At 73.2% G+C, this 57,671-nt stretch carries 45 protein-coding genes (1 of these 45 running past the window's edge); 15 read left to right on the top strand and 30 right to left on the bottom strand.

Annotated features, from left to right (window positions below):
• From GNZ18_RS08360 to ahcY (GNZ18_RS08345), 4 genes are all read right to left on the bottom strand, one after another.
• On the bottom strand, nucleotides 1-440 hold the start of the coding sequence (locus GNZ18_RS08360) for a M14 family metallopeptidase (protein ID WP_308166108.1). It extends 784 nt beyond the left edge of the window; 440 of the gene's 1,224 nt are visible here — the first part of the coding sequence; the start codon lies at nucleotides 438-440; the stop codon falls past the left edge of the window.
• A 276-nt stretch (nucleotides 441-716) separates the two neighbouring features.
• Nucleotides 717-1,283: a hypothetical protein gene (locus GNZ18_RS08355; protein ID WP_156215713.1), complete on the bottom strand. Its 567-nt coding sequence runs from the start codon at nucleotides 1,281-1,283 to the stop codon at nucleotides 717-719.
• A 6-nt stretch (nucleotides 1,284-1,289) separates the two neighbouring features.
• Complete coding sequence (gene ahcY, locus GNZ18_RS08350; RefSeq protein ID WP_156215712.1) at nucleotides 1,290-2,546, bottom strand: adenosylhomocysteinase; 1,257 nt, start codon at nucleotides 2,544-2,546, stop codon at nucleotides 1,290-1,292.
• A gap of 247 nt (nucleotides 2,547-2,793) precedes the next feature.
• The gene (gene ahcY, locus GNZ18_RS08345) at nucleotides 2,794-4,224 is read right to left on the bottom strand and encodes an adenosylhomocysteinase (protein WP_156215711.1); all 1,431 of its coding nucleotides are present in this window, start codon (nucleotides 4,222-4,224) and stop codon (nucleotides 2,794-2,796) included.
• Nucleotides 4,225-4,347: 123 nt separating this feature from the next.
• Between ahcY (GNZ18_RS08345) and GNZ18_RS08340 the strand changes: the two genes are divergently transcribed.
• Nucleotides 4,348-4,713: a MerR family transcriptional regulator gene (locus tag GNZ18_RS08340; protein WP_156215710.1), complete on the top strand. Its 366-nt coding sequence runs from the start codon at nucleotides 4,348-4,350 to the stop codon at nucleotides 4,711-4,713.
• Here the strand turns inward: GNZ18_RS08340 and GNZ18_RS08335 are convergent.
• The 10 genes from GNZ18_RS08335 to GNZ18_RS08290 form a co-directional block, all read right to left on the bottom strand.
• Nucleotides 4,710-5,384, bottom strand: a complete 675-nt coding sequence (locus GNZ18_RS08335; RefSeq protein ID WP_214618402.1) for a response regulator — start codon at nucleotides 5,382-5,384, stop codon at nucleotides 4,710-4,712. The two genes, GNZ18_RS08340 and GNZ18_RS08335, sit on opposite strands and share 4 nt — an antisense overlap.
• A gap of 12 nt (nucleotides 5,385-5,396) precedes the next feature.
• Entirely contained in the window at nucleotides 5,397-6,935 is a 1,539-nt protein-coding gene (locus tag GNZ18_RS43580; protein WP_312874379.1) for a sensor histidine kinase, read from the bottom strand.
• A gap of 371 nt (nucleotides 6,936-7,306) precedes the next feature.
• Nucleotides 7,307-8,275, bottom strand: coding sequence for a cation diffusion facilitator family transporter (locus GNZ18_RS08325; RefSeq protein ID WP_156215709.1), 969 nt, complete (start codon nucleotides 8,273-8,275; stop codon nucleotides 7,307-7,309).
• Entirely contained in the window at nucleotides 8,276-9,418 is a 1,143-nt protein-coding gene (locus GNZ18_RS08320) for an SIS domain-containing protein (protein WP_312874378.1), read from the bottom strand.
• The gene (locus tag GNZ18_RS08315; RefSeq protein WP_156215708.1) at nucleotides 9,415-9,597 is read right to left on the bottom strand and encodes a Trm112 family protein; all 183 of its coding nucleotides are present in this window, start codon (nucleotides 9,595-9,597) and stop codon (nucleotides 9,415-9,417) included. The genes GNZ18_RS08320 and GNZ18_RS08315 overlap by 4 nt, the downstream gene beginning before the upstream one ends.
• A gap of 8 nt (nucleotides 9,598-9,605) precedes the next feature.
• Nucleotides 9,606-10,961, bottom strand: coding sequence for a phosphomannomutase/phosphoglucomutase (locus GNZ18_RS08310; protein WP_214618399.1), 1,356 nt, complete (start codon nucleotides 10,959-10,961; stop codon nucleotides 9,606-9,608).
• A gap of 93 nt (nucleotides 10,962-11,054) precedes the next feature.
• Nucleotides 11,055-11,432, bottom strand: a complete 378-nt coding sequence (locus tag GNZ18_RS08305; protein WP_214618398.1) for a DUF3499 domain-containing protein — start codon at nucleotides 11,430-11,432, stop codon at nucleotides 11,055-11,057.
• 139 nt (nucleotides 11,433-11,571) lie between these two features.
• Nucleotides 11,572-12,297 (bottom strand): response regulator, encoded by a 726-nt coding sequence (locus GNZ18_RS08300; RefSeq protein WP_312874377.1) that lies wholly within the window; start codon nucleotides 12,295-12,297, stop codon nucleotides 11,572-11,574.
• A complete protein-coding gene (locus GNZ18_RS08295) occupies nucleotides 12,294-13,547 on the bottom strand; it encodes a sensor histidine kinase (protein WP_156215707.1) in 1,254 nt (417 codons plus the stop codon). Before GNZ18_RS08295 ends, GNZ18_RS08300 begins: the two co-directional genes overlap by 4 nt.
• A complete protein-coding gene (locus tag GNZ18_RS08290; RefSeq protein WP_173390691.1) occupies nucleotides 13,535-15,277 on the bottom strand; it encodes a substrate-binding and VWA domain-containing protein in 1,743 nt (580 codons plus the stop codon). The genes GNZ18_RS08295 and GNZ18_RS08290 overlap by 13 nt, the downstream gene beginning before the upstream one ends.
• 197 nt (nucleotides 15,278-15,474) lie before the next feature.
• Between GNZ18_RS08290 and GNZ18_RS08285 the strand changes: the two genes are divergently transcribed.
• Nucleotides 15,475-15,918, top strand: a complete 444-nt coding sequence (locus GNZ18_RS08285; RefSeq protein WP_308166105.1) for a metallopeptidase family protein — start codon at nucleotides 15,475-15,477, stop codon at nucleotides 15,916-15,918.
• 32 nt (nucleotides 15,919-15,950) lie between these two features.
• Here GNZ18_RS08285 and GNZ18_RS08280 read toward each other — a convergent pair whose 3' ends face one another.
• The 4 genes from GNZ18_RS08280 to GNZ18_RS08265 all read right to left on the bottom strand — a co-directional run bounded on the left by GNZ18_RS08280 (nucleotide 15,951) and on the right by GNZ18_RS08265 (nucleotide 22,284).
• Complete coding sequence (locus GNZ18_RS08280; protein ID WP_246249581.1) at nucleotides 15,951-17,396, bottom strand: DUF5719 family protein; 1,446 nt, start codon at nucleotides 17,394-17,396, stop codon at nucleotides 15,951-15,953.
• A gap of 5 nt (nucleotides 17,397-17,401) precedes the next feature.
• Nucleotides 17,402-20,656, bottom strand: a complete 3,255-nt coding sequence (locus GNZ18_RS08275; RefSeq protein WP_156215704.1) for a glycosyltransferase — start codon at nucleotides 20,654-20,656, stop codon at nucleotides 17,402-17,404.
• A 203-nt stretch (nucleotides 20,657-20,859) separates the two neighbouring features.
• On the bottom strand, nucleotides 20,860-21,123 hold the full coding sequence (locus tag GNZ18_RS08270) for a WhiB family transcriptional regulator (RefSeq protein WP_021594342.1): 264 nt from the start codon (nucleotides 21,121-21,123) through the stop codon (nucleotides 20,860-20,862).
• 201 nt (nucleotides 21,124-21,324) lie between these two features.
• Nucleotides 21,325-22,284, bottom strand: a complete 960-nt coding sequence (locus GNZ18_RS08265) for a hypothetical protein (protein WP_156215703.1) — start codon at nucleotides 22,282-22,284, stop codon at nucleotides 21,325-21,327.
• Between the two features lie 169 nt (nucleotides 22,285-22,453).
• Between GNZ18_RS08265 and cofD the strand changes: the two genes are divergently transcribed.
• From cofD to GNZ18_RS08250, 3 genes are all read left to right on the top strand, one after another.
• Nucleotides 22,454-23,410 carry a 2-phospho-L-lactate transferase gene (gene cofD, locus GNZ18_RS08260; protein ID WP_156215702.1) on the top strand — a complete coding sequence of 319 codons (957 nt, stop codon included), beginning with the start codon at nucleotides 22,454-22,456 and terminating at the stop codon, nucleotides 23,408-23,410.
• Nucleotides 23,407-24,693 carry a coenzyme F420-0:L-glutamate ligase gene (locus tag GNZ18_RS08255; RefSeq protein ID WP_156215701.1) on the top strand — a complete coding sequence of 429 codons (1,287 nt, stop codon included), beginning with the start codon at nucleotides 23,407-23,409 and terminating at the stop codon, nucleotides 24,691-24,693. The genes cofD and GNZ18_RS08255 overlap by 4 nt, the downstream gene beginning before the upstream one ends.
• A 252-nt stretch (nucleotides 24,694-24,945) precedes the next feature.
• A complete protein-coding gene (locus GNZ18_RS08250) occupies nucleotides 24,946-27,495 on the top strand; it encodes a bifunctional FO biosynthesis protein CofGH (RefSeq protein ID WP_156215700.1) in 2,550 nt (849 codons plus the stop codon).
• Here GNZ18_RS08250 and GNZ18_RS08245 read toward each other — a convergent pair.
• The 5 genes from GNZ18_RS08245 to GNZ18_RS08225 form a co-directional block, all read right to left on the bottom strand.
• On the bottom strand, nucleotides 27,479-28,435 hold the full coding sequence (locus GNZ18_RS08245) for a LysR family transcriptional regulator (RefSeq protein WP_156215699.1): 957 nt from the start codon (nucleotides 28,433-28,435) through the stop codon (nucleotides 27,479-27,481). The genes GNZ18_RS08250 and GNZ18_RS08245 overlap by 17 nt on opposite strands.
• Before the next feature lie 323 nt (nucleotides 28,436-28,758).
• The gene (locus GNZ18_RS08240) at nucleotides 28,759-29,751 is read right to left on the bottom strand and encodes a DNA-3-methyladenine glycosylase family protein (protein ID WP_246249545.1); all 993 of its coding nucleotides are present in this window, start codon (nucleotides 29,749-29,751) and stop codon (nucleotides 28,759-28,761) included.
• The gene (gene manB, locus GNZ18_RS08235) at nucleotides 29,744-30,811 is read right to left on the bottom strand and encodes a mannose-1-phosphate guanylyltransferase (RefSeq protein WP_214618391.1); all 1,068 of its coding nucleotides are present in this window, start codon (nucleotides 30,809-30,811) and stop codon (nucleotides 29,744-29,746) included. Before manB ends, GNZ18_RS08240 begins: the two co-directional genes overlap by 8 nt.
• A gap of 51 nt (nucleotides 30,812-30,862) precedes the next feature.
• The gene (locus GNZ18_RS08230; RefSeq protein WP_214618390.1) at nucleotides 30,863-32,020 is read right to left on the bottom strand and encodes a glycosyltransferase family 4 protein; all 1,158 of its coding nucleotides are present in this window, start codon (nucleotides 32,018-32,020) and stop codon (nucleotides 30,863-30,865) included.
• Between the two features lie 131 nt (nucleotides 32,021-32,151).
• Nucleotides 32,152-32,862: a class I SAM-dependent methyltransferase gene (locus tag GNZ18_RS08225; protein WP_156215697.1), complete on the bottom strand. Its 711-nt coding sequence runs from the start codon at nucleotides 32,860-32,862 to the stop codon at nucleotides 32,152-32,154.
• Between the two features lie 65 nt (nucleotides 32,863-32,927).
• Between GNZ18_RS08225 and GNZ18_RS08220 the strand changes: the two genes are divergently transcribed.
• Together GNZ18_RS08220 and trxA are read left to right on the top strand one after the other, a co-directional pair.
• Nucleotides 32,928-33,962: a lysylphosphatidylglycerol synthase transmembrane domain-containing protein gene (locus tag GNZ18_RS08220; RefSeq protein ID WP_246249576.1), complete on the top strand. Its 1,035-nt coding sequence runs from the start codon at nucleotides 32,928-32,930 to the stop codon at nucleotides 33,960-33,962.
• Complete coding sequence (trxA, locus tag GNZ18_RS08215; protein WP_214618389.1) at nucleotides 33,959-34,282, top strand: thioredoxin; 324 nt, start codon at nucleotides 33,959-33,961, stop codon at nucleotides 34,280-34,282. Before GNZ18_RS08220 ends, trxA begins: the two co-directional genes overlap by 4 nt.
• Here the strand turns inward: trxA and GNZ18_RS08210 are convergent.
• The 3 genes from GNZ18_RS08210 to GNZ18_RS08200 all read right to left on the bottom strand — a co-directional run bounded on the left by GNZ18_RS08210 (nucleotide 34,257) and on the right by GNZ18_RS08200 (nucleotide 38,571).
• The gene (locus GNZ18_RS08210) at nucleotides 34,257-35,372 is read right to left on the bottom strand and encodes a glycosyltransferase family 4 protein (RefSeq protein WP_156215696.1); all 1,116 of its coding nucleotides are present in this window, start codon (nucleotides 35,370-35,372) and stop codon (nucleotides 34,257-34,259) included. The two genes, trxA and GNZ18_RS08210, sit on opposite strands and share 26 nt — an antisense overlap.
• Before the next feature lie 4 nt (nucleotides 35,373-35,376).
• Nucleotides 35,377-36,390, bottom strand: a complete 1,014-nt coding sequence (locus GNZ18_RS08205; RefSeq protein WP_376766264.1) for a glycosyltransferase family 2 protein — start codon at nucleotides 36,388-36,390, stop codon at nucleotides 35,377-35,379.
• A gap of 102 nt (nucleotides 36,391-36,492) precedes the next feature.
• Nucleotides 36,493-38,571, bottom strand: a complete 2,079-nt coding sequence (locus tag GNZ18_RS08200; RefSeq protein WP_246249544.1) for a hypothetical protein — start codon at nucleotides 38,569-38,571, stop codon at nucleotides 36,493-36,495.
• A gap of 152 nt (nucleotides 38,572-38,723) precedes the next feature.
• On the opposite strand from GNZ18_RS08200, the gene GNZ18_RS08195 reads away from it, so the two are divergent.
• From GNZ18_RS08195 to GNZ18_RS08165, 7 genes are all read left to right on the top strand, one after another.
• The gene (locus tag GNZ18_RS08195; RefSeq protein ID WP_156215695.1) at nucleotides 38,724-39,611 is read left to right on the top strand and encodes a TIGR03089 family protein; all 888 of its coding nucleotides are present in this window, start codon (nucleotides 38,724-38,726) and stop codon (nucleotides 39,609-39,611) included.
• A gap of 125 nt (nucleotides 39,612-39,736) precedes the next feature.
• Nucleotides 39,737-41,161, top strand: a complete 1,425-nt coding sequence (locus tag GNZ18_RS08190) for an LCP family protein (protein ID WP_156215694.1) — start codon at nucleotides 39,737-39,739, stop codon at nucleotides 41,159-41,161.
• A gap of 79 nt (nucleotides 41,162-41,240) precedes the next feature.
• A complete protein-coding gene (locus GNZ18_RS08185) occupies nucleotides 41,241-42,416 on the top strand; it encodes an acyltransferase family protein (RefSeq protein WP_156215693.1) in 1,176 nt (391 codons plus the stop codon).
• 120 nt (nucleotides 42,417-42,536) lie between these two features.
• The gene (locus GNZ18_RS08180; protein ID WP_156215692.1) at nucleotides 42,537-43,622 is read left to right on the top strand and encodes an acyltransferase family protein; all 1,086 of its coding nucleotides are present in this window, start codon (nucleotides 42,537-42,539) and stop codon (nucleotides 43,620-43,622) included.
• A 59-nt stretch (nucleotides 43,623-43,681) separates the two neighbouring features.
• Nucleotides 43,682-45,895, top strand: coding sequence for a bifunctional glycosyltransferase/CDP-glycerol:glycerophosphate glycerophosphotransferase (locus GNZ18_RS08175; protein ID WP_308166102.1), 2,214 nt, complete (start codon nucleotides 43,682-43,684; stop codon nucleotides 45,893-45,895).
• Nucleotides 45,896-46,020: 125 nt separating this feature from the next.
• Nucleotides 46,021-49,428, top strand: a complete 3,408-nt coding sequence (locus tag GNZ18_RS08170) for a CDP-glycerol glycerophosphotransferase family protein (RefSeq protein WP_156215691.1) — start codon at nucleotides 46,021-46,023, stop codon at nucleotides 49,426-49,428.
• Nucleotides 49,429-49,437: 9 nt separating this feature from the next.
• Nucleotides 49,438-51,447 (top strand): glycosyltransferase family 2 protein, encoded by a 2,010-nt coding sequence (locus GNZ18_RS08165; RefSeq protein WP_312874375.1) that lies wholly within the window; start codon nucleotides 49,438-49,440, stop codon nucleotides 51,445-51,447.
• Here GNZ18_RS08165 and GNZ18_RS08160 read toward each other — a convergent pair.
• On the bottom strand, nucleotides 51,434-53,008 hold the full coding sequence (locus GNZ18_RS08160) for a hypothetical protein (RefSeq protein WP_156215689.1): 1,575 nt from the start codon (nucleotides 53,006-53,008) through the stop codon (nucleotides 51,434-51,436). The genes GNZ18_RS08165 and GNZ18_RS08160 overlap by 14 nt on opposite strands.
• Before the next feature lie 244 nt (nucleotides 53,009-53,252).
• Between GNZ18_RS08160 and GNZ18_RS08155 the strand changes: the two genes are divergently transcribed.
• Nucleotides 53,253-54,278, top strand: coding sequence for a CDP-alcohol phosphatidyltransferase family protein (locus GNZ18_RS08155; protein WP_156215688.1), 1,026 nt, complete (start codon nucleotides 53,253-53,255; stop codon nucleotides 54,276-54,278).
• Nucleotides 54,279-54,375: 97 nt separating this feature from the next.
• On the opposite strand, the gene GNZ18_RS08150 is transcribed toward GNZ18_RS08155, so the two are convergent.
• The 3 genes from GNZ18_RS08150 to GNZ18_RS08140 form a co-directional block, all read right to left on the bottom strand.
• Complete coding sequence (locus tag GNZ18_RS08150) at nucleotides 54,376-56,634, bottom strand: glycosyltransferase (RefSeq protein WP_156216171.1); 2,259 nt, start codon at nucleotides 56,632-56,634, stop codon at nucleotides 54,376-54,378.
• An 86-nt stretch (nucleotides 56,635-56,720) separates the two neighbouring features.
• Nucleotides 56,721-57,434, bottom strand: coding sequence for a hypothetical protein (locus GNZ18_RS08145; RefSeq protein ID WP_214618381.1), 714 nt, complete (start codon nucleotides 57,432-57,434; stop codon nucleotides 56,721-56,723).
• Nucleotides 57,427-57,671, bottom strand: a 245-nt coding sequence (locus tag GNZ18_RS08140; protein ID WP_173390689.1) for a UDP-N-acetylglucosamine 2-epimerase, incomplete at its 5' end; no start/stop codon positions are given. The genes GNZ18_RS08145 and GNZ18_RS08140, both read right to left, overlap by 8 nt.

The raw sequence follows: 57,671 nt of genomic DNA, 5'->3' as shown, positions 1-57,671 counted from the left end.
TCGGGCTCGTTCTCGTCCGTGGCCACGTTGTCGCTGATCTTGAGGCCGATGATGTCGCGGCCCTGCGCGGACTTGCCCGCGACGAACTTGCGCGTGATCTGCGGGTGCGCGGCGGCGACCGCGTCGACCTCCTGCTGCGTCTCGGCGAAGGTGTGGTAAGAGGTCGCCGACCTCGTCGGCTGCGGCGCGGGCTTGGGGAGCGGCGCGCTCACCGTGAAGCCGAGCCTGCGGATCGCGGCGACCTCGGACGGGATCGCGCTCACCTGGACGCCGTCCGCCCGGAGGAGGTCGATGGCCGCGCCGGTCCGCGCGACCTGGGTGCGCTGCTCGGCGCTGCGCGCACCGGTGACGATGTACTGGCCGGAGGTCTCGACCGGCGCCGGCGCGGACGCCCCGGCCGTGCTCGGGACGCCCGCGGCGAGGGCGCCGGCGGCGAGCACCGCCAGAAGACAACGCTGTCTGCTGGAATTCACCATTGACGGGTAACCTGCCATTCGGATCTGCGTGCCTGGGCACGCGGCGGGGGCTCCTCAGGAGGGTCACGAACGCATGCGGTGTCGTCACGATGACCGCTGCACGCCCGAATGACAATGGGCGCACTTTCAGTGGCGCAGCGCAGGTCGCCACGATGAAAACGCAGGTCAGGGCCGCATATCCCGGGCGCGATTCAGCGCCAATCAAACGGGATGTGAAATTTCAGCGCGGCCGGCAGCCCGCTAGACCAGGAAGTTCGGAACCGATTCCAGTTCGGTCAGCTCGATTCCCGGAGCGGCCAGCACGACGTCCCCGGCCAGATGGAACGCGGTGCGTTCTCCGGTTGACAGGTCGGTGATTTCGTACTCGGCGACGGGAAGCGGTTCGGTCTCGCTCTGGTAGGCCGAGGTGCCCGCGAGCCGCCACCGCCAGGTCGCGGTGATCGCCGCCAGCGAGGGCCCGGAGAGACGGACGAGGCGGACGTCCGCCTCGTCCTGCTCGGCGACCCTGAGCGAATGGGCGATCGCGACGAGGAAGCCGGGCGAGTCGGTCAGGAACCCGGACGCCCGCTCGCCGTGCTCCGCGTCCCCGCGCACCCAGGCGACCTCGGGCCCGGTCACGCCGCCGCGCACCCACCACGACGGGGTGACGACCTCGACCCGGATCTGCCGCCACCGGCTGTCGACCACGAGGTCGGTCCGGACGCCGTCGGAGCGCTCGGAGGTGTAGCGCCAGCCGCCGGGCCCCGGCGCGCATCGGAAGCGCTCCTCAAGACCGTCCTCCAGGTGGAGGTAGGCTCCGGTCGGCATGGGCCCTCAGGAACCCATCCGCCACGAGTGGAGGTACTCCTCCTGCTCGGGCGTGAGCAGGTCGATGGAGATCGACATCGACGCGAGCTTGAGCCGGGCGACCTCGGTGTCGATCTCCTGCGGCACCTCGTGGACGGCCGGGGCCAGCTTCTCGTGCGCGGTCGCCAGCCACGCGCAGGTCAGCGCCTGGTCGGCGAACGACATGTCCATGACGGCGGCGGGGTGCCCCTCGGCCGCCGCGAGGTTGACCAGCCGCCCCTCGGCCAGCAGCACCAGCCGCCGGCCGTCGGCCAGCACGTACTCGTCGGCCTGCGGACGGACGCCGTGGTGCACCTCGACGGCCAGTTCCTCCAACGCGCGGACGTCGACCTCCACGTCGAAGTGCCCGGAGTTGGCGAGGATCGCGCCGTCCTTCATCGAGGCGAGGTGCTCGGCGTTCACCACGTCCCGGTTGCCGGTGACGGTGATGAACACGTCCCCGTCCGGCGCGGCCTGCGCCATCGGCTGGACGGAGAACCCCTGGAGCGCCGCGTCCAGCGCCTTGACCGGGTCGATCTCGGTGATCACCACGCGCGCGCCGAGCCCGCGCGCCCGCTCGGCGAGCCCCCGCCCGCAGTACCCGAAGCCCGCGATCACGATGGTCTTGCCTGCGAGAAGCGTGTTGGTGGCCCGGATGATGCCGTCCAGCGTGGACTGGCCCGTCCCGTACCGGTTGTCGAACATGTGCTTGGTGTCGGTGTCGTTCACCGCGACGACGGGGAACCTGAGCGCGCCCTCGCGCGCCATCTGGTGCAGCCGGATGACACCCGTCGTCGTCTGCTCGCAGCCCGCCTTGACGGTGCCGAGCAGATCCGTCCGGTCGCTGTGCAGGGTGTTGACGAGGTCGCAGCCGTCGTCCAGGACGAGATCGGGCCCGGTCTCCAGCACCTGGTGGATATGGGCGTAGTACCCCTCGCGGTCGATCCCGGCCCGCGCGAACACCTCGGCGCCGTCGTCCTGCACCAGGGCGGCGGCCACATCGTCCTGCGTGGAGAGCGGATTGGACGCGGCGAGCGCCACACTGGCGCCCCCCGCCTGCAAGGTGCGGATCAGACACGCCGTCTCGGTGGTGACGTGCATGCACGCCGCCACCCGCCACCCCTCCAGCGGCCGCTCGGCAGCGAATCGCTCCCGGATCTGCCCCAACACGGGCATGCTCCGGTCGGCCCACTCGATCCGCTTGCCGCCCTGATAGGCAAGCGACACATCCGAGACGTCGCTCATACAACCCTTCCGAACCCTAACTGCCGGACGGGGAAACCCCCGTCCGGCAGTTAATCACTGCAACTACCTCAGCCGCCGCCCCAGCCCCGCAACGACCCCAACCCTCCGATCGCGTGCGAAGCCAGTTTCGAGCGAAGCAAGAAACTGATCGCGAAGCGAGCCGCCAGGCGAGACGGAGCGATGCTAGCGATCGGCGCATTGCCCGTTGAAGGAAGGCGCTCTGCGCCTGACGCCGAGGGCGATGCGATCAGTACCGGTAGTGGTCGGGCTTGTAGGGGCCCTCCACGTGGACGCCGATGTAGGCGGCCTGCTCCTTGGTGAGTTCGGTGAGCTTGACGCCGAGGGCGTCGAGGTGCAGGCGGGCGACCTTCTCGTCGAGGTGCTTCGGCAGGACGTACACGCCGACCGGGTACTCCTCGGTCTTGGTGAACAGCTCGATCTGCGCGATGACCTGGTTGGTGAAGGAGTTGGACATGACGAAGGACGGGTGGCCCGTCGCGCAGCCGAGGTTCATCAGGCGGCCCTCGGCGAGGACGATGATGGAGTGGCCGTCGGGGAAGCGCCACTCGGCGACCTGCGGCTTGATCTCGATCTTCTCGATGCCGTCGGTCTTGGCGAGGCCGGCCATGTCGATCTCGTTGTCGAAGTGCCCGATGTTGGACACGATCGCCTGGTGCTTCATCCGGCCCATGTGCGCGGCCGTGATGATGTTGAAGTTGCCGGTGGTGGTGACGAAGATGTCGGCGATCTCGACGACGTCGTCGAGGGTGGTGACCTGGAAGCCGTCCATGGCGGCCTGGAGCGCGCAGATCGGGTCGATCTCGGTGACGATCACGCGGGCGCCCTGGCCCTTGAGGGCGTCGGCGCAGCCCTTGCCGACGTCGCCGTAGCCGCAGACGACGGCGACCTTGCCGCCGATGAGGACGTCGGTGGCGCGGTTGAGGCCGTCGATGACCGAGTGGCGGCAGCCGTACTTGTTGTCGAACTTCGACTTGGTGACCGAGTCGTTGACGTTGATGGCCGGGAAGGCGAGCGTGCCGGCCTTGGCCATCTCGTAGAGGCGGTGGACGCCGGTGGTGGTCTCCTCGGTGACGCCCTTGATCTCGGCGGCGGTGGCGGTCCAGCGGCCGGGCTTCTCGGCGATCGTGCGGCGGAGGGTCTCCAGGATGATGCCCCACTCCTCGGGGTCGTCCTCGGAGGCGGTCGGCACGGCGCCGGCCTTCTCGTACTCGGCGCCCTTGTGGACGAGCAGGGTCGCGTCGCCGCCGTCGTCCAGGATCATGTTGGGGCCGGAGCCGTCGGGCCAGCGCAGGGCCTGGTCGGTGCACCACCAGTACTCGTCGAGCGTCTCGCCCTTCCAGGCGAACACCGGGACGCCCTGCGGGTTCTCGGCGGTGCCCTCCTTGCCGACGACGATGGCCGCGGCGGCGTGGTCCTGGGTGGAGAAGATGTTGCAGGACACCCAGCGGACGTCGGCGCCGAGCTCCACGAGGGTCTCGATCAGCACGGCCGTCTGGATCGTCATGTGCAGGGAGCCCATGATCTTGGCGCCGCGCAGCGGCTGGGCGGTGGAGTACTCGTTGCGCACGGCCATCAGGCCGGGCATCTCGTGCTCGGCGAGCCGGATCTCCCGGCGCCCGAAGTCGGCCAGCGAAAGGTCGGCGACCTTGTAGTCCATGCTTACGTTGCTCCTTGGTCCGCGTGTGCCCGTGTTGGCGTCCGGCCGCGAGTCTATGGCGGGCGAAGCCGGTTCGGCATCGTCGGGGGCGACTTCCTGACACAAATTTGTCAGAATCGGCTCATGCGCATCACGGAGGCCGCCCGGCGGCTCGGTACCTCGCCCCGCATGCTCCGCTACCGGGAGACGCTCGGGCTGCTGCCCACGACCCGGGAGTCGGCGCTGCCGGGCGGGGGTGTCCGGCGCGCGAACGGGCACCGGCGGTTCGGGGACGCGGAGCTGCGCGCGGTGGCGCTCGCCCTGGCGCTGGAGAAGCGCTACGACATCGGCCCGGCGGAGCTGGCGTTCGGGCTGCGGGTGCTGGCCGAGCCGCAGGTGCAGGCGCACGTCCGCGAGCTGGGCGAGCGCATCGGACGGCTCTCGGCGCCGCCCACCCGCGCGCTCGACTTCGAGAAGGAGAAGGCGCTGCGCCTGCTCCGCCGCCGCTAGCCGGCGGCGGACTCGCCGGGGACGACCACCCCGGACTCGTAGGCGAGCATGACGGCCTGGGCGCGGTCGCGGAGGCCGAGCTTGGTGAACACGCGGGCCACGTGGGTCTTGACGGTGTGCTCGCTCACCACCAGCCGCTGCGCGATCTCGCCGTTGGACAGGCCGCCCGCGATGAGCACGAGGACCTCGCTCTCCCGGGCCGTCAGCGTGGACAGCTCCGAGGGCGCCTGCGGACGGCCGCGCCGCTGCTTGGTGAACTCGCGGATGAGCCGCCCGGTGACCTGCGGGGCGAGCAGCGAGTCGCCGCGCGCCACGATGTGCACGGCCGCGACCAGCTCCTCGGCGGTCGCGTCCTTCAGCAGGAAGCCGCTGGCGCCGACGGCGAGCGCCTCGTAGACGTACTCGTCGACGTCGAAGGTGGTCAGCACCAGGACCCGCACGTTCTCGGCGCCGGGCAGCGCGAGGATGCGGCGGGTGGCCTCGATGCCGTCCATGCCGGGCATGCGGATGTCCATGACGACCACGTCGGGGCGGCCCCGCTCGGCCAGCCGGACCGCCTCGCGCCCGTCGCCGGCCTCGCCGACGACGGTGATGTCGTCCTGGGAGGCGAGCAGCGCGGCGAACCCCGCCCGCACGATCGTCTGGTCGTCGACGATCATCACCTTGATCACCGCAGCCGGTCCCTACCCGCGCGCGCGTCGTCCCCCATCGGCCGACTCCTCCCTGTTGAGCGGAAGCTCGGCCTCCACCAGGAACCCGCCCTCGGTGGCGGGCCCGGCGGAGAACCGTCCGCCCAGCATGGTCGCACGTTCGCGCATGCCGACGAGGCCATGTCCGCCACCGGACTCGGGCGCGGGTCCGGAGATCGGCCCTGACGTGGTGTCGAACCGGGTCGGTCCCGCTGGATCATCGCCGGGCGTCCCGGCGATGCCGGGGGGCAGGACCATCGTCCGCGCGGACGCGCCGTCGTCGCGGACCCGGACGGCCAGCCGGTCCGGCAGGAACGTCAGGTCGACGTGGACGCCGGCGCCGGGCGCGTGGCGGCGCGCGTTCGTCAGCGCCTCCTGGACGATCCGGTACGCCGACAGCTCCACGGTCGTCGACAGCGTGCGCGGGTCGCCGTGCACGGCGAGGTCGACGGCGCCGCCCGCGCCGCGGTGCTGGTCGATCAGGTCGGGCAGCCGGTCCAGCCGGGGCTGCGGGGTGGTGACCGCGTCGGGCTCGGGCTTGGCGTCGGCGCGCAGCACGCTGAGCAGCCGCCGCATCTCCACCAGCGCCTCCCGCGCCGTCTTGGCGATCTCGGTGTAGCCGGCGCGCGCCTCGGGCGAGAGGTCCTGCATCGTGTAGGGGGCGGTCTCCGCCTGCACCGCGATCATGGAGACGGAGTGCGCGACGACGTCGTGCAGCTCGCGGGCGATGCTGGCGCGCTCGCGCATCACCGCCTGCTCCCGCTGGACGGCGATCAGCCGGGTGAGGGTCTCGTTGGTGCGCTCCTCGGCCTCGGCCTCGGTGCGCCCGGCGGTCTCCACGACGCGGCGCGCGTCGCCGAGGCCGATCGCGGCGAGCACGGCGACGATCGGCGCCGGCCAGGGCACGTCGTCCAGCGTCGAGGTCGCGACGTACACGACGGCGACGGTCGCGACCGAGCCCACCGCGAGGACGCCCGCCGACTGCCGGGGCAGCTGCCGGCCGAGCGCGAACAGCGTGTAGAGCGCGCCGAACGTCGTGGTGATCAGCAGTACCTGCCCGGTGAGCAGCCCGGCGGCGAACGCGCCGAGCGCCACCGCCGCGACCGGGCGCAGGTACTCGCGGCGCCAGACGAGCGGGAGTGTCGAGGCGACCGCGAACCCGCCCGCGAGGCTCAGCGGCGTGCCGGCGCTCGGCGCCAGCTCCGCCAGCGCGGCGATGGTGAGGGCGAGGCCGGTCAGCGGCGCGAAGTACCAGGAGCCGGTGATCTCGCCCCAGGCGTCGAGCCACCGGGGCAGCGGCGCGGTGGCCCCGCCGCCGGGCGCGGGGCGCGAGGCGCCCGTCAGGCGGCCGGTGAGGCGGGCCGCCGCCGGGCGCAGGAGCCTGCCGAGTCCGGTGAGGATCCACAGGAGGAGCTGCCCCACGCCCGCCACGATCCGGCCGGACAGCCGCCACGCGTGATGCGCGATGGCGGGGCCGAACCCCGCGGGATCGGGCGCCGGCCGGGCCTTGTCGGTGTGGTCGTCGCTGGTCACCCCTCCATACTGACCGCTGGGTGGAGGAGGTCACCTCACCATGCGGGGCTATGCGAGGAGGCGGGATCCCCCTGGAGGACGACCCGGTTTCCCTCCTTTTGGCGGACGCCCGAGGGACCAGCGCGAACGTAGTGTCTTAATCGTGACCGCGAAGGCGGCCGCACCGACGTAGGGGGTTCGGTGGGGCTGCCGCGGTCACACCAGAACCGCCCGGCTCAGGGGTCCGGGCGGGGAGCATGGGAAGCACCTCGCCGGACGGCCGTGGTACCGCCTCCCCGGAGGCACTCGCCGGTCTTGCCTGGGCTGGGGTCGACCGGCACGTCGTCGGCCGCCCGGCGAGGGATCCCGTGCGAACGTCCGCCGCGCCTCCGTCAGGAGGACGTGGGACTCTCCGACGAGGCGTTCCCCGTTGGGGCGGCGTTCTTGCGGTACGCCTCGTCGAGCGCGGGCTCCAGGTAGATGAGCTGCGCCTCCGGGATCAGCGACCGGACCTTCGCCTCGGCGGCGTCGATGCCGCGCGCGACCTCCGCCGCCGTGTCGTCGTGGTAGACGGCGATCTTCGCGGCGATCAGCAGCTCCTCGGGGCCGACGTACTCGGTCCGCATGTGGATGACGTGGTCGACCTCGTCGACCGACTCCAGCGCCGCGACGATCCGCTCCTGCTGCTCGGGGTCGGCGCCCTCGCCGATCAGCAGGCTCTTGGTCTCGATCGAAAGGATCGTCGCGACCACGGCGAGCAGCACGCCGATCGCGACGGTGCCCACACCGTCCCAGACCCCGTCGCCGGTGGCCACGGCCATCGACACGCCGGCCAGCGCGAGGACGAGGCCGACGAGCGCGGCGAGGTCCTCCAGTAGGACGACGGGCAGCTCGGGCGCCTTGGCGCGGCGGATGAACGCCCACCACGACTTGTCGCCGCGCAGCGCGTTCGACTCCTTGATCGCCGTGCGGAACGAGAAGCCCTCCAGCCCGATCGCGATGATCAGGACGGCGAACGCCCACGCCGGCGACTTCACCTCCTCGGGGTGGGACACCTTGTGGTACCCCTCGTACAGCGAGAACGCCGAGCCGACGGTGAACAGGACGACCGCCACGAGGAACGCGTAGAAGTAGCGTTCCCGTCCGTAGCCGAACGGATGCTTGGGGGTCCGGTCGCGCTCGGACCGCTTGCGGCCGAGCAGCAGCAGTGCCTGGTTCCCCGAGTCGGCGACCGAGTGGATCGACTCGGCGAGCATCGACGACGAACCCGTGAACACGAACGCGACGAACTTCGACGCGGCGATCCCGAGGTTGGCGGCCAGCGCGGCGATGATGGCCTTCGTTCCACCCTCAGCACTCATCTACGCAATCCTCGCTTTGAGCTCTTGAATGGCGGGCACCGGTGTGGGGTCGACGCCCAGGGCGATGGCCAAGTAAACCGTGACATAGTCCCCGAGCGCGATCAGCGACGCGATCCGCTCCAGCGGATGGGCGCCCTCGGCGCCCAGCTCGGTGACCGCGACGCCCCGGTCGCGCGCCATCGCGACCGACGCCTCGCGCCGCTTGCGCACCTGCGGATGCTCGTCGACGTCGCTCAGCATGACCAGGTGCAGGCCGTGCTCGGGATCGTCGGAGCGGTCGCGGAAGAAGTCCTCGGGGTCGAGCGAGCCGGGCTCGGGCGCGGACGCGGTGCGGGCGAAGAAGCCGTCGAAGGCCATCACCTGGTTGTGGTCGGCCTCGGGGATCTCGCCGAAGACCGCCGGGTACTTCGCGTTCTCGTTGAGCTGGCAGGTCAGCCGGTGGGCGGCGGCGCCCGCGAGCGCGGAGGAGCCCCACACCAGCGGCACGTCGCCCGCGAGGTCGAGCGCGACCCGCTTGGCGGGGTTGACGAACGGCTCGCTCGCCGGGCGGCAGCGGTGCGCGACGTCCTCCAGCAGGGTCGCGGTGGACTCCAGCACCGCGTCGGGGAGGTCGGTGAGGCCGAGCGAGCGGGCCGCGAGCAGCAGCGGGACCGTCAGCCCCCACAGCGTGGAGCGCGGCTGCCCCACCGAGCGGACGGGGACGAACAGCGCGCGGGTCTGCTCGGCCAGGTCGGCGAGCGGCGAGCCGCCCGCGCCGACGAACAGCAGGCGGCAGCCGCGCCGGGCGGCCTCGGCGGCGAGCGCGAGGGTCTCCTCGGTCTCGCCCGAGCACGACACGGCGATGACGAGGTCGGCGGCGCCCACCCAGCCGGGCAGCCGGTAGCCGCGCACGGTCGTCATCGGGACGGGGCAGCCGATGCCGCACACGGCGGCCAGCACGTCCCCGGAGATGCCCGAGCCGCCCATGCCGGCGACGACGATCGCGCGGGGGCGCCCGTCCTCGGCGAGGCCGTCGACGCCCGCCTCCGCCGCCGCGCGGCGCGCCTCCCGCACCTGCGCGGCCGAGGAGGCCACCTGCCGCAGCATGCCGCCGGGGTCGGCGGCCTCGATCTTTTCGGCCTCCTCCAGCCGGCCGGGGTTCACGGTGCGGGCGTCCGCGCCTCGTCGACGAGGAGGACGGGGATGTCGTCGCGGACCGGGTAGGCGTAGCCGCACGAGCCGGTGCACACCAGCTCGGCCGCGTCCTCGTCGGCGCGCAGGCCGCCGCCGCAGTTCGGGCAGGCGAGGATCTCCAGCAGCCAGGAGTCGATCTTCATGCTCATGTGCGGCGTCACTTCTCCCTCACGATGGCCAGCACCTCGTCGCGGATGGCCGTCACGGCCCGGTCGTCGGCCGCCTCGGCGTTCAGCCGGAGCAGCGGTTCGGTGTTGGACGGCCGCAGGTTGAACCACCACCCCTGCGACTCGTCCGCGACGGTGAGGCCGTCGAGTTCGTCAATGGTAACTCCCGGTCGCGCGGCGAACGCGGCGCGCACGCGGCCGGTGGCGGCCGCCTGGTCGGCGACCTCGCTGTTGATCTCGCCGGACGCGGCGTAGCGCGTGTACTCGCCGAGCAGCTCCGACAGCGGGGCGTCCTGCCCGCCGAGCGCGGCGAGGACGTGCAGCGCCGCGAGCATCCCCGAGTCGGCGAACCAGAAGTCGCGGAAGTAGAAGTGCGCCGAGTGCTCGCCGCCGAACACCGCGCCGGTCTCGGCCATCGTCTGCTTGATGAAGGAGTGGCCGACGCGCGTCCGCACCGGGGTGCCGCCGCTCTCGGCGACGATCTCGGGCACGGCCTTCGAGGTGATCAGGTTGTGCACGATCGAGGAGCCGGGGTGCTTGGCCAGCTCCCGGGTCGCGACCAGCGCGGTGATCGCGGACGGGGAGACGATCTCGCCGCGCTCGTCCACCGCGAAGCAGCGGTCGGCGTCGCCGTCGAAGGCGAGCCCGAGGTCGGCGCCGACCTCGCGGACCTTCGCCTGGAGGTCGCGGAGGTTCGCGGGCTCGATCGGGTTGGCCTCGTGGTTGGGGAAGGTGCCGTCCAGCTCGAAGTAGAGCGGCACGAGGTCGATCGGCAGGCCCGCGAACACCGACGGGACGGTGTGGCCGCCCATGCCGTTGCCCGCGTCCACGACCACCTTGAGCGGGCGGATCCCCGACAGGTCGACGAGGGTCTTGAGGTGGTCGGCGTAGCCCTGGAGGAGGTCGCGGCGCGTCACCGTCCCGGCGGGGCCGTCGTGGGCGGGCACGCCCTTCTCCACCAGTTCGCGGATCTCGGTGAGGCCGGTGTCGCGGCCGACCGGGCGCGCGCCGGAGCGGCACAGCTTCAGCCCGTTGTACTTCGCCGGGTTGTGGCTCGCGGTGAACATCGCGCCGGGCAGTTCGAGGCTGCCGCTGGCGTAGTAGAGGAGGTCGGTGGAGCCGAGCCCGGCCTCGACCACGTCCGCGCCCTGGGACGTCGCGCCGCGCGCGAACGCCTCGGCGAGCGGCACCGAGGAGGCCCGCATGTCGTGGGCGGTGACGACGGAGTCCGCCCCCGTCACGCGGACGAAGGCCGCGCCGATCGCCTCGGCGGTCTCGGCGTCCAGTTCGTCGGGTACGACGCCCCGGATGTCATACGCCTTGAAGATCTTGGCGAGGTCGCCCACTCCTGCTCCCTGTCCGAGTGTTGTCGCGAGGGGGATTTTCCCGAGCCTACCGGGAAAGGCGGGCGCCACCCGCCCCGCCTCCGGCTTGGGGGTTCACTCCTGCGGCTGCGTGCCCGCGGGCTCGGAGCGCAGCACCCGCAGGTGCCCGCGGCGGCCGACCTCGGTGCCCTGGCCGACGGGCTCCTGCCCGGGGCCCGGCGCGGGCCGCGCGGCCTCGCGGACGGCGTCGGCGAGGGCCTCCAGGTCGTCGGCGCTGGGCTCGCTCTCCTCCTCGACGGGGAGGCGCACCAGCTCCCACCCCATCGGGGCGGTGAGCCGCTCGGAATGCTCCGCGCACAGGTCGTAGCAGTGGGGCTCGGCGTACGTGGCGAGCGGCCCCAGGACCGCGGTGGAGTCACGGTAGACGTACGTGAGCGTGAAGACTGCTGGCGCCTTGCAGGCGGTGCGGGAGCAAGTGCGGACGGGGCTCACGATGGCCGACGGTACCTCCCCTCCGGCGCGTCCGCCACCACCCCGCCGCACGTGTCGCCGTTACCGGTCGATTTCCGGGGTAACAACTACATACCGTGAGCCCGCCGGGCCTCACCGTGCCGACCGGGGCGCCCGCCGGTCAGCGCGCGGTGCCGAGCCAGCGGGCCATCGCGGCGCCCCGGGTGCGGACGCCGAGCTTCGCGAAGATGCGGTTCACGTGGTTCTTGACCGTGTACTCGGACACGACGAGCCGCGCGGCGATCTCGCCGTTGGAGTGGCCCTGGGCGATCAGGTCCATCACCTCCGCCTCGCGCGGCGACAGCCCGCACGCGTCGGCGGGCGGAGCGGCGGGCAGGACGGCGGGCAGGGCGACAGGCGGAGCGGCGGGCGCGGGCGGGGTAGGCGGCGGGGCGGGCTGCGGCGGGGCCTCGCCGCGGCGCAGCGCCTCGACCACGGCCCGGGAGGCCGGGGGCGACAGGGGGCAGGCGCGGCCCGCGACGGTGTCGTGGACGGCGGTGAGCAGCTCGTCCACGTCGAACGCGCCGTGCACCAGGTAGCCGGCCGCGCCGTTGCGGATGGCCTGGCCGATCACGTCGGAGTCGGTGTCGTAGGACAGCATGAGCACCTTCGCCAGGGCGCTGAGCGGCCCGGCGGCGGTGACGCCGTCCACGCCGGGCATCCGCACGTCCAGCAGCACGATGTCGGGGCGCAGCCGCTCGGCCTGCTCCAGCGCGTGCGCGCCGTCGACGGCCTGGCCGACCACGTCGACGTCCCCGGCCTCCAGGAGCGTCGCGAGGCCCGCGCGGACCACCGGGTTGTCATCGACCACCAGCGCCCGCACGCGCGTTCCCACCGGGGCGGTCACGAGGCGCGCCGCTCGGTGCCCGAGACGTCCGGCGCGTCGCTCCAGTGGCCCGCTCCGGGGACGTGCGGGACGACGATCGTGACGGTCGTGCCGCCGCCGGGGTCGGAGCGCAGGGCGAGCCGCCCGCCGATCCTGCGGGCCCGCTCCGCCATGCCGACCAGCCCGTAGTGGCCCTCGCGGGCGAGCAGGTCGAGCCGTCCTCCGGCGGGCGGGGCGAACCCGGCGCCGTCGTCGCGGACGGTCAGGTGCAGCGCGTCGGCGGACGAGAGCAGCCGGATGTCCACCTGGCCCGCGCGGGCGTGGCGTTCCACGTTGGTCAGCGCCTCCTTCAGCACGGAGATGATCTCGTAGCGGACCGCGACCGGGATGTCGTCGGCGAACCAGCCCTGCGTCTCGACGCTGGACGGGACGGCGCTCGCGTGGCTCCACCCGGCGGCGACGTGCAGGACGGCGGAGGGCAGCGGCATCCCGTAGGCGTCCTCGCGCAGGTCGGCGATCAGCCCGCGGGCCTCGCGGGCGGCGACCTGGAGCGCGGCGAGGATGTCCTGGGCGTCGCGTTCGGCCCGGTCGGGGCTGTTGCGGATCCAGTGCGGCAGGGTCGCCACCGACATCGTGAGGCCCTGGAGCGTCTTGGCGAGCGAGTCGTGCATCTCGCGGGCGAGCCGGGTGCGCTCGTCGGCCGCGGCGACGGCGGCCTCGGCGCGGCGGCGGACGGCCTCGGACTCGGCGTACTGGTCGAACAGCGTCCGCAGCGCGACCCCGGCGCAGGCGGCGAGCGGGTAGAAGACGGGCAGCGCGATGAGCAGGCCCGGGGAGTGCCGGTCGGCGGGCGCGGCGGCGGCCATCGCGACGAACGACAGCGCGATCTGCGTGACGCAGACCAGCAGCACCGGGCCCCAGGTGTAAAGGACGCCCGCGATCGCGGCCGTCATCACCGTGAACAGGAAGAACGGCCCGAACACGCCGCCCTCGGCGAGGACGGCGAACACCAGCAGCGCGTCCAGGCAGCACAGCGGCGGCATCCGCTGGACGGCGGGCAGCACCCGGCGCCACGCCGCACTGGCGATCACGGTCTCCGCGCCCAGCACCACCAGCCCGAGGCCGAGGCGGGGGCCGGGGTCGTCGGCGAGCAGCACGACCGCCATCGCGAGCAGCAGGCCGCGCAGCAGGAGGAGCAGGCGGAACGTCACCGCGAGGCGGGTCCGCACCGACCGCTCGTCCGGCCGCGCGAGCGTGATCAGTCCGGACATCGCGGGTGATCGCAGACGCGGAGCTGGTCCGTGCGCAGGAAGAGCCGCATCACCGTTCCCGGGTTGTCGATCTTGTAGGTGCCGCCGTCGGTGACGGCCGCGACCCGGCGCAGCGCCGGGTCGGCGCCCGCCCCGAAGCCGAGGACCACGACGCTCACCGGCCGCCGCTCGTCGAAGGCGTCGCGCAGGCGTCGCACCGTCCGCTCGACCTCCTTCCGTTCCTCGCCGCGTGGGCCTCCAGCGGTGAGAACGAGCACGACGTTGAGTTCGTTGCTTCGGTAGTTGCGCTCCACTTCGGAATAGGCCGAGTCGATGGCGTCGAACAGGCCGGGTCGCCGACCGGAACGCGGGCGAACGCCCGCGATGGCCTCCTGGAGGCGGAGGCGCTGGTTGAGCGCGTCCGGCGTGCGGGCGCCCAGCTCCCGCATGGGCAGCACCTCGCGGTACGGGGCGGCCCTGGTGGAGCCGGAGAGCGTCCACAGCCCGAAGGACGAGTCGTCCGGGACGAGGGTGAAGCCGGTGGACAGCGCCTTCCGCATCGCGTCGAGCCGCGTCCCCTCGGACCGTCCCCGCTTGCGGCCGCCGCTCGGCGGCATGGGCGCGGTCGCCATCCCGGACGGGTCGACCAGGGCGAGGACGTTGAGCCCCTGACCGAGTTTGCGCCAGATCTCCTGGATCTCGGCCGCCGCGCCCGGACGCGCCACCGGCAGCGCGCGGGGCGCGTCGCGGCTCGTCCGCGTGCCGCCGATCGGTTCGGTGCCCGCCATGGGCGCGGCGTTGGCGGAGCCGCTCGCGGGCCCGGAGCCGCGCAGCCCGACCTGCCGCAGGTCCGCCACGGATGTCGCGGTGCGCAGCTCGGCGAGGAACCGCTCCGCGACGCGCTTGCGCCCCGCGTCGGCGGTGGTGACGACGAAGGGGAAGTCCAGGTAGGGCGTCCCCGCCGAGGGGTAGATGGTCGCGACGCGCCGCCCCGCGTCCTTGGCGGACCGGTTGTGCCGCCAGACGACCTGCTCGGAGACCGCGACGACCGAGGTGTCGCCGTCGTCGAACACCGCGTCCACGCCCTTGCCGTGGGGGAGGGTCTTGGCCGTCCTCAGCATGGTGGTGAACCTGTCCAGGGCGCCCCGGCCCGCGCCCGAGGACGCCTGGAGGGCGAGCAGAGCGGCCATGCCCGTGCCCGTCCGCGCGGGGTCGGGCAACTGGAGCCGGAACGCGGCGTCGGCGGACATCCCGCCCCCCTCCGGCAGGAACGCGCCCCACGAGCGGCGCTCCAGCTCCCGGTGGTGCCGGTTCGCCGGGACGTTGGGCATCGCGAACACGACCGGGGAGGACGCCACGGACGGGGCCCCTCCGGCGCGCGCCCGCCCGACGAGGTCGGGCCACAGCGAGGAGTCGGGGATCCACACGTCCGGCGTGCCGCGCCCGTCGCGGAAGACCCCGGCGATCTCCCCGGAGTCGGCGGCGGCGACCTTCACCGCCGCGCAGTCCCCGGCCTCCCGGCGGGCGGCGTTGAAGCGGTCGGCGGCCGCGAGCGCGGCGGGCGCGAGGGCCGGGTCGGCCGTGACCGAGAGCCACTGGCCGGGGCCGTCGCAGCCGGTGCCGCGCATCGCCAGCGCCCAGCCCCCGCCGCCGAGCACCAGCCCGGTGATCAGGGCGACGGCGGCGGCGACCGTGAGCCGGTCCCGGCTGCGCCGGGTGCGCGCCTGGGAGTCGGAGGACGGTGGAAGCACGGGTAGTCGGCCCTTCATGCACCCTCGGCCGCGCGGGCCCGGAGGCGACCGCGCCACGCCACTGTAACCACTCTTTTAACTACACAACCACATAAAGGCGTCCTTTTATGGGGGAGTTCCGGACCGGGATTTACGGGCCCGCGAACCTGTCCGTGACCGGAAGGGGCAGCCCGCGTCCGGCGGGGTAGTCTGGACGTGTGCGATCCCGTGTGTCAGGCGTGCGGCGCCGCGATCGGCACGGTCGCGGCCTCCGGGGCCCCCTCACGCCCCCGCAGGCCCCCGTCTCGCGCTCCCGCGCGGAGCGGTTCGAGGACGTCGTCGCCGACGAGGTGCGGCGCCTCGGCAGGCGCTGGGGCCGTGAGCTGGCCCGCGTCGAGTTCACGGTCGAGGAGGTCCCCGAGGTCGAGCCCTGGTTCGACGGGCCCGTGCCGCTCGGCCAGACCCTCGCCGGCCGGGGCCGCCCAGGCCGGGGCGGCGCGCCCGTCCGCATCGTCGTCTACCGGCGCCCGGTTGAGGCCCGCGCGAGCGGTGAGCAGGAGCTCGGACGGCTGGTCCGCGACCTGCTCGTCGAGGAGATCGCCGACCTGCTGGGGCTGTCCCCCGAATCCGTGGACCCGAGCTACGACTCCCCCGACGACTGACTCCGGCTGAAGACCCCGGCCGAAGACCCCGGCTAGGGGATCAGCGCGCCCTGGGTGTCGGCCGCCCTCGGCAGCCACCGCGTGGTGGACGCCGGGACCACCGGCAGCACCGTGAACAGGAACTCCTCGCCCTTGCCCGTGGACATCATCCGCGCGGCGTAGACCGGCGCCGAGCCCGGCTTGATCGTGATCAGTGCCCCGAAGCCGCCGTCGCCGCCGGGCGGGGGCGCGAGCGTCGTCTCGACCGTCCGCCCGGCGGGGACCCCGATCTCCCGCGACGGCCCCGGCCCCTGCCCGCCGACGGTCGTGACCTGGACGGACGAGGCGCCCGACGGCGCCGTCAGCGTCAGCACCGAGTCGAAGCGGTTGTCGGCGACGACGCCCGTGGTCAGCCGGTCCGGGCCGTCGGGCGTGCCGAGCGGCGCGGTCGCGGCGCCGTAGCCGACGTCACCGCCGCGCGTCGCCGCGAACCCCGCGATGACCGGGCGGTCGGCGACCACCCGCACGGCCGCCGGCCTGCCCGACAGCCCGAGGTCGACGGGCGTCACGGTGCCGGCGGGGGCCTCGACGACGTCCTGGCCGCGCGGCGTGAACTCGCCGTCGGGGGTGACCACGCGGACCCTGACCCGCGCGTCGGCGTCGCCGGGCACCGCGACCACCAGCCGCCGCTCCCCCGACCCGCCCGGCACCCCCGGGACGACCTGCGCGGCGGACGGCGCGGGCGACGGCGGCACCCACTCGATGCCCTTCTTCTCGCCGATCCGGGCGCGCAGCGACGCGGCGACCCGCCCGCCGGTGGTGTGGACGTGCAGTGCCAGGTCGTGCGCGGTCTTGACGATGTCGCCGAGCCCCTCGGGCGACCCGCCGATCGGCACGACCGCGGTCGTGTAGGGGGCGATGGAGGTGGCGCGGCCGTCGGTGGTGTCCAGCGGGCCCGCCTCCGACAGCGCCCTGAGGTCGACCGACGCGGGCTGGGAGTCGACGTTGGTCAGGTAGAGGTCGAGCGCGTCGGCGTCGGCGGGCCCCGGGCCGAGGAACCACAGGTCGGTGCCGGGCGTGGCGCAGCGCGTTCCGGCGAGGCCGCGGTCGGGCCCGCCGCCCCAGTGCGTGGTCTGCTCGGCCTCCAGCCCCGCCGCGATGCCGCCGCTCGCCCGGACGGTGTAGGAGTCCTCACCGTCGCCGGTGTCCTTCGTCCAGCTCTGGCCCGCCGCCGTCAGCGACGCGAGCGGAGCGCCGCCGCGCGTCGGGGAGGTGTCGATCCGCCCGCCGGAGGGGCCGCCCTTCGCCGACTGGACGCTCAGCCGCCCGCCCTCGTGCCCCGGGCAGACCGCGACGGCCGAGGTGATCGGCGCGCGGACGCCCCCCGCGTCCGCGCCGCCCGCCGAGGGGCGCGACAGCGCCGCGGCGCCGTACAGGGCCGCGACCGCGACGAGGACGAGCGCGGCCGTGGCGTAGCGGAACCTGAGGACGCGGAGCATGGTTCTCACGGGCTGCGCTCCTCGGCCAGGGCGTCGCCGCCGTCGGCGCTCTCGCGCGGCTCGGGCAGGGTCAGCGTCTCGGGCGCCTTCGGCGCGGGAGGCGGGGACGCGCGGCGGCCGCGTCCGGAGCGGCGGCCGCGGCGGGCGCGGCGGTCACGGGCGCGTTCACCGGACGGCAGGAGCGTGCCAGGTTGCGCGCCCGGCAGCGCCAGCACGGCGACGAGGAGCACCGCGACGCCCTGGACGGCGACCCACGTGTGCCGCAGCGTCATCCCGCGCGTCAACGCGAAGTCGCCCCCGGCGGCGGGGACGTCGTAGCCCTGGGCCCAGCCGTCCACGGTCCTCGGCTTGAGCTCGCGGCCGTCGAGCGTGGCGTGCCAGCCGCCGTCCGCCGGTTCGGCCAGCAGCAGCGTGCGGCTCCCGCCGCCGGGCGGGACGCGGACGCGCGCGTCGGTCCGGCCCGCCGGGAGCGGCGTGGTGGACGCGCCGTCCAGCAGCATGAGGCGCGCGGTGTTCGCCTGGAGCCGCCACACCCCGAACGTGCCGGTCCGGCTGAGGCGGGAGAGCTCGGGCGCCGCGTCCAGGACCTTGGTGACCTGGTCGGACGCGGGACGCGGCACCAGCACGTACTGGATGCCCATCCGGGTCAGCGCGGGCCCTTCGTCGCCCTCGCGGCCCCCGGCGAGCCCGGAGACCAGATCGTCCAGCCGCCGCTCGGCCGCGCCCCCGGTGGGCGTCTCGGCCTCCCCGAGCATGGGCCGCGCGCCGCGCAGGACGGTGTAGGACACGCGCCCCGAGCCGTCGCCGCGCAGGACCAGCGTGCGCGGCCCGCCCGGAGCCCGCACGAACGCCGGTACGGCGTCCGGATCGGTCCGGCCGAGGGGGTCGCCCGCGCCGCCGGTGATCCACAGCGCCGCGGCCAGCACGGGCGCGGTCAGCGCGGCGGTCGCCACGACCGCGCCGCCCGCCTGGTAGATCAGGTGGGTGCCCGCGAGCGCCTCGGTGGCGCGCTGGACGGCGGCGGTCGCGGCCAGCAGCACCCCGGCGCCCGCGAAGACCAGCGCGACGCCCGGCCAGGCGGGCCCGGCGTCGGTGCCCTTGGTGACGGTGCCGGCGCTCGTCACGATCGCGACGAGCAGCCCGAACAGGGCCAGCAGCCATCCCGCGAGGACGGCGCTGCGCCGCGCCCGCAGCGGCAGCGCGCACACCGCGACCGCCAGCAGCCCGGCCAGCGCCCACCGCGCGGACGTGCCGGGCCCGCCGGGACTCAGCGCGAGCAGGTCGCCCGCCCCGGCGGGGGCGCCGGGCCGGTGCAGGCCCGCCTCCAGCAGGAACCGGGACGGATGCAGCAGCAGGCCGACCGTCCACGGGCCGAGCAGCAGCGGCGGGACGCCGAGCGCGATGGCGAGGTTGCGGCGGCCGACCCGGCCGGGCCGGTCGAACAGCGCCCACAGCAGGCCGCCGCCCGCGAGCGCCAGCGGCCACACCAGCGGGACGAACGCCGTCGCGACCGCGAGCAGCAGCGCGACCGCCCACGCGGCGCGGCCCGCGCGCTTGCGGCGCGTCCGGGGGTCGGGGGCGGGCCGCGGCAGCCCGTACATCCGCGCGACCCGCACGGCGATCAGCGGCAGCAGCACGAGCACGACGGCGGTGCCGAGCCGCCCGCCCGCGACGGCGCCGGTCGCGGCGGGCAGCAGCGCGTACACGGCGGCGAACCACACCCGGACGGCCGAGACGGGGATCCGGCGGCGGTTCGCCCGCGCGCGCCGTCCGGTGACGGGCGGCGCCGAGATCAGCACGCGGGACGCGCGGTAGGCGGTCAGCCCGGCGAGCGGCACGCTGCCGAGCAGCAGCAGCGACACGGCCAGCCACGGCTTGCCGAACAGCACCGTCGAGAGCACCGCGAGGACGCCCACGTACGGCGGGCTCCCCGCGTCACCGCCGAGGCCGGTGGGGTGCCAGCCGGAGACGTACTGCGTCCACAGGTCGCTCGCGCCGCTCCACGCCGGGACGAGCGCGCCGCCGCCGAGCCGCGCGCCCGCCGTGAGCAGCGAGCGCTCGGCCGCGACCGTGACGGCGGTGAGCGCGAGGACGAGCGCCACCCCCGGCCGGGCGACGAGCCGCCGGACCAGGCCGGGCTCGTCGGGCGCGAGGTCGTCGTCACGTTCCTCCCGGCCGCGTTCGTGCGCCGCGAGGAACTCCGACACGGCCTCGACCGCGCGGCGCGCCACGACCCAGCGCGGCTGGAACCGGCGGACGCTGCGGTACACGCGTTTGCGCCCCTCGGCCCGCGCGGCGCGGGCCCGTCGCAGCCGTCCGGGGGCGCGCAGCACGTCGGCGAGCGCGCCGAGCTCCTGGCGCGCCGCGTCCGGCCGCTTGGTCACCAGCAGCGCGAGCGCGTGCAGCAGCGACGCCCACACGTTGCGGACCAGGCCCCGCGCCATCGGGCCGAACGGCCGGTTCGCCAGCAGCGTGCGCATCGCGTTGCGGCGGTCGAGGCGGGCCGGCGCCGTGGCCGTCATGCCGACCTCGCGGACGCCGCGCCGGGACGCCTCCGCGTGGTACACGACGGCGTCGGTGGCGACGACGACGCGGTGCCCCGCCGCGTGGACGCGCCAGCAGAAGTCGACGTCGTCGCGGAACATGCCGTAGTCGAGGTCGAACCCGCCGAGCCGGTTCCACACGTCGCGGCGCACGAGCATCCCGGCGCTGCCGACCGCGAGGACGTCCCGGACGCCGTCGTGCTGGCCCTGGTCGAACTCGTGCCCGTCGATGCCGGTGGCGCGGCGTCCGGCGGCGTCCATCGCGACGCCGACCTCGCGCAGGACGCGCCGGTCGTGGAAGTCGCGGACCTTCGGCCCGAGCACCGCGATGCCGGGATCGGAGTCGGCCGTCCGCAGCAGGCGCGCGAGGGCGTCGTGCGCGGGCGCGGAGTCGTCGTGCAGCAGCCACACCCACTCGGTGCGGGGCGAGCCGGGTTCGTCGTCGGGGACGGGCGCGGACGCGGCGTCCTGGCGCAGCGCCTCGGCGACCGCCTCGCCGTAGCCGGTGGTGCGGGGCAGGGCGAGGACCCGGCCCGCGCCGATCACCTCGGCGAGCACGGCGGGGCCGCGGTCGCGGCTCCCGGTGTCCACCGTGAGCAGGCGCTGCACCGGCCGCGCCTGGGTCAGCAGCGCCTTGAGCGTCTCGGGCAGCCAGCGCGCGCCGTCGTGGGCGACGAGGACCGCCGTGACGACGTGGCGATCGGGTGTGGGCGACAACGGTCCGCGCGATCTGTGGGACGACAATCAGCAGCCGTGCCGGCCCGGGGGCCGACACGGCTGACAACTGTACGCGTGGTCGCGTGAGCACGCTCCGGATCCCCCGAGATCGGGAAAAAGCGGGCTCTCTTCCGGCCGGGTCCTCGCGCCGGGCGCACCGCTCCCCTTCGGTGCCACCGGCCCGCCACCCTGCCCGGACGCGCTCAGACGGCCTGGCGCTTCAGCTTCCGGCGTTCGCGTTCGGAGAGCCCTCCCCAAATCCCGAAGCGTTCATCGTGCTGCAGCGCGTACTCCAAGCACTCCGTTCGCACCTCGCATGCCCGGCACACCTTCTTGGCCTCGCGAGTGGAGCCGCCCTTCTCCGGAAAAAACGCCTCCGGGTCCGTCTGCGCGCACAGGGCGCGCTCCTGCCAGCCCAACTCTTCACCGTCTGTGCCGTGCGCCAGCGGTATGACTACCTCGCTCACAGCGCACCTCCCTGCCCGTGGAGCCCCCTGGTCAACGCCCTCCCCTGGCTTGTTCCCCCGAGAAGGCATTGAAACTACACCTACGAAATTACACGCGTGTAGTGCCCGCCCCGTCAAGCGCAACGAGTTTCCGGGGAGGCATAGCGGGTTATGTCCGGACGTGCTGGACGGCCTTTGGATGAAGATCAGTTAATCGGGGCGTCACTGCGGGGGCCGGTTGTCCCGGTACCAGTCGCCACCGTCCTGCTCACCCTGCTCGCCCGGTTGCGGCGGCATGCCCTGGGTGCCCTGCGGGCCCTGTTCCTGCCCGCCGGTGCCGCCGTAGGCGCGCGTCCACTCGCCCATCTCCTCCTGCTCGGCTCCCTGGGCGGGCTGGGCGGGCTGCTGACCGGCCTGGTAGCCGCCCTGGGCGCCGTACTGCTGGTAGTCCTGCCCCGGCTGGGCCTGCCCCGGCTGAGGCTGCTGACCGGGCTGCTGGCCGTACTGCTGCTGCTCGTACTGCTGCTGCCCGTATCCCTGCTGGCCGTAGCCCTGCTGCCCCTCGGCGCCCTGCTGGTACTGCTGGTATTGCTGGTACTGCTGCTGGCCGTAGCCCTGCTGCCCGGCCTGCTGCCCGGCCTGCTGCCCGGCCTGCTGCCCGTACTGCTGCCCGGGCGGGCCCTGCTGGTAGCCGAAGTCGCCGCCGTAGCCCTGCGGCATCTGCGGCTGGCCCTGCGGGCGCGGCGGCTGCATTCCCTGGTAGATCGTGAACACGAGCCAGGCCCCGAGGCCGACGACCGCGAGCTTTCCGGCGCCGATGAGGAAATAGGAGAGCTTGGTCACCGCCTCGGCGATCTGGGAGTTGGCGAGCATCCCGGCGAGCCAGCAGATGACGCCGAACAGCGCGACGCCGCCGAGCACGCCGAGCCCGCCCATCGTGATGTTCCTGGCCTGCGGCGTCGGGGCGGGGCCCCAGGTCGCCAGCAGGACGGCGAGCACGACGAGGGCGACGACGGCGAACTGGGTGAAGACACCGCTGCCCGTCTCGTTCAGCGCGCGGTAGCTGAATTCACCGTCGCCGCCGAGGAGCAGGATGATGCCTGCCAGCAAATGCAGACCCGCCGCGGCGAGCAATACCCAGGCGGCCGGTTCGCGCAGGCGCTGGACGGCTTCCTTGTTCACGGGAACATCTCCAGATCGAGGCAATCGGATGACACGCAAAGCTTTGCACATGAGGCCCATCCACGTCTGCGTCCCCGGCGCGGCGCCGGACCCGGCGCGACCGCCGCTCCGGCGCCGGTTCCGGTCACCGGTGTCCAGGGCGGACGGCGGGGCGGCCTAGGCTGATCGCATGAAGATCGTGGCGCTGGCGGGCGGCATCGGCGGGGCCCGCTTCCTGCGGGGGCTGCGCGCGGCGGCCCCGGAGGCGGAGATCACCGTCATCGGCAACACCGGGGACGACATCTCCCTGTTCGGGCTGCGGGTCTGTCCCGACCTGGACACCGTGATGTACACCCTCGGCGGCGGCATCAACGAGGAGCAGGGCTGGGGACGCGCCGCCGAGACGTTCACGGTCAAGGAGGAGCTCGGCGCCTACGGGGTCGGGCCGTCCTGGTTCGGTCTCGGCGACCGCGACTTCGCGACCCACATCGTCCGGACGCAGATGCTCGCGGCCGGGTACACGCTGTCGGCGGTGACCGAGGCGCTGTGCGACCGGTGGCGGCCGGGCGTGCGGCTGATCCCGATGACCGACGACCAGGTCGAGACCCACGTGGTCGTGGACGACCCCGAGCGGGGCCGGCACGCGATCCACTTCCAGGAGTGGTGGGTGCGGATGCGCGCGTCCGCCCCGGCGGTGTCGATCGCCCCGGTCGGCGCGGACGAGGCGAAGCCCGCGCCGGGCGTGCTCGCCGCGATCGAGGAGGCGGACGTCGTGCTGTTCCCGCCGTCCAACCCGGTGGTGAGCATCGGGACGATCCTCGCGATCCCCGGCATCAGGGACGCGGTCGCCGCGAAGACGGTCGTCGGCGTCTCCCCGATCATCGGCGGCGCGCCGGTGCGCGGCATGGCCGACGCCTGCCTGACCGCGATCGGCGTGGAGACCTCCGCCCAGGCGGTGGCCGAGCACTACGGGCTCGGCCTGCTGGACGGCTGGCTCGTCGACGACGCCGACTCCGGCGTGCGGGTCGAGGGCATCGAGGTGCGCCCGCGCCCGCTGCTGATGAGCGACGCGGACGCCACGGCCGCGATCGCGCGGGCCGCGCTCGACCTGGCCCTGGAGCTGAAGCGCGAGGAGGGCGCCCGATGAACCTGAACGTGTTCGGCGTCCCGGGGCTGCCCGAGGTGGCCGAGGGGGACGACATCGCGGCGCTGCTGCCCACCGGAACGGTCGAGGACGGCGACGTGCTGGTCGTCACGTCCAAGATCGTGAGCAAGGCGGAGGGCCGGGTCCTGGTCGCCGACGACCGGGAGAAGGCGATCGACGCCGAGACCGTGCGGGTCGTGGCGCGGCGCACGCACGCGCGCGGCGAGACGCGGATCGTGGAGACCCGGCAGGGCCTGGTGCTGGCCGCCGCCGGGGTGGACGCCTCCAACACCGCGCCCGGCACGGTGCTGCTGCTGCCCGAGGACTCCGACGCCTCCGCCCGGCGGATCCGCTCACGAGTACGCGAACTGCACGGCGTGGACGTCGCCGTCATCGTGTCCGACACGTTCGGGCGGCCGTGGCGCAACGGGCTCACCGACGTCGCGATCGGTGTGGCGGGCCTGGAGCCGATCAGCGACCTGCGCGGCCGCGACGACACGCACGGCAACCGCCTGGACGCCACGATCACGGCCGTCGCCGACGAGATCGCGGCGGCGGGCGAGCTGGTCAAGGGCAAGCTGGACGGGGTGCCGATCGCCGTCGTCCGGGGCCTGTCCGCCCTGGTCACGGCCGAGGACGGGCCCGGCGCGCGGGTCCTGGTCCGCCCGCCCGACGAGGACATGTTCCGCTACGGCTCGACCGAGGTGCTGCACGCCCGCCGGACGATCCGCGAGTTCACCGCCGACCCGGTCGACCCGGCGGCGGTGCGCCGCGCGGTCGCCGCCGCGATCACCGCGCCCGCGCCGCACCACACGACGCCGTGGCGGTTCGTCCTGCTGGAGTCGGCGGAGTCCCGCACCGCGCTGCTGGACGCGATGCGCGACGCCTGGGAGGCCGACCTGCGCCGCGACGGCTTCACCGAGGAGTCGGTCGCCAAGCGGCTGCGCCGCGGCGACGTGCTGCGCCGCGCCCCCTACCTGGTCGTCCCGTGCCTGGTCATGGACGGCTCGCACGACTACCCCGACGAGCGCCGCGCGCAGGCCGAACGCGAGATGTTCGTGGTCGCCGCCGGCGCCGCCGTGGAGAACCTGCTGGTCGCGCTGGCGGTGGAGGGCCTCGGCTCCTGCTGGGTGTCGAGCACGCTGTTCTGCCGCGACGTCGTCCGCGAGGCCCTGGACATTCCGGGCACGTGGGACCCGATGGGCGCCGTCGGCGTCGGCCACCCCGCCGCCCCGCCCCGCGAGCGCCCCCCGCGCTCCCCCGACACCTTCATCGAACTCCGCTGACAGGGAATAGACCACCAGCACCAAAGGCTGCAACAGCACGTAGCCGTTCTTGACCTCAGCCCTCAACGACCCCAGCGTCGCGATCGCGTCCGAAGGCAGGGTCGAGCCTGCGAGAACCTGATCGCGAAGCGAGCCGCCAGGCGAGACGGAGCGATGCAGCGATCGCACGCATTGTCCGTTGAAGGAGGGAGCGCCGGCGACCGACGCCGAGGGCGATGCAAAAAAGTATGACACTTGGCATAGAGTGCCCGCATGGAGGCCATTGAGAACTCCGTGCGGCGGGCCCTGGCCCGCGCGCGTGACGGCAAGACGCTGGACCGATCCGAGGCCACGACGCTGCTCGGCGCCCGCGGGGCGCAGCTCGACGATCTGCTCGCCCATGCCGCCCGGACGCGGGACGCCGGGTTGGAGGCCGCCGGGCGGCCCGGCGTCATCACCTACAGCCGGAAGGTCTTCATCCCGCTGACCCGGCTCTGCCGCGACAGGTGCGGGTACTGCACGTTCGCGACCGTCCCGCACCGGCTCGACTCGCCGTACCTGAGCCCCGACGAGGTGCTGGAGATCGCGCGGCAGGGCGCGGCGATGGGGTGCAAGGAGGCGCTGTTCACGCTCGGGGACCGGCCCGAGGACCGGTGGCGGCCCGCCCGCGAGTGGCTGGACGCGCACGGCTACGACGACACGCTGTCCTATGTGCGGGCGATGGCGATCCGGGTGCTGGAGGAGACCGGGCTGCTGCCGCACCTGAACCCCGGCGTGCTGACCTGGCGGGACTTCCAGCGGCTCAAGCCGGTCGCGCCGTCCATGGGGATGATGCTGGAGACGACGGCGACGCGGCTGTTCAGCGAGCGCGGCGGGCCGCACTTCGGGTCGCCGGACAAGGACCCGGCCGTCCGGCTGCGGGTGCTGGAGGACGCGGGGCGGACGAACGTCCCCTTCACCACCGGCATCCTCATCGGCATCGGCGAGACCGTCGCGGAGCGCGCGGACGCGATCTTCGAGATCCGGCGGACGATGCGCGAGTACGGGGCGATCCAGGAGGTGATCGTCCAGAACTTCCGCGCGAAGCCCGACACGAAGATGCGCGACACCCCCGACGCCGAGTTGGAGGAGCTGGCCGCGACGATCGCGGTGACGCGGCTCGTGCTCGGACCGAAGGCGCGGGTGCAGGCGCCGCCGAACCTGGTCGCCGACCAGTTCGCGCTGATGCTGCGGGCGGGGATCGACGACTGGGGCGGGGTGTCGCCGCTGACGCCCGACCACGTGAACCCGGAGCGGCCGTGGCCGCAGATCGAGGAGCTGGCCGAGCGGACCGCGCAGGCGGGGTTCGCGCTGCGGGAGCGGCTCACGATCTACCCCGAGTACGTCCGGCGCGGCGAGCCGTGGCTGGACCCGCGGCTGGCGGGCCACGTCGCGGCGCTCGCCGACCCGGCGACGGGCCTGGCCAGGCAGGACGCCGTCCTGGAGGGGCGTCCGTGGCAGGAGCCCGACGGCGGTTTCGAGGCGTCGGGACGCACCGACCTGCACACCTCCATCGACACCGCCGGCCGGACCGCCGACCGCCGCGACGACTTCGACGAGGTCTACGGCGACTGGGACGCGCTCAAGGACCGGATGGCGGCGCCGACCCGCTTCGACGCCGACGTGAAGGCCGCGCTGGCCGCCGCCGAACGCGACCCGGCCGGGCTGTCGGACGACGAGGCCCTCGCCCTCCTGCACGCCGAAGGCCCCGAACTCGACGCGCTGACGAAGCTGGCCGACGACCTGCGGCGCGAGGCGTCCGGCGACGAGGTCACCTACGTCGTCACGCGGAACATCAACTTCACCAACGTCTGCTACACCGGCTGCCGTTTTTGCGCGTTCGCGCAGCGCCGCACCGACGCGGACGCCTACACTCTGTCACTCCAGCAGGTGGGCGACCGGGTGGACGAGGCGTGGGACGCGGGGGCGACCGAGGTGTGCATGCAGGGCGGCATCCACCCCGACCTCCCCGGCACCGCCTACTTCGACCTCGCGCGGGAGGTGAAGCGCCGCGCGCCGGACATCCACCTGCACTCCTACAGCCCGATGGAGGTCGTGAACGGCGCGTCCCGCGCGGACATGTCGATCCGGGAGTGGCTCCAGGCCGCGCGGGAGGCGGGGGTCGACTCGCTGCCGGGGACCGCCGCCGAGATCCTCGACGACGACGTCCGCTGGGTGCTGACGAAGGGCAAGCTGCCCACCGACCAGTGGGTCGAGGTCGTCACGACCGCGCACGAGCTCGGGATGCCGACGACGTCCACGATGATGTACGGGCACGTGGACACCCCGGCGCACTGGGTCGCGCACATCAAGCTGCTGCGGTCGATCCAGGAGCGGACGGGCGGGTTCAGCGAGTTCGTGCTGCTGCCGTTCGTCCACCACAACTCCCCGATCTACCTCGCGGGGCTGGCCCGCCCGGGGCCGACGGCGCGGGAGAACGTCGCCGTGCACGCGCTGGCCCGGATCCTGCTGCACGGCGCGATCTCCAACATCCAGACGTCCTGGGTGAAGCTCGGCGACGAGCTGTGCGCGCGCGTCCTGCGCGGCGGGGTCAACGACCTCGGCGGGACGCTGATGGAGGAGACGATCAGCCGCATGGCGGGGTCGGAGAACGGCTCGTTCAAGGCCATCAGCGAGCTGGAGGAGATCGCGGCACGCGCGGGCCGTCCCGCCCGGCAGCGGACGACCCTCTACGGCGAGGTCCCGGCGGAGCGTATCGAGGCGGCGCGCCGCACCGACGGCATCGGCGCCTTCGGCCGGCTGCCCCTCACCCCCCTGCGCTAGGGACGCCCCGGACGAGGGTGGTCCGCCCCGCCGCCAGCTCGTCGGCGGAGCGGCGCAGCGCCTCCAGGACGGCGCGGACGGACGGTCGGACGTCCGCGCCGGTCCGCGTCCACAGCACCATGCGCCGCTCCACCGGCGCGTCGGCGATGTCGCGGACGACGATGCCCTCCTCCAGCTCCGCGAGCGCGAGGTCGGGCACCAGGCACGCCGCGCCGCCGCGCGCGATCATCGCGAATATGACCAGCATGTCGTTGGACCGGTAGCGGACGTTCGGCCGGAACCCGCCGAGTTCCACGCACGTCCGCTCCATCACGTCGGCGTGGTTGGTGCCGATATGGCCGGTCGCCCACGGGATCTCCGCCAACTCGGCCATCCGCAGCGGCCCGGTGCCGCGCGCGAGCGGGTGCGCCGCGGGCAGCGCGAGCCGCATCTTCTCGATGACCAGCACCTCCGAGGTCAGCTCGGGACGGCGCGGCCGGGGCAGGTGCGAGTACTCGTCGGTGAGCACCACGTCGATCTCCTGGAGGACGAGCGCCTGGAGCACCCGGACGAACTCCTCCTCCATCACGTCCACGACCAGCTCGGGGTAGCGCTCGGCGAGCCCCGGCAGCGCGGGCGCGAGGACGTGCACCAGCGCCGTCGTGAACCCGACGACCCGCACGACGCCCGCGACGCGCCCGCTGGCGGCGAGCGCCGCCTCCTCCGCCCGGTGCGCGCCCGCGAGCAGCGTCTCGGCGTGCCCGGCGAGCACGTCGCCCGCCTCGGTGAGCCGCAGCCGCCGCCCGGCGCGCTCGACGAGGCTGACGCCCACGTCCTTCTGAAGCTGGGCGAGCTGCTGGGAGACCGCCGACGGGCTGTACCCGAGCGCCTCGGCGACCGCCCCGACGGTGCCGCGCAGCTTCAACTCCCGCAACACCCGCAACCTGGCCAAATCCAGCATAGTGAAGGGATTCTTACACAATCCATCCAGAAATGGTCGCTGGACCTGAACGTTGGACCGCGTCAAACTGAACATGCGACAGGAAAGGGACGGCGACCCCGATCCCCCCTGATCGCCCCGCGCGGGAACGTCCACGCCCCTGCTGAGGGGTCACACACGATCCCAAGGAACGAACATGTTGATCATGCTAGGTCTCATCGTCGCCGCGGCCGTCCTCGGCCCCCTCTTCGGTTCCGACACCCGGGACGGGCTCGACTGGGCCCCCAACGCGTTCTGGCAGCGGCGCCGCGACACCTGCGCCAAGGACCTGCGGAAGAGCGAGCTCAGAAAGAGCGATAGTCCCGCACCGGCAGCCGGGGGCCACGCCTCGGCGGACGCCTGCCGGACGATTCCAGCAGCCGGGTGACCCGGTACCGGTGTCCGGCGTACGGCTCCAGCAGTTCGAGCATCCCGGCGTCGTCGACCTTGCGGCCGATCAGCGCCCAGCCCACGAGCCCGGGCACGTGGTAGTCGCCCACGGAGACGGCGTCGGGATCGCCGACCGCGCGCTGCCTGGTCTCGGCGGCCGTCCAGACCCCGACGCCCGGCAGCGTGCGCAGCCGGGCCTCGGCGGGGTCGGCCTCCAGGCGGGCCGCGACGCGCGCCGCGCCGATGATCGTGCGGGCGCGGACGGCCTCCAGGCCCGACCGGTGCCACTCCCACGACGGGATCCGGACCCAGACGGCGGGCGGCGGCGGAACCCGCATGCGCAGTTCGGCGGGCGCGCCGGGGGCGGGCTCGCCGAACCGGCGCAGCAGGTAGCCCCAGGCGCGGTACGCCTCCTCGCTGAGCACCTTCTGCTCCATCACGGCGGCCACGAGCGCCTCGAAGACGCGGTCCGTCCGGCCGATGCGCAGGCCGGGGCGCCGCGCCATCTGCTCCCGGACGATGTCGTGGTGCGCGCGCAGCCCCTCCGGCGCGTCACCCTCTCCGAGCAGGGCCGGGACGCCGTCGAGCAGCCATCCGGCGCCCGGCCCCCACGCCGTGCAGTAGACGACCTCTCCGCTATGGAATAGGCGGATGGTTCCCGCGCCGTCCGGAGTGTGGGATGTTCTCCAGATCGCACCGTTCCGGTCGACCTGGAACGCCGGATCGCGCGGTCCACGCCGATGCGGCGCCAGGACGGCCGACAGGTCGAGCGGCCACGGCGGACGCCATTCCCGCCGCTGCGATCCGTGCTCGGGGAGCCGCCCAGCGGTCGGCTCCCCGGTTCGCACGCGGGCCGTACCGCCGGACACCGTACCGCCGGACACCGGGGGCGCCGTGCTCTCAGGCATCGGTCGAGAACCGGACGGCGGTCGGCGGCAGTTCGATCCCGGGCCAGACGCGCAGGCCGCCGCGCAGCTCGTTGCCCGGCCCGACCACCGCGCCGTCGCCGAGGATCACGTCGTCGAGGACGGCGCCGGGCCCGACCCGCGCGCCCCGGCTCAGCACCGAGTTGCGCACGGTCGCGCCCTCGGCGACGAACGCCTCGTCCAGCAGGACGCTGCCGAGCACGGTCGCGCCCGCCTCGACCACCGCGCCGCGCCCGACCGTGGTGCCGCCGCGCACGACCGCGCCGGGCGACACGCTCGCGCCGGTCAGCGTGAGCCGCTCCCCCGGCTCGCCGGGCATCGCGGGCGAGGCCAGCTTGCCGAGCACGAGGTCGCAGGAGCCGCGGACGAACGCCTCGGGCGTGCCGACGTCCAGCCAGTAGCCCGACTCGACGTGGCCCATCACGACCGCGCCGGACGCGATCAGCGACGGGAACGTCTCCCGCTCCACCGACACGACCTCGTCCTCGGCGATCGTGTCGATCGCCGAGCGGCGGAAGACGTAGCAGCCCGCGTTGATCTGGTTCGTCACGGGATGGGAGGTCTTCTCCAGGAACGCCGTGACCCGGCCGGTGCCGTCGGTGGGGACGCAGCCGAACCGCGAGGGGTCGGTGACCTCCGTGAGGTGCAGCGTCACCGCCGCCTCCGCCCGCTCGTGCACCGCGACCTGCGCCTGGACGTCGTGCCCCGACAGGATGTCGCCGTTGAGGATCAGCACGGGGTCGTCGGGCTTGGCGGTGAGCGCCCTGGCCGCGTTGCGGATCGCGCCGCCGGTGCCGAGCGGCTCGTTCTCGCTGACGTAGGCCAGGTCGACGCCGTAGGCGTGCGTGCCGAAGGCCGCCTCGAACATCTCCGCGCGGTAGGACGTGGCGAACACGATCCGGTCGACCCCGGCCGCGTGCGCGCGGGCGAGCTGGTGCGCGAGGAAGGCGACGCCCGCCGTCGGCAGCAGCGGCTTGGGGGTGGAGATCGTCAGCGGGCGCAGGCGGGTGCCCTGCCCTCCCACCAGCAGGATCGCTTCCACAAAGTCCCCTTCTCAAGAGCCCTGGCCCACGCGGCTTTACCGCGAGCCAGGCTAGTGGGTGCGCGACCCCTGGGACGCGCGGTGCTCCTCCACCGCCTTGTCGTAGGAGGCGATGTGCGCGCGGGCCGACTCCGTCCAGCTGAACTCGTGCGAGCGCGCCTGGGCGGCCTCGGCGAGGCTCGCGCGGCGGACCGGGTCGGCGATGAGCTTGGCCAGCGCCGAGGCGATGCCGTCGGGGTCGGGCGTGGTGTAGGCGACCGCCTCGCCGCCGACCTCCGGCAGCGGGCCGCGCCGCGTCGTCAGCACGGGCGCGCCGCACGACATCGCCTCCAGGACGGGCAGCCCGAACCCTTCGCCGAGGCTCGGCAGCGCCACCAGGAGCGCGCCGCCGAAGAAGCCCGGCAGCGACGACCACGACAGGTAGCCCGGACGCAGCAGCCGGAGCTGGGGCGGGACCGCCGCGATCGCCGCGTCGACCTCGTCGTCCCATCCGCCGCCGCCAGCCAGCACCAGCGCGGGCGGGTCGGGCAGCCCGGCGCAGGCCCGCGCCCAGCCGCGGATCAGGTTCGGGACGTTCTTGCGCGGCTCCAGCGCCCCGAGATAGGCGATGTAGGGGCGGCCGTGCAGGCCGAGCCGGTCGGAGACCTGCTTGATCTCGGGCTCGGCCGGACGGTGGAACACCTCGTGGTCGACGCCGTGGTAGGCGACGTCGATGTGCGAGGGGTCGGCGCCGAGCAGGCGGACCAGCTCGTCGCGCGTCGCCCGGGACGGGGCGATCAGGCGGGTCGCCCGCCGCGCGGCGGTGCGCGTCGCCGACTTGATGTAGGTCGTCCTCACCGGGTCGTGCCTGCCCGGCTCGGCGAACAGGGTCACGTCGTGGATCGTCACGACGGTGGGCAGGCTCGCGCTGACCGGCATCGTGTAGGTCGGCAGGTGGATGACGTCCGCGGCGACGCTCGCGGCGACGTGCGGCAGGCCCGTCTGCTCCCAGGCCAGCCGGGTCGCGCGGTGCGCGAGGCCCGGCGGCCCGCTGACGATGCGGGTGCCCGGCACGAGCCGTTCGTACCGCTCCTGGTCGGCGCGCTGGCAGGCGACGGCGAGATCGGCCCCCTGCGCGTGCAGGGCCGTCAGCAGTCCGTCGACGTACCGGCCGAGCCCTCCCCTGTCGGCGGGCACGGCCGTCGTGTCCAGCAGGATCCGAGGCGCCACGGTCCACTCCCCCATCCCGGCCCCGGCTCAGCGATCCGGGGCCGCAGTGGCGTAGATCACTCTTTACTGACGAGCCTACGCCCCGCCGGGGACGGATTCGCGCGACCTGGAGCACGCGCGCCCGGGTTTACCTAAACGGGACGTTTGCGCGCGTGGATCAGGACGATGCTGCCGCGCTCGTTCGGCGCCGACCGGTCGGCCAGCGCGACCAGCGGGGCCAGCGGCGCCGCCGCGTTGAAGCCGACCTTGCCGCCGTAGGTCGAGAGCGACAGGTAGAGCCGCTCGGTCGCCGCCGTCCGGAACTGGTAGGAGTGGCGGACGAGGTCCAGGCCGCGCTCGTCCATCAGCTTCCCGAGGCTGCCGTGGGTGTAGGTGTGCTGGACGTGGTACTTCGCCTTGTGCGCGTCGCGCAGCTTCGGCCACGCGTCGGCCCGGCTCAGCACGTCGGCGGACATGAAGATCTCACCGCCCGGCTTGAGCACCCGGGCCATCTCGTCCAGCGATTTCCCGCCGTCGTCGAAGTGCTCGATCGCGCAGACCGACAGGATCGCGTCGAAGGAGGCGTCGGCGAACGGCAGCCGCAGCGCGTCGCACTCGATCAGCGCGGGGGCGTTCGCGAGCGTCCGGCCGTAGACCATCTTGCCGCGCGCGAGGTCGATCGACACCGCGTCCGCGCCGCGCCGGCGCGCCTGCCCGGCCCAGTAGCCGTCGCCCCCGGCGACGTCGAGGACACGCCGACCGCGCAGGTCGCGTCCCATCCACGACAGGAGCGTCCCCGCCTCGCGGTAGCGGCACACATGCACCTGGTGCCCCATGAAGGCGACCACATCCGAGATTTTCATCGCCTCCAACTGTAGGGCGAGAGCGTGGCAGGGAGGTCACGTTCGCCTACCCTGGGCGGGTGAAGATGAAGGTCGTCGCCATGCGAGTCCTGCGCGTGCTGCTCGTCCTGCTCGCACTGGCCTTCTGCACCTACAGCGTGGTCGACCAGTGGGACGCGACGACGCGGGCGTTCCGGGAGATGTCCTGGGCGACGCTCGCCGGGTCGCTCGCCGTGGGCCTCGCGGGCCTGTTCACCTGGATGCTCGGCTGGCGCACCTTCCTCGCCGGGCTCGGCTCGCCGCTGGCGCTGCGCCCCGCGTTCCGGATCTCAGCGATCTCCCAGCTCGGCAAGTACGTGCCGGGCAAGGTGTGGGCGCTGGTCACCCAGATCGAGATGGCGCGCGAGCACAAGGTGCCCGCCGAGCGGAGCTTCGGCTCGACGCTGCTCGCGGTCGCCTCGTCCACGGCGTGCGGGCTCGCCGTCGCCTCGGCGACGCTGCCGCTGACCTCCGCCGCCGCGCGCGAGAAGTACTGGTGGCTGTTCCCGCTCGCGCCCGTCATGCTCGCCGCGCTGCACCCGAAGATCGTGACGTGGTGCCTCGACACGATGCTGAGGCTCATCCGGCGGCCGCCGCTGGAGCAGCCGGTCAGCCTCGGCGTGACGCTGCGGGCCGTCGGCTGGACGGTGCTCGGCTGGGTGCTGTTCGGCGTCCACACCTGGCTGCTGTGCGTCGCCGTCGGCGGCGACGGCGCGGGCCTGCCGTTCCTCGCCACCGGCGCCTACGCGCTCGCGTTCGTCGCGGGGTTCCTGGTCTTCATCGCGCCCGGCGGGATCGGGGCCCGGGAGGCCGCGCTGACCGTCGTGCTGACGCCGGTGCTGCCCGCGGGCGCGCCGGTCGTGGTCGCGATCGCCTCCCGCGTCCTGCTGACGATCGCCGACCTGCTGAACGCGGGCGCCGCGCTCCTGCTGGGACGCGGCCCCGGGCATCCGGCGGCGCGCCCGCCGGAGCCGTCCGAGCCGGGCGAGCCCGGCCTGCCTGGTCAGCCCGGGGAACCCGGGAATGAACCCGCCCCTGAGGCGCTTGTCAGGGGTACACCGCAAACGAAGGAGGGACCGTGACGGCCCCGATCACCGTGACCGACGCGACGTTCACCGAAGAGGTCCTGAAAAGCGACACTCCGGTACTGGTCGACTTCTGGGCCGACTGGTGCGGTCCCTGCCGCATGATCGCTCCGATCCTGGAGCAGATCGCGCAGGAGCAGGACGGCAAGATCCGGATCGCGAAGATCGACTACGACGCCAACCCGAAGACGCCGCAGGAGTACGGCGTCATGGGCCTGCCGACCCTCCTGCTCTACAAGAACGGCGAGGTCGTCGAGCAGATCGTCGGCGCCAAGCCGAAGCGCGCCCTGCTCAAGGTGCTCGAACCGCACCTGTGATCGCGCCGGTCAGCACGTCGAGGTAGGCGGCCCACACGGGGCCGTGGTCGACCGGGCGGACGCCGGAGCGCAACCGCTCCGGCTCCCCCGGCGTGTAGAAGCGTTCGAGCGCGCGGGTGAGGGCGGGCACGTCGTCCGGAGCGCACACGACGCCGTCCTCCCCGTCGCGGACCTGCTCGCCGAACCCGCCCACATCGGTGGCGATCACCGGCAGGCCGTGCTCGTGGGCCATCCACACGTTCTGCGAGGCGGTCGCCGTCCGGTAGGGCAGGACGAGCGCGTCCGCGGCGGCGAACAGCCCCGGCACGTCGGCGGCGGGCACGTAGCCGGGACGCAGTTCCACGCGGTCGGTGAGGCCCAGCTCCGCGATCAGCGCCCGGGTCTCCTCCAGCCCGCCCCAGAACTCGCCCGCGACGGTCAGCGCGACGCCGTCCGGCCCGGCGGCGAGCGCGCGGAGCAGGACGTCCAGGCCCTTGTAGGGGCGGACGATCCCGAAGAACAGCAGCCTGCGGCGGACCTTCCCGTCCGGCGGCGCGGGCTTCGCGGACGCGGGCAGGTGCGCGGGCATCTCCGCCACGCGGACCGGGCGCCCCGTCAGGCCGCGCGCCAGGTCGGCCTGCGCCCCGCTGTGGACGAGCACGCCGTCCACCCGCCGCAGCAGCCGCCTCATCAGCGGCACGTCGTACGGCTTGCGCTCATGCGGCAGGACGTTGTGGCACAGCGCCACCACGGGCGTCCGGCGGCGGAGGCCCCCCAGGATCCCCAGGTACGAGGGCACCTGGACGGGGCTCAGCACCGCCAGCACCACCAGGTCGCGCTCGCGCAGCGCGCGGCCGGTGCGCCACCAGCCGTCGGGGCGGCGCCAGTCGAGCCTCCGCCGCGTCCCCGGGAACGGCTCGCCCTCGGGCTCGGAGATCGTCTGCTGCCCCGGGTACAGGAACCTCGGGTACTGGGCCCGCCACGACTCGATCACGACCTCGTGGCCGGCGGCCGACAGCCGGTGCGCCAGCTCGGTGGTGTGGTGGGCGCCGCCCCCCTTGAACGGGAACGCGGGGCCGACGACGGCGATCCGCAACGCGGGGTTGCCCATCCCGCTAGACGTCGCCGCGCGAGCGGACGATGAGGTCGGCCAGCAGCGCCAGCGAGGCGATGATCAACCCCGTCACGAAGATCATGATGGTGTTGTTGGCGAAGTACCCGAAGTGCACGACCATGTCGAACACGCCCTTGAGCAGCCCGATCACGACCAGCCACAGCGCGGGCGGCATCAGCACCTTGAGCGGGTTGAAGTACATGACCATCCGCAGCACCTGGAGGATGTAGCGGTAGGCGTCCTTGGTGAAGTGGAACTTGGACTTCCCGGCCCGCTTGGCGTAGGCGATCGGCATGTACCGCACCGGGTGCTGGTTCGACAGGAACGCGATCGTGATCGTCGTGACGCAGGAGAACCCGGGCGGCAGCAGCCGCAGGTAGGGCAGCGACACCTCGCGGCGGAACGCGCGCAGCCCCGAGTTGAGGTCGGGGATCTTGGTGTTGGTGAGCCGCTCGGCCACCTTGCGGATGAACCACTTCGCCGGGACGCGCAGCGCCTTGTGCGTGCCCTCCTCGCTGGTGCGCGCGCCGACGACCTGGTCGATCGAGGGGTCGGAGTCCAGGGCCTCGACCAGCTCGGGGATCCGCTCGTTCGGGTAGGACATGTCGGCGTCGGTCCACACGACGATCTCGCCGCGCGCCTGCTGCGACCCGATCCGCCGGACGGTGCCGGAGCCGCTGTTGTGCTGGAACGCCATGATCCGCATGTTCGGGAAGCGGGGCGCCGCCTCCCTCAGCCGGGCGAGCGTCTCGTCGGTCGAGCAGTCGTCCACCGCGAGGAGTTCATAGGATCTTCCACTGCCGTCCATCGCCGCGGTGATCCGCTCGACCTCCTCGATCACGTGGTCCTGCTCGTTGTAGCAGGGCAGGACGATCGTGACGTGGACGGGCTCGGGCGGCACGTCGGCGAGCTCGAAGTCGAGCGCCGGATCGGGCAGCGGCGGCGCGGGCGCGGACTCGGGCGCGGTTCCGACCGCGGCCTCGGTCGCGGCCCCGGTCGCGGCTTCAGCCGCCAGGGCGGCCTGCTCGGTCGTCGGTGCGGCGGGCTGGGACGCCGACATGGCGGGCTGGGTACTCACGCAGGGCGAGAATACTCGCCCGCGCGGGGCGCGGCGGCCTTACGGGCGGGGCGGCTCGGCGATCCAGACCTCGACGGTGAGGCCCCAGGTGCTGCCGGGCGGGCCGTCCAGGGTCCGGCCGTCCTGCCGGGTCGCGAGCGCGAGCGCGCGTGTCGCCGGGCCGTACCGGGCGACCTGCCCCGGTTCCGCCCCCATGATCACCGGACGGCGCCCGGTGGCGTACACGCGGCCGATGACGCGCCTGACGTCGGCGGGCCGCGCGGAGGACGTCGTCCGCGCGGCGGGCAGCCCGCACATGCCGCGGACCACCTGGAGGAAGCGGTCGGCGGTCGCCCGCTCGACGACCACGACGGAGCGTCCCGGCCCGAGCCTGTCGCACAGGCCGTCGACGGCGGCGCGCTCGTGCTGGTCGGTACGGGTGACCAGGAACCTGCCGGAGGTGATGACGATCGGCACGAGCGCCAGCAGCACCAGGCCCGCCGCCACCGGGCGGACGACGCGCGGCCCGTACCCGAGGCGCCGCACCCGGCGCGCCGCCCACGCCATCGCGAACACGGTGAACAGCAGCAGGCCGGGGATGGCGAGGCCGATCAGCCGCCGGGACGCCCACGGGTGGTCGGGGGTGATGCCGGGCCGCAGCAGCACCTGGACGGTCGTCCAGACGATGACCGCGTAGGGCAGCAGCCACTCCGGCGACCGGCCGCGCATCAGCCGCCGCGCCAGCAGCGCCGCGCCGAACGTGGCCAGCAGCAGCGCGGGCACGCCGATGTACCAGACGACCCAGTACAGCGACAGCTCCGAGTACTGCCGGGTGCCGTCCAGCGCCATGCCGTTGATCCGCTGGACCTGCTCGATGAAGTAGGCGTTCAGCTTGTCGTCGGGGTTGGTCGGCACCCGCCGGACGGTCTGCACCAGCGGCCGTACCGCGAACGCCAGCATCACGAGGACGGTGAGCAGGGCGGCGGCGTCCGGCAGCCGCCCGCGCCCGACGGCCGCCGCGAGCCCGCGCAGCCGGGGGCCGGTGCGTCCCCAGCGCAGCAGCACCGCCATGGCGCCCGTCGCCGCCACCACGACGACGGTGAGCGCCAGCAGCGGGTCGAGCGAGGTGTGCAGGTAGCGCAGGTACGGGCGGGACAGCGTGAACCCCTCGACCAGCCCGCCCCCCGCGCCGAGCGCGAGCCCGGCGGCCAGCGGGTGGCCGGTGCGGCGGCCCCGCGCGACCAGCAGCCCGGCGAACGCCGCCACCGGCAGCACGTCCCGCAGCCCGTCGATGCGGACGAGCACGACCAGCCCGAGCGCGAGCCCGGCGAGGAACGCCTTCGCCCGCGCCGACCGCACCTCCTCGGTGCGGACGTCGTGCAGCAGCGCGAGCCCGCCGAGCAGCAGCACCAGCGCGGGCAGCTCGCTGAACGTCGAGCGCGACGCCCACAGCATCGGCAGCGTCAGCGCGAGCAGCAGCGCGCCCGCGGGCGCCCAGCGCGGCCCGACCAGCCGCGCGACCAGCCCGGCGAAGGCGAGCACGCAGCACGCGCCGAGCAGCGGCGCCATCAGCAGCATGCCCTGCGTGCCGCCGATCCAGCCGCCGAGCGCGAGGACGATCGGCAGCCCGGCCATGAACTGCGGGACGATCGAGCCGCGGTCCTCGTAGAAGGCGGGGCCCGCGTACTCCAGCGCCCGGTCGTCCCCGCCGAACGCCCATTCCATGCGCGGGATCGGCAGCGAGCCGTGCCCGGTCAGCCAGCTCGCGAACTGCACGTACGAGGCCGGGTCGCGGCGCACGATGATCTGCTCGGAGCACATCGCCACCTGGAGGACGAGGAACGCTCCCGCCACCGCGAGCACGGCGCCGGTCGTCCACCACGACACCGAGCCGAGCCCGCCGGGGTCGGGGGTGTCCGCGCCGCCGTCCCCGGCGCCGCGCGGCCGGGACCGCAGCCCCAGCCACAGCGCCAGCCCCGCCACCGGCACGAACAGGGCGATCGCCGGGCCCGGACGGAACACGCCCGCCAGCAGCAGCGGCAGCGAGACCGCCAGCCACGCCACCAGGAGCAGCGCCGGCGCCACGGTGGCCCGTGTGAGCGTCCGGCCCGCGCTCAGGCCCATGCGGTGGTCGTTCATCGGAGCGGAGCGTAGCGGTCCGGGCCGACCGCCGGACCGCCGGACCGCGCATACCAGACGCCAGCTCAGGACGCATGTCGGGAGGCACTCCCGACACGTGCTAAGCCGCCGCCGGAGAGGTGCCGCGACGTGCGGCGCTCTACGCTCACCCCATGAGCACACGTGCCGGCGGCGGCCCCGGCGGCGGAGCGGGGCCGGCCGACCTGCTCCGCGCCCGCGTCGCGGACGACCCGTCCCGCCCCTTCGTGACCTTCTACGACGACGCGTCGGGCGAGCGCGTCGAGCTGTCGGCGCGCACGTTCGACAACTGGGTCTCCAAGACGGCGAACTTCCTGGTGGACGGGCTGGGCGCCGAGCCCGGCACGCGCGTGGTGCTCGCGCTGCCGCCGCACTGGCAGACCGCCGTGTGGCTGACGGCCTGCTGGTCGGCGGGTCTCGTCGCCGAGCCCGTGGATCCGGCCGCCGTCAACAGCGAGTCGGCCGAACCGGGCGACGCCTCCGCGCCGTACATCCTGGCGGCGGCCGAGGAGGTGCTGGACGACGTGCTCACCGGCGGGGCGTACGGCGATGCGGACGAGATCGTGGGCCTCTCGCTGCACGCGCTGGGCGGCCCGCTCACCGCGTGCCCTTCCGGGGTGACCGACTACGCCCTGGAGGTGCGCGCCCACGGTGACCGGTTCGTGCCGGACCGGCGGGTGTCGCCCGAGCTCCCCGCGCTCTCGGTGCCGGTTCCGTTGCCCGCCTCCGATGTGACAAAGACCACACTGACCGGGGCGGACGTCGTCGCGCGAGCCCGCGCGGCCGCTGTGAAATGGGAGTTGGACGCGCGGAGCCGGATCCTGGTTGACATGTCCTTCACCACACTCGACGGGGTACTTGCGTGCCTGGTCGCACCACTAGCCTCAGGTGCTTCCGTCATAATTCAACGAAACTTTGACAAAGCCGTCCTGGATCGGCGGGTCACGCTGGAGCATGTGACGGCGGTGGCCGGGATCCCCGGAGCGAATGACGCATCCGGGTCCCCGCGCCTGCTCGCCTGACCTACGCTCTCCCTTGCTCCAACCACGACCACAGCCGCTCTGAACACGACTCACACCGCTAGCGCCACGACTCACAACGCCGACCGAACCCCTGAAAGCGGGCTCGCCCCCGGACCACGGAGCCGATGAACAGCAACCCGATGTACATGGAGTACGTCGACGACGCCGATCCGCAACAGGCGTCGCCTCGACGCGGTTGGCGCATCCTCGGCTGGGTGTGCATCGGGCTGTCGGCGGTCATGGTGGCGGGATCGCTCACCGCCTACGGCCTGTACCGCAAGGCGTTCGGGAACATCTCCCACGAGGACGTGAACGCCCAGCTCGGCCCCAACCGGCCGAAGAAGCTGAACAGCGCGATGAACATCCTGCTGCTCGGGTCCGACACCCGCGCGGGGGCCAACTCCAAGTACGGCCGCGCGCTGAAGAACGAGCCGCCGCGCTCGGACACGATGATCCTGCTGCACCTGTCGCCCGGCGGCGGCCAGGCGATGGGCATCAGCTTCCCCCGCGACCTGATGGTCCGGATGCCCTCCTGCAAGTCCAGGGACGGCCGGACGATCCCCGCCCAGGCCCGCGCCCAGATCAACTCGGCGTTCACCAACGGCGGCGCCGCGTGCGTGATGAAGACGATCGAGAGCCTGTCCAACATCCGCATCGACCACTTCATGCAGGTGGACTTCAACGGCTTCAAGTCGATCACCAACGCCGTCGGCGGCGTCCCGATCTGCCTGCCCAAGGACGTCAACGACCCGAAGTCCAAGCTCAACCTGAAGCGCGGCAGGCACACGATCAAGGGTGAGACGGCGCTCGCCTACGTCCGCGTCCGGCACGGTCTCGGGGACGGCTCCGACACCGACCGCATCAAGCGGCAGCAGAAGTTCATGGGCGCGCTGGCGAACAAGGCGATGAGCGCGGGCGTGCTCAGCAACCCGGCGCGGATGCTGTCGCTGATGAACGCGGCCACCAAGTCGCTCACCACCGACAAGGAGCTCACCCCGCAGGTCATGATGCGGATCGGCCAGGGCATGCAGGGCATGAGCTCGGGCAAGCTGCGCTTCATCACCGTCCCCTCGGGGCCCGACCCGGCCGACACCAACCGGGTGGCGCTGACCACCGAGGCGCAGCCGTTCTTCGAGACGGTCCGCAACGACAAGACGGTCCCCGAGGCGCCCAAGCCGGGCGCCTCGAAGATCCCGCCGAGCCAGGTGCAGGTGCGGGTGTACAACGCCAGCGGCATCGCGGGGCAGGCCAAGCGCGTCTCCGAGGACCTCCAGGCGCAGGGCTACCAGGTCACCGTCGGCGGCAACGCGCCGTCCAACTCGGCGATCACCAAGGTCATGTACGGTGCGGGTGCCGACAGGCAGGCGCAGACGCTGGTCTCGATGATCCCGAGCAAGCCGCAGCCGACGGCCCGCACGACCGGCGCCAAGCCGGGCGTCGTCGACCTGATCGTCGGCTCCGACTGGAAGGCCCTGAAGAACCCCAAGGGCGGGATCCCCAAGCAGAACGGCGAGATCAAGGCCAGCGACGACGTCTGCAAGGGAGCCTGACCAGCACGACCAGCAAGGGGCCCTGAGCCCGTACAGCCCATGCCGCAGCCCATCATGAAGCAGCCATCATGAAGCAGCCATGACGCACACCACCGCTCCCGGAACGGTCGAAAGGCCCGATCAGCCCTGGTCCTCGGTCCCCGGGGCCGCGATCCCCGACCCGGCGGCGGTGCCCGCCGCCGAGACGGGCCCGCCCGCCGAGCCCGGACGGGCCGGCTCCGAGGCGGAGCCGGCCGGCCAGGTCCGCAAGCCCCGCGACCCGTTCTTCGACAACGCCAAGTACCTCGCGATCCTGCTGGTCGTGGCCGGGCACTCGCTGGCCAACCTGCAGAACGTCCCGATGGCCAAGGGCCTGTACATCTTCATCTACCTGTTCCACATGCCGCTGTTCATCGTGATCACCGGCTACTTCTCGCGGAACTGGACGTTCTCCGGCGGCAAGGCGCGCAAGCTCATCACCAACGTCGGCGTGCCCTACGTGGTGTTCGAGTTCGCCTACTCGATCTACGACTGGCTGGCGGGCGACAACAAGCTGGAGATCAGCCTCCTCAACCCCTACTACCTGACCTGGTTCCTGTGCGCGCTGTTCCTGTGGCGGCTGTCCACGCCGGTCTGGCAGCAGATCCGGTGGCCGCTCGCGGTCGCGCTGACGTTCGCGCTGCTGTCGTACATGAGCGACCTCGGCGGCACCTTCGACATCCACCGGGTGCTCGGGCTGCTGCCGTTCTACGTCCTCGGGCTCAACCTGAAGCCCGAGCACTTCGAGCTGCTGAAGCGGCCGATCGCGCGGCCGATCGGGTTCGCCGTCCTCGCCCTCGGGCTCGGCGGCTCCTACCTCGTCATGAACCACATGTCGCGGAACTGGATCTTCTGGGCGAACCCGCACTTCCAGCTCGGCGTCGGCAACCTCGCCGGGACGGTGATGCGGCTCGGCATGTTCGTGTCCGCGACCGTGCTGGTCGCGGCGTTCCTCGCGATCGTCCCCCGGCGGCGGTACTGGTTCACCGCGCTCGGCGCCGCGACCCTGTACGCCTACCTGCTGCACGGATTCGTCACGCGGCTGCTGAACTTCACCGACTGGTGGGGCGCGGACTGGATGCACACCCCGGCGGGCGTCGTCGCGGTCGTCGCGGGCGCGGTGGTCGTCGGCACCTGCCTGTGCACGCGGCCGGTCGTGCGCTGCATGAGCTGGGCGCTGGAGCCCAAGATGACCTGGGTGTTCACCCCCCTGCGCCGTCCCCGCGCCAAGGGCTGACATGATCGCCGCGTTCGCGGCAGTCTGCCGCATCGGCCTCCGCGGCCTCCGGCGGGGCACTAGAGTCGGCATCCCCTCCGCGTGAACGTTCGTCCCGCGCCAAGTGAATCTTTCGGAGACATGACGGAAACCCTCCCCCAGGCGCGCCCGCCGGCCGGCGAACCCGCCGGCGGTGCCGCGCCGCAGCCGCGCCCCCGCGACGCCTACTTCGACAACGCCAAGTTCTTTACGGCCCTGCTCGTCGTCGTCGGGCACGTCTGGGCCGAGTTCGGGGACAGCCAGGCCGCCCACGCGGCGTACATGGTGCTGTACGGATTCCACATGCCGGTGTTCGTGTTCATCTCCGGCTACTTCTCGCGCGGGTTCATGCGCTCGACCGACAAGTTCCGGAATATCTTCCCCAGCTTGATCGTGCCCTATGTGATTTTCATCGTGCTTTACCGGTTGCAGCTCGTGTTCATCAACGACGCCGATTTCCGGTTGAGCTCCCTTTTCCGTCCGCACTTCCTGATGTGGTTCCTGGTCGCGATGGTGTTCTGGCGGCTGAGCGCGCCGCTGTGGGGGCACCTGCGCCACCCGGTGGCGGTCTCGATGGCGCTGGCGCTGGTCGCGGGCACCTGGACGTTCACCGCCGACTCCACGCTCAGCCGGACGGCCGGGCTGCTGCCCTTCTTCGTCCTCGGCCTGACCGTGGAGCCCCGGCACGTCCAGCTGCTGCGCCGCTCCTGGGCGCGCTGGGCGGGCCTCGGCGTGCTGCTGGCCGCGCTGCCGGTCGCCTACGTCTGGGAGCGCGGCACGGTCGTCCCGAAGATCAACAAGGCCTACGTCTGGTGGACGATGGGCTATGAGGACATGGGCTACTCGACGCCGGAGGGCATGGGCTGGCGGGTCCTCACCGTCGTGCTCGCGCTCGTCCTCGGGGCCGCGTTCCTCGCCGCGATCCCGCGCGGCCAGTCCTGGTACACGGCGATGGGGACGCGGACGATGTACGTGTACCTGCTGCACGGCCTCGTCGTGAAGACCTTCGACTACAGCGGCCTCCTGGCCAAGCCCGCCCTGCACAACCCGCTCGGCATGGTGGGCGTCACGCTGGCCGCGCTGGCGCTCGGGGTGGTGCTCGCCACGGCCCCCGTGCAGCGGGTCACGCGCTGGGCGGTGGAGCCCAGGGCCCGATGGCTGCTCAAGCCCTCGCATGGCCGGACATAAGCTCTTACTACCGTGTGCGGGTATGATCCAGATTTCACCGAGAAGTTGATTGGCGTTCCGTGAGCAGTGGTAATGACATCTCTCTGAGCATCATCGTGCCCGTGCACAAGGTGCAGGGCTACATCCGGCAGTGCATGGACTCGATCCTCGATCCCGACCTTCCGAACCTGGAAGTGATCGCGGTCGACGACGCCTCGCCGGACGCATGCGGGGAGATCCTCGACGAGTACGCGGAGCGCGACTCGCGCGTCCGCGTCCTGCACCTCGCCGAGAACGTCGGGCTCGGCCACGCGCGCAACACCGGGCTCGACGCGGCGACCGGCGACTACGTCTGGTTCTTCGACAGCGACGACCACGCCACCGAGGGCGCCCTGCGCGCGATCTGCGACCGGCTCGCCGAGACCCGGCCGGACGTGCTGGTCTTCGACTACGCCCGCTCGTACTGGAACGGCAAGGTCAAGCGCAGCATCATCAACGACCTGTTCCGCGAGCCTCCGGCGCCGGACGTGTTCACGCTGGCCGAGCGCCCGAGCGTCCTTGAGATGATGATGACGGCCTGGAACAAGGCGATCCGCCGCCAGTTCCTGCTCGACCTCGGGCTGCGCTTCAGCGGCGGGTACTACGAGGACGTCAACGTCACCTACCCGATCCTGATGGCGGCCGAGCGGCTCAGCCTGCTCGACCGGGTCTGCTACATCTACCGGCAGCGCCGCCGCGGCGCGATCACCCGGACGACCGGCGCCAAGCACTTCGACGCGTTCGCGCAGTACGACCGCATCTTCGCCTTCATGGACGAGATGGGCCCGGAGGCCGACCAGTTCCGGAACCTCATGTTCAACCGGACGATCTGGCACCTGCTGGTGATCATCGAGCGGGGCGACCGGGTGCACCCGTCGGAGAACGAGCGGTTCTTCGCCGAGATGTCCAAGACCTACAACCGGTACCGGCCCGAGGGGCACGTCCCGCCCGACGACAAGCCGCACCTGGCCGAGAAGCACCGGCTGATCCAGAAGAACGACTACCGGGGCTTCGCGCGGCTCGGCCCGGGGTCGGTGAAGGCGAAGGCCAAGAAGCCCGCCCGCAAGGCCAACAACCTGCGCAAGCGCGGCGTGCTGGCCTCCAAGGCGATGGCCAAGGACCGCTTCTACCAGATGCAGCGCCACCTGGCCGTCGACGAGAACCTGGCCGTGTTCGGCGCCTACTGGTACCGCGGGTACTCCTGCAACCCGGCGGCGATCTACGAGAAGCTCAAGGAGCTGGCCCCGCACGTCCACGGCGTGTGGGTGGTGAAGTCGGGCGCGCGCAAGAACATGCCGGAGGGCGTCGACTACGTCGTGGCCGGGTCGGCCGACTACTACCGGACGATCGCCCGCGCGAAGTACTTCGTCAACAACGTCAACTTCCCCGACCACTACGTCAAGCGCCCCGGCCAGGTGCACATGATGACGCAGCACGGGACGCCGCTGAAGAAGATGGGCCTCGACCAGATGGAGTACCCGGTCGGGGCCAAGGAGATGGACTTCAAGGCGCTGATCGAGCGCTCGGACCGCTGGGACTACCTGGTCTCCTCCAACCCGCTGTCGAGCGAGGCGTGGGAGCGCGGTTTCCCGTGCAACTACGAGATGCTGGAGATCGGATACCCGCGCAACGACCGGCTCGTGCGGGCCACCGAGGAGGAGCGGCTCCGGCTGCGCGACGAGCTGGGCGTGCCCGAGGGCAGGACCGCGATCCTGTACGCGCCGACGCACCGCGAGTACCAGCGCCGCTACACCCCGATGTTCGACATCGGGCGGGTCGTGGAGCAGCTCGGAGCCGGCCACGTCCTGCTGGTGCGCGCGCACTACTACTACAAGCTGAAGAACATGGCGGCGGACATGGGATGGCCGGAGGGCAGCGTCATCGACGTGTCCGGGCACCGGTCGGTCGAGGACCTCGCGATCGCCTCGGACGCGCTGCTCACCGACTACTCCTCGGTCATGTTCGACTACGCCAACCTCGACAAGCCGATCGTGATCTACGCCAACGACTGGGAGACCTACAAGCTGACCCGCGGGGTCAACTTCGACATCACCGCGACCCCGCCGGGCGTCGTCGCCACGACGGAGAGCGAGCTGGTGGACGCGTTCGTCTCCCGGGCGGCGTGGAGCGACACGGCCCAGAAGGCGCGCGAAAGCTTCCGGGCCCGGTTCTGCCCCTGGGACGATGGCCACGCCGCCGAGCGCGCCGTCCGCCGGATGTTCCTGGGCGAGAAGGTCCCGAACCCTCCGCAGTGAGCACCCGCCCCGCTCCAGCACCACCGGCGGGCACCGGCACCCACGGGGCCCGCCGCGCACACAACGTCGTCTCACGACCCGGCGCGGGGCGCCGGGTCCCTTAGGTGGTTGAAGGAGTGGGCCGCTTGTCCAGTAGCCGGATCAGCGTCATCGTCCTCACGCACGGCGCCGGGGAGTCCTTCCCCGGCACCCTGGAGTCCCTCGCGGCGCAGTCCTACGGCGAGATCGAGGTCCTCGTCATGGACGACGGGGCCGGGGGCGCCGCCGGGGTCGAGCTGCCCGACGAGCGGTTCCGGCTCGTCCGGGAGGGCGCGCTCAGCCGGGGCGCGGCCCGCGGCCGCGGCGCCGCCGAGGCGGGCGGGGAGTTCCTGCTGTTCGTGGACGGCGGCGACGAGCTGCCTCCGGACGGGCTGGAGCTGCTCGTGACCGCGCTGGAGAGGTCCGGCTCGGACCTCGCGCTCGGCTCGGAGGCCGTCAGGAGGCGGACGGGCCAGGTGTGGTCGTGGCAGCCGCGCTCGACGCCCGCCGCCCCCGCGTCGGGGACGGACCTGCGGCGCCGTCCCGAGCTGATCCTGAACCGGCAGATCACCGGCAAGCTCCTCCGCCGGTCGTTCTGGACGTCGGCGGGCCTGGAGTTCCCCGACATCGGCCGCTACGACGACCTCGCGGCGACCGTCAAGGCGCTGCATCTGGCGAAGAAGATCGACGTCCTGTCGGAGGTGGTGCTGCGGCGGCGGCGCCCCCGGTTCGGGTCGACGACGGTCCCGCAGGACATCGCGGACGGGTTCGGCGCGGTCACGCTCGCGACCGGCTGGCTCACCGCCCACGGCGACGCCAGGGACGCGCGGCGCCTCCAGCTCGCCACCGTCAACACCGACCTGCGCGTGTTCCTGGACGTGCTGCCCGACCTGTCCGAGGAGGAGCGCGAGCAGGTCGTCGCGCAGGCCGCGACGTACGCGGCGGGGATCTCCCCGAAGGTGTTCGCCGAGGCGTCCGCGCTCGTCCGGCTGAAGTGGCACCTCGCCACGACGGGGCACACGGGCGAGCTGGTGAAGGTCGTCCGGTACGAGCGGGGCAAGTCCTCGCCGTCGATCGTCCGCGACCCGCTGCGCCGCTACGTGGTGTACCCGTACTGGAAGGACGGCTCGCTCGACGTCCCCCGCGAGGTGTACCGGGCGCGCGGCGAGGTCAAGCTGCGGGGCCGTGTGCACGCGGTGTCCTGGGACGGCGACCGCCTCACCGTCACCGGCGAGGCCTACATCAACTCGGTCAGCTCGCGCCGCCGCTGGACGTCGCTGAAGGCCGTCACGCTGCGCTCGGGCCGCCGGAAGATCACCGCGCGGGCGAGGCAGACGCCGAAGCCGGGCAAGAAGACCGGCGGCTGGTCGGGCTTTGAGTTCTCGATCGACGCCGGGAAGCTCCGCGACCACGGCCAGTGGGTCGAGGGCACCTGGGACGTGCGGGCGTCGGTGCTGAACGCCGGCGTGTTCCGGCAGGGCCCGCTGCGCGGCGGCGGGTCGGGCACCGGCGCGAACCCGCCCTACCGCTACGTCGCGGGCGACGTGCGCGTCGTCCCGCTGATCGTGGACGGCGAGCTGCGGGTCAAGGTCGAGAAGGTGCGGGTGCGCGCGAGCGGGCTGCGCTGGGACGGCGACGCGCTGGTCGTCGACGTCGCGGCGGCGCAGGCCCCGCCCGCCGAACTGACCCTGCGGCTCGGCGACACCGCCGTCGCGGTCCCCGTCGTGGACGAGGGCGGGGCGCACCGCGCCCGGATCGACCCGGCGGCGCTCGCGGACGTCCCGATCTCCCCCGAGGCGATCGACGACACCCGCGACTGGACGGTGTCGGCGGACGGCCGCCCGCTCGTCCTCGCCGAGGGCATCGACGACGCCGAGCGTCCGTTCGGCGCGCTGGAGGTGAGCGCGGGGCGCGGCCCGAGCGGCTACCTGCGGGTGCGGCTGACCACGACCCGGCTGATCGTCGGCGAGTGCGCGTGGCGCCCCGACGGGACGCTCGTGCTCACCGCGACGCACGCCGCCCACGGCGGCGGGCAGATCGTGATCCGGGGCAGGGCGCGCCGCAAGGAGTTCGCGTTCGACCTCGTCCCCGGCGAGGCGGGGACGCTGCGCGCCGAGGTGCCGGTCGCGGCGGTGCCGAGCGTCGCGGGCGTGCTGCCGCTGCGCCCGGGGCGCTGGGACGTGCTGTTCCGCCCGTCCGGGCGCGGGGAGCGGGCGCTGACCGTGCGGCTCACCGGCGCCGCGCAGAAGGGCCTGCCGGGGGCGCTGGAGGTGGCGCGCCGCGAGTACGACCTGGAGTCCAGCGACGGGCGGCTCGTGGTGGCGGTGACCGGCGACGTCTCCGGCGAGGAGAAGAGCGCGGGCCCGAAGATCCGCGAGGAGGCGCGCCGCCGCGTCGAGCGGGACGGCCTGCGCGACGCCGTCGTGTTCTCCTGCTTCAGCGGCCGCCAGTACTCCGACAGCCCGAAGGCGATCCACCAGGAGCTCGTCCGGCGCGGCTCGCCGCTGGAGCAGCTCTGGGTCGTCAACGACGCCCAGGTGGAGCTGCCCGACACGCTCCAGGCGCTGCGGCTGAACGGCAAGGAGTGGCAGGAGGCCGTGACGACCTCCCGCTACATCATCACCAACCACCGGCTCGGCGAGTGGTTCCAGCGCCACCCCGACCAGATCGTGTTGCAGACCTGGCACGGGACGCCGCTGAAGAAGATCGGCAGGGACATCAAGGAGGTGCACTTCGCCTACGCGCCCGGCATGAAGCACGCGCTCCAGGCGAAGACCACCGGCCCGACCGTGCCCGAGTGGAGCCACCTGCTGTCGCCGAACCCGTTCAGCACGGAGATCTTCCGCCGCGCGTTCGCGTTCAAGGGCGAGATCATCGAGGCCGGGTACCCGCGCAACGACCTGATGCACAGCCCCGAGGCGGAGGTCGTCGCCAAGGACGTCCGCGCCCGGCTCGGGATCCCCGAGGGCAAGAAGGTCGTGCTGTACGCGCCGACCTGGCGCGACGACCAGTACTACAGCAAGGGCCGGTACCGGTTCGACATGCGCATCGACCTGGAGCGCGCGCGGGAGGCGCTCGGCGAGGACCACGTGCTGCTCGTCCGGCTGCACACCAACGTCGTGGACGGCGTCCCCGAGGACGAGAGCGGCTTCGTCCGCGACGTCTCGCTCTACCCCGACATCACCGAGCTGTACCTGATCGCCGACATGATGATCAGCGACTACTCCTCGGTGATGTTCGACTACGCCAACACCGGCCGCCCCATGCTGTTCTTCACCTACGACCTGGCGGACTACCGGGACCGGCTCCGCGGCTTCTACTTCGACTTCGAGGCCGAGTCGCCGGGGCCGCTCGTGGAGACCTCCGACGACCTGATCGAGGCGATCCGCGACGTCGAGTCCGCCACGGAGGGCCACCGCAAGCGGTACGAGGACTTCGTGGCCCGGTTCTGCCCCCTGGACGACGGCAGCGCCGCCGCCCGCACCGTCGACCGGATCTTCGACCCGACTCCGTGAGGCCCCCCAGTGAATCCCCCCTTGGTCAGTGTGATCGTTCCCGTTTACAACTGCCGCGCCACCCTCGGTGAGGCGCTGGGGTCGGTCGTCGAGCAGACGATCGACCCCGGTCTGGTCGAGGTCGTCGCGGTGGACGACGGGTCCACCGACGGGAGCGGCGACGAGCTGGACCGGCTCGCCGAGGGGCGGCCCGGGTTCACCGTCGTCCGGCAGGCGAACTCGGGCGGCCCCGGCGCGCCGCGCAACGCGGGCATCGAGCGCGCCCGGGGCCGGTACCTGTTCTTCCTGGACGCCGACGACCGGCTCGGCCCCGAGGCCCTGGAGCGCATGTGCGCGGTGGCCGAGGAGCAGGGCACGGACGTCGTCGTCGGCCGCTACGTCGGCATCGGCCGGGGCGTCGCGCGGTTCACCAAGAACATCGCCCGCGTGGGCGTGGACGACCCCGACACCGACGTCTACGGCGCCTCGCTGACCACGCACAAGCTGTTCCGGCGCGAGCTGCTGGAGCGGCACGGCATCCGGTTCCCCGAGGGCATCCTCGCGGCGGAGGACAAGGTCTTCACCGCGCACGCGTTCCTGCACTCCTCCGGGGTGTCGGTCGTGGCCGACCACGACTGCTACTACCTGGTGGAGCGCGAGGACGGCAGCAGCATCATGCAGGCGGGCGGCGGCTGGCCCGAGGTGTTCCACGGCGAGGTCGCCCGCTCGATGCTGGAGCAGGTCATGGCGCACCGGGGGCCGGGCCCGGCCCGCGACCGGATGCTCGTCCGGCACTTCGAGCTGGAGGTGCTGTACGGGCTCGACCGGCGGCTCCTCACCGCCCCCGAGGACGTCGTCGACCGGGTCATGGACGGGATGCGCCGCCTCTGCGAGGACTTCCTCACCCCCTCGGTCATGATGCGCATGCGGCCCCGCTACCGCGTCCTCGCCCACAGCGTGCGGAGCGGGCGCCGGGAACTGCTGATGCGGATCATCGAGCGGGCGGCGGCGTCCGAGCCCGTGCCCCTGCTGGTGGACAAGGCCCGCGCCTACGTCGCCTACCCGGGGTTCCGGGAGCCGGGCGCGTCCGTGCCCGACACCTACTTCGACGTCACCGACCGGCTGCGCGTGCGGCGGAGCCTGACCGCGCTCGGCTGGGACGGCGACCGGCTCGGCCTCGGCGGGACGGCGGTCGTGAGCCGGCTCGACACGGCCGGTCGGACGATCGCGCTGCTGCTGCGCGACAAGAGGTCCGGCGGCGAGCACCGGGTGCCCTGCGAGGCCGGCGAGGCAGGTGGGGACGACGGGGACAGCGGTGACGACGGGGGCGGCTTCACCGCGGCCCTCGACCCGGGGACGGCGGCATCGGGTTCGCCGCTGCCGGCGGGCACGTGGGACCTGCACGTCGAGGTCGCGCACGACCGGCTGGTGAAGGAGGGTCGGCTCGGCGCCGACCGCGCCGAGGGCGTCACCGCCCCGAAGCCCCGGTTCGTCGTCTCCGGCGGCGGGGTGGGCGCGTCCGTCACCCCGTTCTTCACCCAGGGCTATGACAACCTGTCGCTGACCGTCGTGCCGGGCCCCGCCGCGCTGGAGAAGCTGCTGCGGGTCGAGGCGGTCGGCTGGGACGGCCTGCCGCGCCTGCTCGTCCGCGGGTCGGTGCCGGTCTCGCCGGCGTCGGCGGCGCACGTCGGCGTGGCCGTCCGGCTGGAGGCACGCGGCGGCGGGGACACCAAGGACGCCGAGATCAGCCTCCTCCCCGGCGCGGAGCGGCTGGAGTTCACCGCCGTCACCGACCTGCGCGGGCTGGCCGTCGGGCGCTGGGACGTCCACCTGGAGTTCACCGTCGGCGGCGAGACCGCCCGGATGCGCGTGCCCGTCAGGGCGGGGCAGCCGAAAATCCCGCCCGTGCCGTGCGCGACGCTGGGGCTGCGCCGCGCCTCGTTCTACCGGACGGGCGGCGGGAACCTCGCCGTCCACATCGTCCCGGGGAGGGTCACGGCGCTGGCCCGCTCGGCGGGACGCCGCCTCACCCGGAGGTAGCCGCGCCCTCCGACTCGGCCGACTCGGCCGGCTCGGGCTCCTCGGGCTCCTTCGATTCCGGCTCCTCGGACTGCCCGGGCCCGACCGGGGACGCGGCGGCGCACGGGCGGCGCGGCGGCGGCAGCAGCGCCAGCCCGAACGCCACGCAGGCGAACGGGACGGCGGGCAGCACGTACCGGTAGTCGAAGTCGGCGGTCGCGGCCGGGATCACCAGCAGCGCGAGGCTCGTCCCCCACGGCAGCAGCGCGCCCGTCCCCCAGTGCCGGACGGGCCCGAGCACCCGCCACCGCCCGCCCGAGCGGACGTGGGGCAGCGCCGCGACGAGGCCGCCGAGCAGCAGGATGCCGAGGAAGGTGCCGGGCATGGCCATCCGGTCCTGGTAGCCGCGCATCCTCCCGGCCCAGGGCTCGACGACCCTCGGCTCCCCGCCGCCCGGGTCGTACCGCGCGGCGATCACCGCCTGCTTCTCGGCCCACGCCTCGCCCTCGGGGAACTCGTACTGCAACCACGTCCACGGGGTGGGGTAGGGCTTGCGCTCCCACTCGAACGACCGGAAGGTGTCGCGGACGACGACGCGGGCGTAGTCGCCGGGCTGCGCCTTGATCGCGTCCATGGCGAACTCGCTGGCGAGCTCGTTGCCGGTCGGGCCGGTGATCCAGCCGGGGATGTCGCGGAACGCCGAGTCGCGCGTCCACATCGCGGCGAACGCGGGCGACATGCGCGGGTCGCTGTTCTTCGGGCACATGACGGCGAGTTCGGGGCGCGGCTTGATGACCCGGCAGTCGGCGAAGTCGGCGGTGCGCCCGTACAGCCAGACCCCGCTCGCCTTCGCGAGCCCGTACTGGCCGTACTCCGCGTGGAACCACGCCATGTAGCCCATGACCGGCAGGCTGAACGCGACCACCGTCGCCGCGCACGCGCGCCAGCCCGCCCGGCGCAGCAGCATCGCGACGAGGATCACGGCGACCAGCGGCAGCCCCGCCGACCGCGTCAGCGCCGCCCACGCCGCGAAGAACCCGGCCAGGGCGCCCAGCCACCAGGTGAGGCGGCGCCGCCACAGCGCCGCCGTGACCGCCGCGAGCAGCAGGAACGTGAACAGCGAGTCGGACATGAGCATGTGCTCCAGCGCGACCTGGTGGACGGGCAGCAGCACCGGCAGCGTCAGCGGGGCCGCGATGAGCCCCGGGACGTACCGGCGCCAGGCCCAGCGACCGGCGTCCCCGTCGGGGCCGAGGGGCCAGGCCGCCCGCGCCGCGCGCCACACCAGGACGTACACCAGCACACCGGTCAGGACGCCGATGGCGTGCTGCACCGACACCATCACCGTGAAACTGTGGAAGGGCTTGATCAGCCACAGCGTGAGCGGGTAGCCGCTCGGGCGCGTCTCGCCGGGCCGCAGGTCGATCGCCGCCCGCAGGTACCCGGGCGAGTCGCCGAACCACATCGGCGCCGGATACCCTTTGACCGCGACCACCCGTATCCACACCGCTACCGCGAGTACACAGGCGAAGGGCAGGTGGGCCACGGCGGAACGGCCCGCCAGACCGGCTTTCTCGCGCACTCCGAAAGCCTACCCAGGGCGGGACGCCGTATCGCGCCACCCTCCGTCCGCCGCGCGTTCACCACGTCCTCGCCGCAAGACTTCGTCAAGCGAACACCGGGTTACGGTGCTTGGGACAGCGAGTGGATCACGACTCGGAGACAATGGCCGGGTCCGTATCCGGACAGCGGATACGATCGTCAACGGCCGAGAGCGCCTGGGCACGAAACGACACCGCCGGGCGCGAAAGAAAGGACACCGATCCATGGCGAACTTCACGCTCGACGACGTTCGGCAACGGACGTACAAGGCGCGTGACGCCTGGTGGACGGTCCTGCTGGTCGATCCGCTCGCGGCCCGGCTGGTGCGCTTCACCGCCAACCGCACCCGCGTGACGCCCAACCAGCTCACCGTGGGCGCGCTCGTCCTCGGGCTGGCGGCGGGCGCCTGCTTCACGGTCGCGTCCTGGCCGTGGCTGCTGCTCGGCGCCCTGCTGTACCACCTGTCGTTCACGCTCGACTGCATGGACGGCAAGATCGCGCGGCTCAAGGGCACCGGCTCGGTCTTCGGCGCCTGGCTCGACTACATCTTCGACCGGGTGCGGGTGCTGGCCTGCGCGATCGCGCTGATGGCCGGGCAGTACGCCGCCACCGACAACGTCGCCTACGTGTGGACGGCCGTCGCGGTCGTCTTCCTCGACATGCTCCGCTACATGGACGCGCTGGAGATCTACAAGGTCCGCTCGCAGATGCGGGTCACGCTGAACGCCGCCCGCGAGGAGGCCGCCGAGCTGGAGTTGGCCGCGCGCCGCGCCAACGGCGAGATCGTCGACGCCGCCGAGGTCGGCGCGGACCTGCGCTCGGCCGAGGGCGCGCTCGGCGAGGACCCCGAGGCCGACATGGAGAACCGGGTCGTCGCCGACGACCCCGCGATGGCCATGATGCGGCAGGGCTTCGAGCAGAAGTTCCCCTGGTACGCGCGGATCCGCAACGCGCTGATGGCGGGCCGCATCCGCCCGCACCTGATCAGCGGCATCGAGTTCCAGATGGGCGTGTTCATCATCGCGCCGATCGCCGCCGCGATCGTGCCCGGCGCGGTGATCCCGGTGGTGGTGGCGAGCGCGGTCGGCATGCTGGCCTTCGAGCTGGTCATCATCTACAAGTTCTGGCTGGCCAGCCGCGACTACAGCCGCAGCCTCGCCAAGCTGAACGACGCGATCGAGGGCTACCGGGCGCAGCTTCCCGCCGAGTACCGCGAGACGGCGAACGCGGGCGTCGGCAGCTCCGGCTGACCTCCCCGGTCCTGGACGAGCAAAGTCCCCGTGGAGCGCGGCTCCACGGGGACTTTGCTCGTCCCCAGACGACTTCCGGCCGGGTCTCAGGCGCGGGTCAGGCCGTGCGGGCCTGCCGGGCGGCCTTCGGCGCGCCGGTGGCGGCGAGCATGTCCGTCCACTGGCGGCACACCTCGTCCAGCCCGTAGGCGGCGCGGACCTGGTCGCGGGCGAGCAGCCGGTCCTGCTCCCAGCGGCCGAGCGACACGGTGGCGGCGATGGAGGCGGCCATCGCCGGCGGGTCGGCGTGGATCCAGCGCCGGTCGTAGATCGTGTCGGCGCCCGGCCAGTTCAGCAGCACCGGCACCGCGCCGGCGGCCATCCCCTCGGCGGGCGCGAGGTGGAAGCTCTCGTCGTCGCTGGTCGACAGCACGAACCCGATGCGCCGCAGCCAGGACGCGACGTCGCGGCCGTAGGAGTCGAACACGACCCCGCCCGCCAGCAGCGGCGAGCGGCGGATCCGGCGGAACACCTTCTCGTAGTGCTCGCGCTCCTCCTCCTTCTGCCAGATCCACCAGTACTCCCAGGGGAGCTTGGTCTTGATGAAGAGGGTGAAGCGGGGGTCGTCGCGGCGCAGCTCCTCCAGCGCGTCCAGCGCCAGGTCGAGCCGCTTGCGCGACGGCGCGATGCCGATCATCCCGAGGTGGTGCTGCGCGCCGGGCAGCTTGGCCCGGTCGAGCTGCTGGTCGTCCACCCAGTTGGGGATCGTGGTGACCTTGTCCGCGGGCCAGCCGGTGATCTCGCGGGTGAGGTCGGCGTAGTGCGGGCTGACGCAGATGATCTCGTCGACCGCGTCGATGTCGAGGTGCTGCGGCCAGCGCGCGTACAGCTCGAAGCGGTGCAGCCGGACGACGAGCCGCTGCCCGGGGCGCTTGCGCTGCGCGAACCAGATCGCGTTCGGGCCGCACCACTCGCAGACGATGACGTCCGCCCAGTCCACCAGCTCCTGGCTGCGCTCCTCGTCGTGGACCTTGAGCGCCGCCCAGTGGTCGACGCGGACCTCCATGTCGGGACGGGACTGGAGGTAGTCCAGCAGCCTGCTGAAGAACTTCAGGTCGTGGCCCGCGACGCCGACGCGCAGCCGCCGCCCCTCCCCCGCCGCAGGCCCGGCGGGCGCGGCGGGCGCGGAGGACACGGCGGGCGCGGAGGACACGGCGGACGCGGAGACGTCGCTGAGCGCGTCGGCCGGACGCACGCCGACGCGCTCGTGCTCGACCGCCGCCGCGAGCACGCGCGGGGACGGCTCGGGGAAGGTCCGGGCGAGGTGGCCGCGCAGGCGCGCCGCCGCCGCGTCCAGCGTGAACTCCGCCGCGGCGGCGCGGCACCGCTGGACCGCCAGCGTGAACACGTCGGGGTTCTTGCCGATCAGCGTCAGCGCGTCCAGCACGTCGGTCTCGGTGGAGGCGAACAGCGGGTAGTCGGCGCCGAACAGCCGCTCGTGCATCGGCGTGCGGTTCATGACGACCGGGACGCCGAGCGTCCCGCACTCCAGCACCTTCGTGGACAGCTCCAGGCTCGCGTCCATCTCGGGATGCCGCCACGACAGGCCGACGTCGCAGGCGGCCGTCAGCCGCATCGCCTCGGCGCGCGGGTGCCCGCCGTGCCAGATGACGCCCTGGCCGCTCTCCAGCGCCGTGCGCATCCGGGTCGCGAACCCCGGGTCCTTCGGGTCGTCGTGGATCTTGTCGCCGACCATGTGCAGCTCGGCGTCCACGCCCCGCATCGCCAGCAGGCGCGGCAGCGAGGTCATCTCGTAGGTGTTCCAGCGCGGCGCGAACTTGCCGGTGTAGGCGAGCTTGAGCGCGCGGCCGTCGGGCGCGCCGTCGGGCCGGGTCGCCAGGCCCTCGGGCAGGACGACGACGGGCGGGAACAGCACGCTCTTGCCCGCCGTCGCGGGGACGGCGCTCTCCAGGAAGCCGCGCAGCTCCTCGGTCTGGCAGAGCAGCACCCGGGAGGCGTCGGCGATCCGGCGCAGCTCGCCCTTGGACGCGCCGTCGAACTCCCCGGCGGACTGGGGGACGTCGGTGAGGTAGGTCCACATCCGTCCGGCCAGCGGCCCGGCCGACAGCTTGCCCGCGAGGCGGCGGCCGCGGACGACGATCAGGTCGAACGGGTGTTCCTCGTCCACGCGGGCGAGGATCGCGGCGGCGGCCTTCGCCGGCATGCCGCCCTCGAAGGAGACCATGCCCTCGGCGTGCGGGCTGCGCACGGTGACCTCGGGCAGCGCGCGCAGCGGGTCGACCAGCCGGCCGGTCCGGACGGGGGCCTTGAGCACCAAGGTCACCGCGCAGCCGGCGCGGGCCAGCGCCTGGACCATGCCCTGGGCCCAGATCGCCGAGCCGTCGATCAGGTTGAGATCGACGTCGCCGTAGACGAGGGCGCGAGGTCGCACAGGAGTTCCTTTCAACGGGCGGTCCCGGAGGGCGTTGGGGGTCCCCCCACGGGTGACTGGGCCGGGGTGAGCAGGTCGGCGAGGCGGCCGGGTGCGGTGACGGCGGCGTCCCAGCGCAGGCAGGACAGCGTGGCGGGCGGCGCCTCCCCCCACAGGACCAGCGGGAGGCCGCGGGCGGCGGCGAGTTCGCGGACGTCGTTCAGCGCGCGGTCCCGGTCGTACATGCCGGGGACGCCGAGGTAGGCCCAGGGGCCGCCCGGCTCGCCCGCCGCCGCGTCCACGACGAGCAGGTCGACGTCGGCGGTGTCGAGCACGATCGAGGCGTCGTGCGGGTAGAGCCGGACCACCTTGGCGTGCTCGGCCAGCGTCGCCGCCGCGCGCGCGCCGAGCACGCCCGCGATGACCAGGCCGTCGTGCGGCGCCGCGATGAGCAGCCGGTCCTCGGGGCGGTCGATCCGGTCGAGCGTGATCCGCTCGCCGTCGCCCGTGCCGCTCTCCGACACCGGGACGTTGCGCTTGCGCCAGAGCCGGTACAGCTCCTTCGGCAGCCGCACACCGCGCCGCCTGGGGTTGCGCGCGGCGCCCGCGACGAGCCGTCCGAACTGGAGGGTCGTCGAGGTCTCCAGCGCGGCGAGGCGCCGCTCCAGCTCCTCGACGCGGGACTCGCGCTCGCGGAGCGTGGCCCGCAGCCGCGCGACCTGCCGGTTGGCCTTGGCGTCACTCACCGAGGAACTCCATGATCACATCTGCGATGCGGGGGCCTGCCTGGCCGTCCCACAGCGGGGGCCTGCGGTCCCCGGCGTCCTTGCCTTCGCTCTCCAGCGCCTTGCGGGCCGCCGGGACCAGTTCCTCGAACGTCACGAGGCGGTTGGTGCCGTGGGTGATGGTGATGGGCCGTTCGGTGTTGGGCCGAACGGTCAGGCACGGCACACCGAGGATCGTCGTCTCCTCCTGGAGCCCGC

The sequence above is a fragment of the Actinomadura litoris genome (genome assembly GCF_009733595.1).
Taxonomy (GTDB): Bacteria; Actinomycetota; Actinomycetes; order Streptosporangiales; family Streptosporangiaceae; genus Spirillospora; species Spirillospora litoris.
Note: the sequence above shows the minus strand (reverse complement) of the source record. Positions and strands in the feature narration are given on the sequence as shown.

Coding starts and splice junctions, on each gene's coding strand:
- GNZ18_RS08150 (WP_156216171.1), bottom strand. CDS start 56,634: ATGGTCCAGGCGCTGGCCCGCGCCGGCTGCGCGGTGACCTTGGTGCTC.
- GNZ18_RS08325 (WP_156215709.1), bottom strand. CDS start 8,275: ATGAGTGCTGAGGGTGGAACGAAGGCCATCATCGCCGCGCTGGCCGCC.
- GNZ18_RS08295 (WP_156215707.1), bottom strand. CDS start 13,547: ATGTCCGGACTGATCACGCTCGCGCGGCCGGACGAGCGGTCGGTGCGG.
- GNZ18_RS08240 (WP_246249545.1), bottom strand. CDS start 29,751: ATGCCTGAGAGCACGGCGCCCCCGGTGTCCGGCGGTACGGTGTCCGGC.
- GNZ18_RS08355 (WP_156215713.1), bottom strand. CDS start 1,283: ATGCCGACCGGAGCCTACCTCCACCTGGAGGACGGTCTTGAGGAGCGC.
- GNZ18_RS08250 (WP_156215700.1), top strand. CDS start 24,946: ATGGAGGCCATTGAGAACTCCGTGCGGCGGGCCCTGGCCCGCGCGCGT.
- ahcY (WP_156215712.1), bottom strand. CDS start 2,546: ATGAGCGACGTCTCGGATGTGTCGCTTGCCTATCAGGGCGGCAAGCGG.
- GNZ18_RS08315 (WP_156215708.1), bottom strand. CDS start 9,597: ATGAGCATGAAGATCGACTCCTGGCTGCTGGAGATCCTCGCCTGCCCG.
- GNZ18_RS08280 (WP_246249581.1), bottom strand. CDS start 17,396: ATGCTCCGCGTCCTCAGGTTCCGCTACGCCACGGCCGCGCTCGTCCTC.
- GNZ18_RS08220 (WP_246249576.1), top strand. CDS start 32,928: ATGAAGGTCGTCGCCATGCGAGTCCTGCGCGTGCTGCTCGTCCTGCTC.
- cofD (WP_156215702.1), top strand. CDS start 22,454: ATGAAGATCGTGGCGCTGGCGGGCGGCATCGGCGGGGCCCGCTTCCTG.
- GNZ18_RS08195 (WP_156215695.1), top strand. CDS start 38,724: ATGAGCACACGTGCCGGCGGCGGCCCCGGCGGCGGAGCGGGGCCGGCC.
- GNZ18_RS08210 (WP_156215696.1), bottom strand. CDS start 35,372: ATGGGCAACCCCGCGTTGCGGATCGCCGTCGTCGGCCCCGCGTTCCCG.
- GNZ18_RS08200 (WP_246249544.1), bottom strand. CDS start 38,571: ATGAACGACCACCGCATGGGCCTGAGCGCGGGCCGGACGCTCACACGG.
- ahcY (WP_156215711.1), bottom strand. CDS start 4,224: ATGGACTACAAGGTCGCCGACCTTTCGCTGGCCGACTTCGGGCGCCGG.
- GNZ18_RS08225 (WP_156215697.1), bottom strand. CDS start 32,862: ATGAAAATCTCGGATGTGGTCGCCTTCATGGGGCACCAGGTGCATGTG.
- GNZ18_RS08255 (WP_156215701.1), top strand. CDS start 23,407: ATGAACCTGAACGTGTTCGGCGTCCCGGGGCTGCCCGAGGTGGCCGAG.
- GNZ18_RS08185 (WP_156215693.1), top strand. CDS start 41,241: ATGACGCACACCACCGCTCCCGGAACGGTCGAAAGGCCCGATCAGCCC.
- GNZ18_RS08245 (WP_156215699.1), bottom strand. CDS start 28,435: ATGCTGGATTTGGCCAGGTTGCGGGTGTTGCGGGAGTTGAAGCTGCGC.
- GNZ18_RS08180 (WP_156215692.1), top strand. CDS start 42,537: ATGACGGAAACCCTCCCCCAGGCGCGCCCGCCGGCCGGCGAACCCGCC.
- GNZ18_RS08340 (WP_156215710.1), top strand. CDS start 4,348: ATGCGCATCACGGAGGCCGCCCGGCGGCTCGGTACCTCGCCCCGCATG.
- GNZ18_RS08155 (WP_156215688.1), top strand. CDS start 53,253: ATGGCGAACTTCACGCTCGACGACGTTCGGCAACGGACGTACAAGGCG.
- GNZ18_RS08190 (WP_156215694.1), top strand. CDS start 39,737: ATGAACAGCAACCCGATGTACATGGAGTACGTCGACGACGCCGATCCG.